Origin of the sequence: Lentzea sp. NPDC102401, assembly GCF_044765805.1 — a bacterium.
GTDB lineage: Bacteria > Actinomycetota > Actinomycetes > Mycobacteriales > Pseudonocardiaceae > Lentzea > Lentzea sokolovensis.
In genome coordinates, this window is record NZ_JBIWKS010000014.1 from 1 (window position 1) to 57120 (window position 57120).

Consider the following 57120-nt stretch of genomic DNA (forward strand, 5'->3'; position numbering starts at 1 on the left):
AAACTCTCCAATAAGGATTGTGTTTGATCGCTCCAGACGGAATATGTCTGGCATCAATCTAGTCTTGCCTCAAAGGAACTACCTCGACGAGGAGGCAATTCATATATTACTGGCTGTGTTTCGGCACGCTGTTGAGTTCTCAAAGAACACGCGCTCACCGGATCCTCACTCCGTTTCCGGAGTTTCTCTCTCGGGGCTGTGTTTGAAGCTTATTTGGTGTTGCTTCCCGGTGTCAAATCGGCCTCTCGGAGGCTCTTTGTCTTCCGGTTTTTTGGCCAGGCCCGTTCCGGTCTGTATTTCCCGGCCCGGCTCGCTCTGACATGGAGAACATTACACGGGCCTGTTTCGATCTCCAAATCGGGGGGTCCTGGTGACCGCGAAACGTGCGATCACCAGGACAAATGCGTTCGTCAGGGCGCGGAGACCCCGACATCGGCCTTCGTCAGCGGCTTCCGCACCGCCGACGAGTTGTACTCATCCGCCCCGACATCAGGCTTGCCCACGCGTGGCTGCGGGTCGAAGTCACGCGTGACATAGGAGTAGGTGCCCGCGGACGAGTCGATCGCCGGGCTTCCGGACGCGAGACGCAGGAGACCGTTCGCGTCACGCACCAGCTTCGGGTCGACGGTGCGGTAGCCGCTCGGCATGCCGGCGGTGCCGCCCCACACGATGTTGCCCTCGTACTTGACGGTCGAGCCGGACATCATGTCGACCAGCTTCGAGGACGAACCCTGAATGACGTTGTTCGCGAGCACGCAGTCCTTGGGCGCATAAGTGCCCGTGTCGCTGTCGACCACGGCTCCCGTGCCGATCAGGGTGTTGAACGCGACCGTCACGCGGTCAGGGCGGTCGTGCGACGTGGAGGTCGGGCCGCTGTCCGTCTCCGAGCCCTTCCCGAACACGATCGCCCGGTCACCGGTGTTCTGCACGTAGTTGTTGAACACCTTGTGGTCGTTCCCGTGGAACCGGATGCCACTGCCGAACAGCACGTTGCCCTCGACTGTCGTGCGGTTGCCGTGGCGCAGGACGATGTAGCCCTTGCTGTCGCGGATCGTGTTGAAGCGGACCGTGTTGTCCGAGGACTTCACGGAGATGGCCTCAGGGTCGCCGTTCGCCTTCTCGAACAGGTTGTGCTCGATGACCGCGTACGCCGACTTCGACTGCTTGTGGCTGTAGCCGAGCCGGATCGACTCTCCGCCGTTCGAGCCGGTGAAGCTGTGGTTGTAGAAGTAGTTGTGGTGCACCCAGGTGCGCTTGGCGATCTCGCTGCCCGGACCGGTGATCTGCAGGTACACGCCCTCGTTGCTGCGGTTCGAGAACGTGTTGTGGTCGACCTGGACGTCGTCGGCGCTCACGGTGAGCGAGGCGCCGTCCTTGTTCCCGTTGTACGTGTTGCGGGTGATGCGCGTGGCCTGCGCTTCCGCGGGGATCGAGAGCGTGCTGGTTCCGTCGAAGACGAAGCCCTCGATCGTCACGTCTCGAACGGCTCCGAGTTCGAAGCCGCCACGGGTGAACACCGTGCCGCCGACGGTCTGCGCGGCGACGGTGATGCCCGATTTGGTGATCTTGATGGGCTGCTCGGCGGTGTGCAGGCCCTGGGCCAGCACGATGCGCTGACCGGCTCGCGCGGTGTCGAGGGCGGCCTGCAGGGAGGACACGCTCGAGACGCTGACGACAGCCGCGTGGGCCGGCACCGGGACGAAGGACGACAGCAGGGCGGCCGCGCCGAGTGCGGCCAGTGATCGGATCATTCGCCAACTCCATTGGAGGCAAGTTGGCGGCGGTAGAGCGAAATCTACCGCAAGATTCCGGCAGGTGGGGCAGTTCGATACAAACCAAGGGCCGTATCGAGGGACGGCACGCGTTCCAGTTGTCCGACCTCTGACACGGGGAACCACTGTGCGAGGTCGGTCGAGCCGCCCACTTCATTGCGCAGCTCGCCGCCCACGATCCGCACCTCGTACATGATGCGAAGGGCGTGGTAGTCGCGGTCCGGCTCCTCGCGGAGCTCGGAGTCGATGCCGAGCAGGCGGAGCACCTCGACGGTGTGGCCGGTCTCCTCCTCGAACTCCCGGACGACCCCGTCGTACGGGTGCTCGCCGTGGTCGATGCCGCCTCCGGGCAGGATCCAACGTTTGCCCTTTGGGCCAATCCAGCGCGCCAGCAGGATCTCGTCGTCGTCGTTGATGCAGACCCCGTACGCGGCCACGCGCTGCTTCTTCGCCCTCATGCGATCCAGCCTAACTGGCGATCACCCCCGAAAAGTGATATCACTTAGATACTACTTCGACAGGGGGTCCGAATGAGTGCGACGATCGATGCGACAGTGCACATGCCCGCACCTGCCGTCCGTGAGAAGCACGCGCGGGAGCTGTCGGGTCTGCCGATGTTCTTCGCAGGGTTGGCGGTGTTCGCGTTGGCCGTGTGGACGATCATCATGGGGATCGACTACGCCGTGACGACCGAAGAGGCGCCGGTGGGATGGATGATCGCCAGCGTTCTGCTGGTGCTGGCGGCGGCGCTGATCTGGAAGGGACTCTTCACCGTCGCGCCGGGTGAGGCGCGGGTGCTGCAGTTCCTCGGCCGTTACGTGGGCACGGTGCGCACGGACGGTCTGCGGTGGGCGAACCCGCTCACCACGCGGGAGAAGATCTCGACCCGGATCCGCAACCACGAGACCCAGACGCTGAAGGTCAACGACGCCGACGGCAACCCGATCGAGATCGCGGCCGTGGTCGTGTGGCAGGTCGAGGACACTGCGCGCGCACGGTTCGAGGTCGACGACTTCGTGCGGTTCGTCGGCATTCAGACCGAGACCGCCGTACGGCACATCGCGAACAGCTATCCGTACGACAACCACGAGGAGACCGGTCTGTCGTTGCGGGAGAACGCGGACGAGATCACCGAGACGCTCGCGATCGAGATCTCGGCACGCGTGCAGTCCGCCGGCGTGAAGGTGATCGAGTCACGACTCACGCACCTCGCGTACGCGCCGGAGATCGCGCACGCCATGTTGCAACGGCAGCAGGCGAGCGCGGTCGTCGCGGCACGGACCCGGATCGTCGAGGGCGCCGTCGGCATGGTCGAACTCGCGCTGGCCCGGCTCGCCGAGCACGACGTCGTGGAGCTCGACGAGGAACGCAAGGCGGCGATGGTGTCGAACCTGCTCGTCGTCCTGTGCGGTGACCGATCCACTCAGCCCGTGGTGAACGCGGGATCGCTCTACACCTGATGGCTGAGCGTAAAAGCGTTCTGCTCAGGCTGGACCCGGCGGTGCACGACGCGTTGAGCAGGTGGGCGAACGACGAGCTGCGCAGCACCAACGCGCAGATCGAGTTCTTGCTGCGACGTGCGCTGGCGGAGGCCGGCCGGTTGCCCGATGGGGCAAAGAAAATGCCACGTCGGGGCAGGCCACCGAAGAATCCTGAGCAGAACGCCGAGGACTGACCGGACGGGTCGTGCGTACGGTGGAAGTCGATGACAGATCTCCACACATCTGAAGCACGATCGCTTGCGTTGGCTCTGCAGGGGTTGTTGGAGGAGGCCAGGAAACTGGTCTCCGACGGCGCGGAGTCGACGCTGGTCCGGAAGGTCTCCGGGCACATGGGCATTCCGATGGCACAGGTTCCCACCGTGACGGCCAAGTTCATGGCCTGGGAGCACGTCAACGTCCACCACGGGATCGAGACGTACCTCGCCGAGCACTCCCCGGAGGCGGAGTGGTTCGGCATAGCGGGAAAGCGCGCGTTCCAGTACCTCGTGGACATGGTGAGCGGGGCGGTCCACGACGGCAGCTTCGGGCTCGGGCCCGTCGACTACGCGACGGTGGCCACCGGTCCCGACACCGCGGTCGAGGCGGTGCAGCTCGGACTGGTCCTCTCGCGGTCACCGGACGGCGAGCCGGTGGTCCTCGCCTTGCAGGGTCCGGGAGAGGACTGCGACTCCCTGTGTTCGTTGCAGGTGCTGGCAGGGTCGAGAGAGATCGCGACGGCCACGCGCGAGGCGGTCGAAGGGCAGATCGCGCGGCACAACCTGTTCCAGGGCAAGGTGATGGCGTTCGGGCTCAGCGAGCACAGGCGCAACCAGCTCCTCACCTTCCTACCGAGACCGTCGTTGCGCCCCGAGGACGTTGTTCTGCCCGAGGGTGTGCTGGACGTGATCGAACGCCACGTCGTGCGCACGGCCGAGCAAAGCGCACGGCTGACGGCACACGGACAACACCTGAAACGCGGACTGCTGCTCCACGGACCGCCCGGCACCGGCAAGACGCACACGATCCGGTACCTGATGGGACGGCTGGAGTCCTCGACGGTGATCGTGCTGAGCGGCGTCGCGATGCTGAAGCTCCTGAAGGTGGCGACGTCGATGGCGCGGAAGCTCGCGCCATCGGTGATCGTCGTCGAGGACGTGGACCTGATCGCCGAGGACCGGCGGCACACCGAGTCGGGCAGCCCGGCGTTGTTCGAGCTGCTGAACGAGATGGACGGCATCGGTTCCGAGGCGGATGTGACGTTCGTGCTCACCACCAACCGTGTCGACGTGCTGGAGCAGGCCCTCACCCGGCGGCCCGGCCGGATCGACCTCGCGACGCACGTGCCGTTGCCCGACGCGGACGCCCGCGAACGGCTGCTGCGGCTCTACGCCGCCGGCACCGATCTCGATCTTCCCGATGCGTCGGCGATCGTGGCAGCGAGTGAGGGCGTGACGGCGTCGTTCGTGAAGGAGCTCGTGCGGCGGGCGACGCTGCTCGCGTTGGACGAGCAACCGGGCGTCGGACGCGTGCGGCTCGACGAGGCCACGATCTCGGCCGCGCTGGCCGGGCTGATGGAAGAAAAACAGTCACTCACCCGCACTCTCCTGGGCGGCTGAACAGGCGTTTCACCAGCATGAAAACGCTGTCATCGAGTTCATCCGTTCGGGGGTGTTTCGACCGACTCCTCCACGCGATCGTGTGCGGCGGGCGCACCGGGGTACGTGGAGGAGTCTTGTCTTTGTTCTCCCGCAAGCGCGCTGGTCTCGGCGTGCTGGGCGTTGCTGTGGTGATCGCGTCGCTGACACCGGCGGGTGGTCTGGCGGCGGGTAAAGAGATCTATTTGGACAGTCGGGCGTCATCGGAGCGGCGGGTCGAGGACCTGCTGCGCAGAATGACGGTCGAGGAGAAGATCGGGCAGATGGCCCAGATCCGCGTCGGGAAGCTGCGCGGTGACTGCAACAACGTCAACGGGCCGTTGGTCGACTCCTGCCTGAAGGCGGTGCTCGCGGATGCGCACGTCGGCTCGATCCTGTCCGGCGGCGGTGACGCGCCGCTCGACAACACGCCCAGGGCGTGGGCCGAGATGAACAACGCGATCCAGCGCTATGCGTTGGAGAACAACAGGTTGAAGATCCCGATCATCTACGGCGCGGACGGCGTGCACGGGCACAACAACGTCATCTCCGCGACGATGTTCCCGCACCAGATCGGGCTCGGCGCGACGTGGGACCCCGGGCTGCAGGAGAAGATCGGCGTGTCGGCGTCGAAGGCGTTGCGCGCGACCGGTGTCTTCTGGAACTTCGCGCCGGTGTCGGACATCGCGCGGGACACGCGCTGGGGCCGTTTCTACGAGACCTACAGCGAGGACCCGTTCCTGGCCGGGCAGCTGGCGGCGGCGAACGTGCGCGGGCAGCAGTCCAAGGTGGACGACACCGCGCAGCTGACCGCGACGGCGAAGCACTTCGCCGGGTACTCGGCGCCGGCGAACGGGCACGACCGCGCGGCGGCGCAGATCCCGATCCGGCAGTTGCAGGACCTCGTGCTGCCGTCGTTCCAGGCGCAGTTCGACGCGGGCGTGAAGACCGTGATGATCAACTCCGGCTCGCTCAACGGTGTGCCGGTGCACGCGTCGAAGTACATGCTGCAGACCCAGCTGCGCGACAAGATGGGCTTCAAGGGCGTCGCGGTCTCGGACTGGCAGGACATGAAGTACCTGGTGGACCGGCACAAGGTCGCGCCCGACTACAAGACGGCGATCGCGATGAGCGTCAACGCCGGTGTGGACATGGCGATGGAACCGTCGAACGCGGCCGAGTTCACGTCGTTGCTGCTGGCGAACGTGCGCGACGGTTCCGTGTCGCGCGGGCGGATCGACCAGGCCGTGCGGCGGGTGCTGAAGCTCAAGTTCGACCTGGGGCTGTTCGAGAAGCCGTACGTGGACCCGGCGAAGGCCGACGGCAACGTGGTGAACGCGGATCGCTCGCTCGCCCGCCAGGCGGCCGCCGAGGGCACCGTGCTGCTGAAGAACGACGGCGTGCTGCCTCTTTCGGCGTCTGCCAAGAAGATCGTCGTGACCGGGGAGACCGCGGACGACGTGCGCCGTCAGCTCGGTGGCTGGACCGTCGAGTGGCAGGGCGTGCCGGACGACTCGCCGTTGCCGCCGACTGCCACCGTGCTGACCGGTGTGCGCGAGGCCGTTCCTGGTGCGTCCGTCGTGCACGCTCCGACTCAGGCAGCGGCGGTGGCCGAGGCGGACGGCGCGGACGCGGTCGTCGTCGTGCTGGGTGAGAAGCCCGGTGCGGAGGGTCCCGCCGACACGGAGAACCCGGTGCTGACGCCCGAGCAGCAGGCGTGGGTGGACGCGGTGCAGGCGACCGGCAAGCCGGTGGTCGTGGTGCTGCTGACCGCGCGTCCGCAGGTGCTCGGTGCGGCGGCGGACGCGAACGCGCTGGTCGCGGGCTGGTTGCCCGGTAGCGAGGGTGGCAGGGCGATCGCCGACGTGCTGTTCGGCGTGGTGAACCCGAGCGGCAAGCTGCCGGTGTCGTGGCCGAAGGCGCTGGGCGACCCGACGCTGACCTACGACCAGCTGCCCGGCGCGAACACCTCGGCGGGCGCGAAGTACGACCCGCTCTACGCGTTCGGGCACGGGCTGTCGTACACGTCGTTCACGACCTCGGGGACCTCGGTGTCCGTTGATCGTTCGAACGGGGTGGTGAAGTTCACTGTGGCGAACACCGGTGGGCGTGCGGGCACCGTCGTGGTGCCGGTCTACGTGCGGCAGCCGGCCTCCCCCGTGCTGACGCCGGACGCCCGGCTGGTGGGCTTCACGCGTGTGGAACTCGCTGCCGGCCAGTCGAAGCAGGTCGAGGTGTCGTTCAAGCTCTCGCAGCTGGCCCTGACCGTCGGCGACGTGGACGGTGACGGACGGCGTGAGGTCGCCCGCGGCGGCTACGAGGCCGTGGTGGGTGCCGAGAAGGCCACCTTCACGGTGCGCTGAGCTGGCCTGATATCCTTCGTCGTCGTGAACGCGCGGCTCTCCGCCGTGGAGGAGACCTGGCCCTTGTGGCCGGTGCCGACATAGCGCGTCACGAACTCCGGTTTCGACAAGAAGGGTGATGTCGCATGGCGAACATCAAGTCCCAGCTCAAGCGGATCAAGACCAACGAGAAGGCTCGCCTTCGCAACAAGTCGGTCAAGTCGTCCCTGAAGACGGCTGTCCGCAAGTTCCGCGAGGCTGCCGAGGCCGGTGACAAGGCGAAGGCCCTGGAGCTGCTGCAGGACGCGTCCCGCAAGCTCGACAAGGCCGCCAGCAAGGGCGTCATCCACGCCAACCAGGCCGCCAACAAGAAGTCGGCGATGGCACTGCGCGCGAACTCCCTCGAGGGCTGATCTCGCTCGTAGCTCGCATCGAGCTTCTGCAAAGGGCTCCACTTCCTCACGGAGGTGGAGCCCTTTCGCATGTGGCCTCGGGCACGGTAGGCGTAGCTCCATGGAATCGCTTCCGCGCATCGACTTCGTCGAGCTTCACGATCTCGACGGCACGCCGGCTGTGTTGCGCACGCTGCACACGGAGTCCATCACGACCATCTACCGGCTGACGGACGCCGCGCGCGAGTACGCACGGCCGTTGGCGCTGGCTCTGCGGTCGGGCGCGGATCATCGGATCGTCGACCTCTGCGCCGGTTCTGGTGGCCCGGTGCCGCTGATCCAGCGCCGGCTGCACGCTTCGGGTGTCCACACCCAAGTCACGCTGACGGACCTGGTGCCGAACGTGCCCGCTTTCGAACGCGTCGCCTCGGCGAACCGGCGGCGGCTGCCGGACCCGTGCTGCTCGGTGGACCACGTGCCGTCGCCGGTCGACGCCACGGACTGCCGGCTGGAAGGGACGCGGACGATCTACGGCGCCTTCCACCACTTCCCGCCCGCGCTGGCCACGCGCATGCTGCAGAACGCCGTCGACACCCGGCAGCCGATGGTCGTCGTGGACACCAAGCGGTCGTGGCTCTACGTGCTGGTCTTCCCGTTCTTCCTCACACTGGCCGTGCTGCTGGCAGCGCCGTTCCAGCGCAATCCCCTGCCGCGCTACGTGCTGCGGCTGGTGCTGACCTACGTCGTGCCGGTGCTGCCGTTCATGATGTTCTGGGACAGCGTCGTGTCGTTCCTGCGCATGTACGGGCGCGCGGAACTGCGGCGGATGGTCGACGGCCTGGACGGCACCGAGTCGTTCGTGTGGACGATCGGCGTCGAACCCGGCTTCACGGGAGCCCAGTACCTGATCGGGATCCCGCGCTCGCAGTGATCTCTCTTGGGATCAACGGCGGCTGTGCGCGGCCACGATCCGAAGCACGGCACGTTCCAGCGCGTAGTCGGCGTCGGCCGCCACGCCCTTCACGTCGGCGTTGAGCCCCGCGACCACCTGCATCGCGTCGGCAAGCCCCGCCTGGTCCCAGCCGCGCGACTGGGCCTGCGCCTTCTTGATCTTCCACGGCGGCATGCCGAGCGGACCGGCCAGGCTGAACGGGTCGGCGCGCCCCACGGCGGTCACCCGCGCGACCGTGCGCACCGCGTCCGCCAGCGCATCCGCGACCAGCACGTGCGGCACGCCGAGCTGCATGGCCCAGCGCAACGCCTCCATGGCGCCGGCCCGATCACCGACGACGGCCTTCTCCGCGACGGCGAACCCCGTCACCTCGGCCTTGCCCTGGTGGTAGCGGCGGATCTCCTCGACCGTCACCTTGCCGTCGGTGTCGGAGACGAGCTGCGACGAGGCCGCGGCGAGCTCGCGCAGGTTCGTGCCCACGGCGTCGATGAGCGTGGCGACGGCCTCCGGGTCGATCTTGCCGCCCGCCCGCCGCACCTCGTTGCGCACGAACGCCTCGCGCTCAGCGGACTTGGTGACCTTGGCGCACTCCGTGACCGCGGCACCGGCCTTCTTCAGCTGCCCGGGCAGGTCCTTGGCCGCCTTGCTGCGACCACCGCCCGTGTGCACGACGACGAGCGTGACCCCGTCCGCAGGCGCTTTGACGTAGGAGAGCACCGTGTCGGCGACCTCCTTGCTGATGTCCTGCCCGTTCTGCAGGACGATCACGCGACCCTCCGCGAACAGCGACGGGCTCACCAGTTCGGCCAGCTCCGGAGCCGTGAGATCAGTCACCTGGACGCGGGTCAGGTCGGCGGTCGAATCGACCTCGCGGGCAGCCTCGAGAGCCGCCCGAACAGCACGTTCGACCAGCAACTCCTCCTCGCCGATGACGAGGTGCAGTGACTCCGGTGCGCTCACGCTCCGCATCTTCCCACGTCCCGAATCGTGGACGTTGGTGGCTGACCACCGGACAGGTGCCGTACGTTGGTAGCCACAACTGAACACCGCTCATCCAGAGGGGCAGAGGGAACGGCCCGACGAAGCCCCGGCAACCGGCGTCACCGCTGTGCGCAGAACTGCGCGTAGAAGACGATCACGGTGCCAATTCCGACCCGTTCGATTTCGCGGGAAAGATGAGGAGATACCTCGCGATGACTGCTGTCTCTGTGCCTACGAGCACCAAGTTCGACCTCGGCCCCGCCCGCGCGCTGCTGTGCCGTGAGTGCGGAAACGAAACCCCTCTCGCTCCTGAGTACGCCTGTCTCGAGTGTTTCGGGCCGCTGGAAGTGGCCTACGACTTCGGGAAGATCCGGCGCGAGGACATCGAGGCCGGCCCCAGGTCGATCTGGCGCTACCGCGGCCTTCTCCCTGTTCCGTCCACTGTGGAACAGCACCCGAACACCGATCCCGGCGGTACCCGCCTGGTCGAGGCGCACAACCTCTCCAAGGCCCTGGGCGTCCGCAAGATCTGGGTGAAGGACGACACCGGCAACCCCACCCACTCCTTCAAGGACCGCGTCGTCGGCGTAGCGCTCGCCGCCGCCCGCGAACTCGGCTTCAAGGTGCTGGCCTGCCCGTCCACCGGCAACCTGGCGAACGCCGTCGCCGCGGCCGCCGCCCGCGCGGGCTGGAAGTCGGTCGTTCTCGTTCCCTCCAATCTCGAGCGCGCCAAGATCCTCATGAGCGCGGTCTACGACGGCGCCCTGATCGCCGTCGACGGCAACTACGACGACGTGAACCGCCTCGCCCAGGAACTCGCCGCGGAGAACGAGGACTGGGCGTTCGTGAACGTCAACGTCCGCCCGTACTACGCGGAGGGCTCGAAGACGCTCGGCTACGAGGTCGCCGAACAGCTCGGCTGGCGCCTGCCCGACCAGATCGTCGTGCCGATCGCGTCCGGCTCGCAGCTCACCAAGGTGGACAAGGCGTTCCGCGAACTCGGCCAGCTCGACCTGGTGGAAGCCACGCCGTACAAGGTGTTCGGCGCGCAGGCCACCGGCTGCTCCCCGATCTCGGCCGCCTTCAAGGCGGGCCACGACGTCATCCGCCCGGTCCGCCCGGACACGATCGCCCGCTCATTGGCGATCGGCGCCCCGGCCGACGGCCCGTACGTGCTCGACGCCGTGCGCCGCACCAACGGCGCCATCGACGACGTCACCGACGAAGAGGTCGTCGAGGGCATCAAGCTACTCGCCCGCACCGAGGGCATCTTCGCCGAGACCGCCGGCGGCGTGACCGTCGCGACGGCGAAGAAGCTGTTCGAGTCGGGCCAGCTCGACCCGGACGCCGAGACCGTGCTGCTGATCACCGGCGACGGCCTCAAGACCCTCGACGCGCTCGGCGACACGATCGGCCCGCGCGCGACGGTCCCGGCGTCCGCCGAAGCCGTCATCAAGGCACTGGGTTAATCACCTCCCTCCGGTTCGGGGGCGCGCCCGCGTCCCCGAACCGCGTTGTGCTCGATCATCGGCTCCGCGTTGCTTGCGATGAGGCGGTGCTCAGCGCTCGGCCACATCACTGAAATCGTTGGCTCACAAGGTGATCGCGTCCGTCCTGAGCCAGCCCGTGCGCGGGAAGCGCTGCAGGCCGTCCACGACGTGTGGTCCGACCGGTTCCACGTTCGCGCGCCATGCCACGATCCGTTGCGGCCACGGGGCTTCCGCCTTGAGCGCGTTGTAGTGGTAGTCGTGCCACACGTCCGGCGCGATCCGCAAGCCGTCGTCGAACACGTGCTCCGCGGCGAGGTCGTAGGCCTCCTCAGGGGTCGCGGCCTTCGTCGGCGGCAGCACGTGCGTGGTCGTCGCCCGGTACGTGATGGCGCGTGTGCCGTCTTCTAGCGTTTCGCAGATGTAGTAACCGAAATCGGGTTTGAGTTCGTCGTGCGGCCACGGCGTCGCCGAGTAGTTCGTCTGCCACAGCGCCCATGCGAGTCCTGGCGTGCCACCGGGAATCGGGTAGCGCGCGTTGAACAACCTGACCCAGACCATCTCTTCTCCTTCGTACGATTCGGTTTCCCGGCAACACAGCCAGGTCTCCGTCCTTGTCCGTGCGCAACACCAACGCACCTCCCGTCCGCAACACGTCGAGGACGTGCGGACTCGGGTGCCCGTACCTGTTGCCCGTGCCGACGCTCACCAGCGCCACGCGCGGCCGCACCGCTTTGAGGAACGCGGGCAGCGAGTACCGCGAACCGTGGTGCGGCACCTTGAGCACCTCGGCATTGAGGTCCCGCTCCCCCAGCAACGCCGCCTGGCCGGCCAGTTCGACGTCGCCGGTGAGCAACACCCGGCCTGCCCTCGTGTGCGCCTTGAGCACGAGCGAGTAGTCGTTCACCGTCGTGTTCTCGTCCTGGGCGACCGGCGGCCGCCTCGGTCCCAGCACCTCCAACTCCAGTCCTGGCAAGGTGAACCGCTCGCCCGCCTTCGGCTCGACCACTCGCACGTTCCGGGCGCGGGCTCGTTGGCTGACCTCCCTCCACGCCCACGCGGGCTCCTTGAGCGGCCCGACCGCGACAGCGCCCACCGCACGCCCGGTGAGCACGGCGTCGAGACCGCCGATGTGGTCCGCGTGCAGGTGCGTCAGCACCACAAGCGGAATCTTCTTGATTCCCAACGTCTTCAGGCACCGGTCCACCGCGCCGGGGTCGGGCCCGGTGTCGACGAGAACCGCCGTGTCCGCTGTGTCGGTGGCCAGGACCAGCGCATCGCCCTGGCCCACGTCGCAACTGACGACCTTCCACCCTTCAGGCGGCCAGACCGGCGCCACGACTCTCATCGGCACCAGCACCACGAACCCGCCGACGAGCACAGCGACGACCAACGTCCGCGTCTTCTTGAACCGCAGCAACAACACGACCGCGACGGTGACGGCGGTCAGCGCGATCGCCCCGGCCCAGCCGGCGGGCCAGCCGACCGCCGCACCGGGCACGGAGGCCGCCTGCCGGCCGACCTGGATCAGCCAGGTCACCGCGGGCCCGGCGACGTGGGTGATGACCTCGGCCGCCTGGGGCGAGAGCGGCGCGACGGCCGCCGCCAGCACACCCAGCACCGTCGCCGGCGCGACCACCGGCCCGGCGACCAGGTTGGCCACCACCGACACCAGGCTCACCTGCCCGGACAGCCCCGCCACCAGCGGAGCCGTGGCGAGACTCGCGGCCATCGGCACGACAATCGCCTCGGCCAGCCCGTTCGGCACGCCACGCCGTTTGAGCGCCCGCGCCCACCTCGGCGCGACGAGCACCAACGCCGCCGTCGCCACCACGGACAACGCGAACCCCGGATCACCACCCAGCGCCGGATCGTGCAGCACCAGGACGACCACCGCAGTCGCGAGGCTCGGCACCGCGGACCGTTGCCGGCCCAGCACCAGCCCCACCAACGCGACGGCACCCATGACCGCGGCCCTGAGGACGCTCGGCTCCGGCCCGGCCAGGATGACGAACCCGACCAGCGCCGCCAGAGCGGCCAAGGCCGCCGGACGCGGACCGAGCCGCCTCGTCAGGAGGTAGACCGCACCGCACACGATGGCGAGGTTCGCCCCGCTCACCGCGAGCAGGTGGGAGAGGCCCGCCGTGCGGAACTCCTCCACGATGCGCGGTGCCATTTGCTCGGTGTCGCCCACCACCAGCGCCGGCAGGAGACCGGCCTCCTCGTCGTCCAGCACCGTGCTGGCTTGCCGCAGGCCGTCACGGAGTTCGTCGGCCCAGGCCTGCCAGACCGGCGGCGGTTGCGGATCACCCGGAGGACCTCGTACCCGCAGCAGTGCCGACGTCAGGTCGCCGCCCCTGGGTGGGGCGAGCGCGCCTTTGACCGTGAGCTTCTGACCTGGCAACAGATTCCGCCACTTGTCCGCCGGGGCCAGCAGCACGAGCTGGGCACCGTTCGCGGTCGCTCTGATCACGACGTTCTCCACACCTGCCTGGGTTCCGCCGAAACCCGCGGCTCGGATTCCCTTCGGTCTGGTGGTGAGCTCGACGGTCAGGGTGGTGGTGCGGCCCTCGTCGGCGGCCAGGCGGAGCGGGTGGGACTCGGCTCGCAGGACGTGGCCCCCTACCCAGGCCGCCGCCAGCGGGCCGGAGATCAGGAGGGCTATCGCGCAGGTCCTGGTCCACCACGCTCTTCGCCAGGCGATCAGGCCTACGGCTCCTGCTGCCAGGCCGGTGATCGCCGCTGCCTGCCAGCTCACGAAGAGGCCGGAGACGGCGGTGGTCCAGACTGCGGCGGCCGCTGGGACCAGGCGGTAGTCGTGGGTTATCGGGTGTTTGCGGGACATCGGGGCCTCCCCTGGTCGGCGGGAGGTCTCGGGTCAGGGGTGGGGCTGCCCTGGCGGGGTTGGGGCAGCTTCGGAGGGCGCGGCCGTGAGTGGCGTGGGAGAACTTGCGGCTGGATCTGGGGGCGTCGGGCTGCGGGGTGGTGCCAGGCGGTGTCGATGCGGGCGTGGCGGGTGATGCGGACCGAGGGCATGGCTGACTCCGATCGGTGAGTTGGGGGCGAGGGTGACGTGCGGCCGCTGCTCAGGGATGAGTGCGAACCGGCGGCCGGTTCGGGTGGGGAATCACGGCTCGGCGAGCAGGCCCCGCTGGGTTTCGTTGGGATTGCGGCAGGTTCCGGGATCGCAGCACGGGTGCGGCGAGGAAGAGGGCTGCGGTTGGAGCGAAGGCGGATCGGACGACAGGGCACGGGGAAGCGACTGACTCCGTTCTGCCGACGGCAAGTTCAGGGTTGGACCGTTGCCGCGCACAGGCGGCAAGGACGCCGGTGGGCAACCGAAGGGCTTGGGGAATGGAGCGGATGGCGCCGGGCGTGCGGGTGGGGGTGGCGGGAAGGCTGCGGCCGGCAAGTGGCGGAGGGCTGCGGTTGACGTGAAAGCACATCGGACGGCAAGGCACGGGGAAGCGACTGACTCCGTTGTGCCAGCAGCAGATTCAGGGGTGGACCGTTGCCGCGCACAAGCGGCAAGGACGTTGGCGGGGAACCGCCGCGCTTGGGAGCGGAGCGGGTGGCGCTGGGCGCGGTGGGGCGGGTGGGGGTGGCGGGAAGGCTTCGGTCAGCAGGTGGCGGAGGGCTGTCCTCAGCGGGCGGGATCGGCGGTGGAGTGGGGTTGGGGAGCGGTGGACCGGGAAGGCGATGACCAGCCGGCGGACCGGGTGGTAGTGGTCGGCCGGGAGGAGTGGCGGACCCGTCAGGTGGCGGTACTGGGCCCTGGCGCGGTGATAGAGGGCCAGGGCTTTGGTGGCGAGGCTCATGTGTGGACCAGCTCGGCCAGCCTGGCCAGCTTCGAATCGCCGATGCCCTCTACGTCGCGAAGCTGGTCGACCGAGGCGAAGGGGCCTTTGCGGGTGCGGTGGTCGACGATGCGCTGAGCCGTCACCGGGCCCACACCGGGGAGGGCGTCCAGTTCGGTCGTCGTGGCGGAGTTCAGGTTCAGCTTCGGCTGGGACGCACCGGCCTGGGCCGCGCCGCCTTGAGGTGGGGGCGGGATGCCCACCGCTATCTGCTCGCCGTCGGTGAGTTTGCGGGCCAGGTTCAGGTTGTGGAGGTCGGTGCCCGGTTTCATGCCTCCTGCCAGGCGGATGGCGTCGGCCACCCGTGCGCCTGACGGTGCGGTGATCAGGCCTGGCGTGGCCACCTCGCCGATCACGTTCACGACCAGTTCGGGGGCCGGGGCCGAGGTGCTCACCAGTGCCAGGTCCGGGGCGGGTTCGGCGGCGGGACTCCGCCACCAGCTGCCCAGACCTATCACCGCGCACGCCACGGCCACGCCCAAGGCCAGCAGGCCTCGGCGTGGGAGGCGCGGTAGGGAGAAGCGGCGGCGAGGCGGGCCGTGTTCGTCCGAGTCCTCTGATCGTGCGTAGACCAGGGTCGGGTCGGCTCTCACCTTGTCGGCCAGGGCGGCCAGGCGTTCGGTCGGGAGGGTGTCCTGGTGGGAGCGGGGGAACATGCGAGCGACGTTACGGAGCGGGGTGGGCGGGGAGGTCGGGTTGGCTCCGGGGCTGTGGATTACTCGCGGGTTGTGGACAGGTCGCGATCACTCGGGCCGTGAGGACGGGGAATTGTCGGGGGTCTGTGGGAGACTGTCCGGTCCTCCCGGCAGCACCACGACTCCCAGCACGCCTGGGCCCGTGTGCGCGCCGATCACCGCGCCCACCTCCGAGATCACGCATCCCGTCGAGCCGGGCAGCCGTTCGTCCAGGCGGGTCGCCAGTTCCGCGGCGCGTTCGGGAGCGGCCAGGTGGTGCACGGCGAGTCCGACCGGACCGTCGCCCGCCGCTGCCGCCGCCAGATCGACCAGACGACCCACGGCACGGCTGATCGTGCGCACCTTCTCCAGCGGCACGATCCGGCCGTCGTCCATGTGCAGCAACGGTTTCACCGCCAGCGCGGTCCCCACCAGCGCCGCCGCCGTGCCGATCCGGCCGCCTCGGCGCAGGTGCTCCAGCGTCTCGAGGCAGAAGAACATCCGCGTCTGGGACGCGGCAGAGGAAGCGGCGTCCTCCACCTCGGCGTGCGAACCTCCAGCCGCCACGGCAGCGCACGCGCGCAAGACCGAGAACCCGAGTCCCATGCCTGTCGACCGCGAGTCGACGACGCGGATCTGCGAGGGGCCGACCTCCTCGGCCGCCAGCCGTGCGGCCTCCCACGTCCCGGACAGTTCACGAGAGAGATGTACGGACACGACCGCATCGGAGGACGACAACGCCTCGCGGTAGACGGCGGCCATTTCGCCAGGCGTGGGACGGGACGTGGTCACCCGGCGGTGCTCGGCGAGGGCGGCGGCCAGTTCGAAGGGACCGAAGTCGACGCCGTCGAGGCGTCCGGCACCGTCCACCGCCACGTGCAAAGGCACGACAGTGATCGCATGGCGCTTCGCGAACCCCTCAGGCAGGTATGCCGTCGAGTCGGTGACGATGGAGATGCGCACGAGCGACGAGCCTACGGGGCTCACTCCTCCGAGGGACCCAACGCCACGGACGAGATGGTGTCCAAGGAAGAGATCAACTCCGCCATCGCCCTGCCCACCAGCTCGTGTCCCTCCCAGCCCCAGTGCATCCCGTCCGGATTTCCGGCACCGGACCGCACGTGCTCCCCGATCACGGCGGGCAGGTTCAGCAACGGCACTTCCGCGTCTGCGGCCCACCCGCGCACAGCCGCAACCGCAGCCGCGTGCCCCTGATGCGCGTACGCGTACGTAGCCGCGCGGTGCACCGACGGCACGATCCCGACCGCCGGCATCGTGTACTGAAGATTGCGAACCGACTGGTGCATGTCCCGCAGATAGCGCGCCGTCAGCGCAGGGGGCAACGACGCGCGCGTATAAGGCGCCAACCGCGGCTGCACGGCCTGATAGCCCGAACGCACCCAACGGCGCAGCCAGTCCGGCCGCACATAACGCAGCCCCTCGCGCAGGTACGTCGGCAACGGCGAGGGCAGCGTGTCCATGCTGCCCACCGCGAACACCAGCACGTCCGTGCGAGGCAGCAACGACCAGATCCGCGGGTCCCCGGTCAACGCCCACCAGGCGTCCCGCGCCGTCCACCCGAACCCGGCCGCGAGCTCCGCCGATCCACCCAGCGCCTCGGCACAGACGTTGTGCCACAGGCGTGGATGATCAGCGGGCAGCGGCCCGGAAGGCCCGAAGAACGACAGCGAGTCCCCGAGGACGAGCAGTCTCAACGCGTGGTGCCCGCGTTGTACGACGACAGCCGCCACCGGTCGTTGCGACGGGTGAACACGGTCCAGTGGCAGTTCGAGATGCCGCCGAGCTGCGACCAGTTCTCCACCGGCAGTTCCAGCAGCCGCCCGGTCAACGCGCTGATCAGGCCACCGTGCGCGCACAGCAGGACGGTGCCGGAGAACTCCGCGTCCACCTCGTTGACCACCTGGATGGCCCGCTCGGCCACCTCGACGCGCGACTCGCCCTCCGGCGGCGCGAAGGTCGGATCGGTGCGCCACACCGTGACCGCGCCCGGCCACTCCTGCTCCACCTCGGTCACGTTCAGGCCCTGCCACTTGCCGAGGTGGGTCTCGCGCAGCCGTTCGTCGATCCGCAGCGGAACGTCCGTCGACGAGGTGAAGACGCCGGCGGTGTTGCGCGCGCGTTGCAGGTCGGAGGCCACGACGATCTCAGGTTCGAACCCGGCGAGCACCGGCACGGCGAACCTGGCCTGGTTCAAGCCGGTCTCGGTGAGCGCCGAGTCCAGATGACCCTGCAGACGACCTGTCGCGTTGTAGTCGGTCTCACCGTGCCGCCACAGCACGAGCCGGCTCAGGGCCATCAGCTACCTCATTCAGCCGTGGAATCGGCGGGGACGTCCGCTTCGAACTCGATGCGCGGGCAGTCCTTCCACAGCCGCTCCAGGCCGTAGAAGCTGCGCTCCTCCGTGTGCTGGACGTGCACCACGACGTCCACGAAGTCCAGCAGCACCCACCGGCCCTCGCGGGCCCCTTCGCGGCGCACCGGCTTCGTGCCGGCCTCCCGCAGCTTCTCCTCGATGTTGTCGACGATCGCACCGACCTGCCGCTCGTTGTGAGCGGACGCGATCACGAACACATCGGTGATCACGAGCTGGTCGGAGACGTCGAGCACCATCACGTCGTGCGCCTTCTTGTCGGCCGCTGCGTTCGCCGCGACCAGCGCCAGCCGTCGTGCCTCGTCGGTGGCTGCCACGTCACTCCTCTGACTTCCGGCGAGCGTCGATACGCCCACACGAGTTACTGAGGGTACCGGCGCGCGCCAACGTGTACTTCACACCCACGCATGACGAAGGCCACCTCAGCGCCCTGAGGTGGCCTTCACCGGTGCCGAAGCCTTAGAGCGGGCGGACCTGCTGGGCCTGCGGCCCCTTCTGGCCCTGTCCGACCTCGAACTCGACCTTCTGGTTCTCTTCGAGCGAACGGAAACCCTTGGACTGGATCTCCGAGTAGTGCACGAAGACGTCAGCCGAGCCGTCGTCGGGCGCGATGAAGCCGAAGCCCTTTTCGGCGTTGAACCACTTCACGGTGCCTGTAGCCAAAGTCTTGCCTTCCACGAACCAGCAACAACCCGCTGATTGTTGCTCCCCGAGCGCTCGGATGCACGCAAAATCCACTCGAACGTGGTTACGACTCGGAGTACAGACCTGTTTTTGCGATGTATTGGACGACACCGTCGGGGACCAGGTACCAAACGGGCTGACCGGATGCAGTACGCGCGCGGCATCCGGTCGACGAGATGGCCATGGCCGGGACCTCGACGAGCGACACGGACCCCGGCGGCAGGTGCCGGTCGTTCAACGTGTAGCCCGGACGGGTGACACCTATGAAGTGGGCCAGTTCGAACGCGTCCGCCGCGCGCTTCCACGACAGGATCTGCTCCAGCGCGTCCGCGCCCGTGATGAAGAACAGGTCGGCGTCCGGGTACTGCTTCTTGAGGTCTGAGAGCGTGTCCACGGTGTACGTGGGGCCCTCGCGGTCGATGTCGACCCTGCTGACCGAGAACCGGGGGTTGGAGGCCGTGGCGATGACCGTCATCAGGTAGCGGTCCTCGGCGGCGGAGACCTCCCGCGACGACTTCTGCCAGGGCTGTCCGGTCGGCACGAAGATCACGCGGTCCAGGTCGAACCTGGCCTGCACTTCGCTGGCGGCCACGAGGTGGCCGTGGTGGACGGGGTCGAACGTGCCGCCCATGACGCCGATGCGCATCGAAACAGCGTAGACCGGCGTCGGGCCGCTCCCATGGCCTGACGCCGGTCGTGCTGATCACACCGCACGGCCCAGGGGGAGGACGGGCCGTTCGGGTCGCGGCTTACCCCGAAGCAAAGCCGCGCGCATTGGAGGAACGCGCGGGCCGGTCCCCCATTACGCGAGTTGGTCCAAGATTTTTCTCACCAGGCCACGACAAGCCTCAGCGGGCCCCTGACCAGCGATCCCTTGCGGAACTCGACGGGCTCCGCGAGCCGCAGACCGGGCATCCGGCGTAGCAGCGTGCCGAGTGCCACCCGCAGTTCCATCCTGGCGAGCTGCGAGCCGAGGCAGAAGTGGATGCCGTGGCCGAACTGCAGGTGCTGGCCGACTTCGCGTTCCAGGTCCAGCTCGGCGCTGTTGGCGTACATCGCCTCGTCGTGGTTCGCCGACGACAGGACCACCAGCACGGCATCGCCCTCCTTCACCAGCGCGTTTCCGACCTGGACGTCCTCGGTCGCGATGCGGGGGAAGCCGGCGCCGCTGCCCAGCGGGATGAACCGCAGCAGTTCCTCGATCGCGTTCGGCAGCGTCTCGGGGTGGTCTTGGAGGCGCTTCATGGCGTCCGGGTGGTCGAACAGCGTCACGACGCTGTTCGCGAGCATGTTCGCCGTCGTCTCGTGCCCCGCGACCAGCAACGTGATGCCGAACCGGACGAGTTCGTCCTCGCTCAGCCTGTCGTCGTTGTCACGGGCGGCGACGAGCGCGCTCATCAAGTCGTCCGTGGGGTGCGCACGGCGTTTCGCGACGAGGTCGGTGAAGTAGGCGTACAGCTTCATCACGCCGTCCATCGCCTCTTCAGGCGTGTAACCGCCGACCGTGGACAGCGCCTGGTTCGACCACTTGCGGAAGTCCTCGCGGTCTTCGAACGGCACCCCGAGCAGTTCGCAGATGACCGTGATCGGGAACGGCATGGTAAAGCCCTCGACCAGGTCACCAGGGTTGTCCAGGCGTTCGAGCAGCTCGTCGGTGATCTGCTGGGCGCGCGGCCGCAGTTCCTCGATCCGGCGCACCGTGAACGCCTTGGACACCAACCGCCGCATGCGCGCGTGGTCCGCGCCGTCGTGCGTGAGGATCGACCCGCCCGGTGCGAAAAGGGGCTGCATCCGCGGCACGTCCTGGTCGACCGTGCGCGCACGGCTGAACCGCGGGTCGCCCAGGACGAACTTCGTCTCTTCGTAGGACGTGACGAGCCAACCCTCGCCGCCGTACGGGTACGTCACGCGCGTGACGGGCTCATCACGCCGTAGACGTTCATAGGTCGGATCGAGGGTCAGGCCGTCAGTTTCGGAGAACGGGTAGGTGGGAGCCATGTCTCCGAACGTAGAGCTACGCCTTCGGGCGTGTGTGTCCTTCGCCCCACACGACCCATTTAGAGGACGTCAGCTCGGTCAGGCCCATCGGGCCGCGAGCGTGCAGCTTCTGCGTGGAGATGCCGATCTCCGCGCCCATGCCGAACTCCGCGCCGTCCGTGAAGGCCGTGGAGGCGTTGACGAACACCGCCGCCGCGTCCACACGGGCCGTGAACCTGCGTGCGGCCGCCACGTCGTTCGTGACGATGGCCTCGCTGTGGCCGGAACCGTACGTCGCGATGTGCTTCACCGCCTCGTCCAGCGAGTCGACGACCTTCGCCGCGATGTCGAGGCTCAGGTACTCGGTGCCCCAGTCGGCGTCGTTGGCCTCGACGACATCGGGCAGCTGCGCGAACTGCTCGTCGCCGTGGATCGTCACGCTCTCCTGCTGCAGCGCCTTGGTGATACGCGGAACGAACTCGTGCGCGACGTCCTTGTGCACCAGCAGGGACTCCGCCGCGTTGCACACGCTCGTGCGCCGCGTCTTGGCGTTGAGAACGATCGCCTCGGCCATGTCGAGGTCGGCGTTCGCGTCCACGTAGACGTGGCAGTTGCCGACGCCGGTCTCGATCGTGGGAACCGTCGCCTGTTCGACCACGGCGTTGATCAGACCTGAGCCACCGCGCGGAATCACCAGGTCCACCAGGCCGCGGGCGGTGATGAGGTGCGTGACGGACGCGCGGTCGTGGCACGGCAGGAGCTGCACGCAGTCGGCCGGCAGATTCACGCTTTCGAGTGCGTCGCGCAGGACGGCGACGAGCGTGGTGTTGGAGTTCTCGGCGGTCGAGGAACCCCGCAGCAGCGCGGCGTTGCCCGACTTCAGGGCGAGACCGGCGGCGTCGACCGTGACGTTCGGGCGGCCCTCGTAGACCATGCCGACGACGCCCATCGGGACGCGGACCTGCTTGAGCTCCAGGCCGTTCGGGAGGATGCCGCCGGTGATCACCTGGCCGACCGGATCCGGAAGTCCCGCAACGGTTTCGAGGCCTGCGGCGACGCTGTCGACACGAGCTTCGGTGAGCGTGAGGCGGTCCAGGATGTTCTCCGGAAGGCCTGCCGCCCTGCCTGCTTCGAGGTCCTTCTGGTTGGCCTCGATGATCTCTGGCGCGCGCTTGCGGAGCGCGGCGGCCATCCCGAGCAGCGCGGTGTCCTTGCGCTCACGGGTGGCGAGGACTAGTTCGTCGGCGGCGACACGGGCGCGGCGAGCTGCCGCGTGCACCTGATCGCGCAGGTCATCAGTCACGCCACACAGCTTACGACCTGCGACAATCACAATTGTCAGAGTGGCCTGGCAAGCTTGCGCCTCATGGACGACATCGCGTTGCGAGAACTGGCGGAGGAACGGCTCCGGGCACTGGCGGGCCCGGAGGCGGTGCTGCGCGAGGACCAGTGGACCGCGATCCACACCCTGGTGGCACAGCGCCGCCGGGCTCTCGTCGTCCAGCGCACGGGCTGGGGCAAGTCGGCCGTGTACTTCATCGCGACGGCATTGCTGCGTCAGCTCGGTGAGGGGCCCACGATCATCGTGTCGCCGTTGCTCGCGTTGATGCGCAACCAGATCGACGCGGCGGCACGGGCCGGTGTGCACGCGGTGACGATCAACTCCGCGAATCCCGGCGAGTGGGACGCGGTGCAGGAGCAGGTCGCGGCCGGCGAGGTCGACGTGCTCCTGGTGAGTCCGGAACGGCTGAACAACCCTGACTTCCGCGATGCGGTGCTGCCGTCGCTGACGGCGTCGGCGGGTTTGCTCGTGGTCGACGAGGCGCACTGCATCTCGGACTGGGGCCACGACTTCCGGCCGGACTACCGCAGGCTGCGGACGTTGCTGACGGAGCTGCCCTCGGGCGTGCCGGTGCTGGCGACGACGGCGACGGCCAACGACAGGGTGGTCCACGACGTCACCGAGCAGCTGGGGCTCGGCGCCGACGAGGGCACGCTGGTGCTGCGGGGGCCGCTGGACCGCGACAGCCTGCGTCTGTCGGTCGCACTGCTGCCCACCGCGGAGTCGCGCCTCGCGTGGCTGGCAGAACAGCTCGACCGCATGCCCGGTTCCGGGATCATCTACACGCTCACGGTCGCGGCGGCGGACGACATCGCGGCGTTCCTCGCCTCACGGGGCTTCGCGGTGGCCTCGTACTCGGGCAAGACCGAGCCCGCCGAACGGGAACGCGCCGAGGAGGACCTGCTCGGCAACAAGGTCAAGGCGCTCGTCGCCACCTCCGCCCTCGGCATGGGTTTCGACAAGCCGGACCTGGGGTTCGTCGTGCACGTCGGCGCCCCCTCCTCCCCGATCGCGTACTACCAGCAGATCGGCCGTGCGGGCCGTGGCGTCGAACGGGCCGAGGTGGTGCTGCTGCCGGGCCACGAGGACCGCGACATCTGGGCCTACTTCACGTCACTGGCGTTCCCGCCGGAGGTGGTGGTGCGGCAGGTGCTGTCCGCTCTCGACGGCGCGAGCAAACCGCTCTCGACCGCGGCGCTCGAACCGATGGTCGAGCTGTCGCGCGGCAGGCTCGAGGTGGTGCTGAAGGTGCTGGACGTCGACGGCGCGGTCCGGCGGGTGCGCGGCGGCTGGGAGTCGACGGGCCGGCCGTGGGAGTACGACGGTGAGCGGTACGCGCGCATCGCGGAGGCCCGCAAGGCCGAGCAGCAGGTGATGATCGAGTACCAGCGCACCGGTTCGTGCCGGATGAAGTTCCTGCAGGACCAGCTCGACGACCCGACCTCGCACGACTGCGGGCGTTGCGACAACTGCACCGGCGAGCGGTTGTCGGTCGAGGTCTCCGAGGTGGCGGCGGAGGCCGCTCGCGAACGGCTGCTGCGCCCCGGTCTGGACGTGGCGCCGCGCAAGATGTGGCCGACGGGCATGGGCGCGATCGGCGTCCCGCTGTCCGGCAAGATCCCGGCGGGCGAGGTGGCGGCCACGGGCAGGGCGCTCGGCCGCCTCACCGACATCGGCTGGGGCAACCGGCTGCGCGACCTGCTCGCGGACGGCGCCGACCGCGAGATCCCGGACGACGTGTTCGCGGCCTGCGTGAAGGTGCTGACGGCGTGGGGCTGGGACGAACGGCCGGTCGGCGTGGTGACGGTCGGCTCGCGCCGGCGCCCTGAGCTGGTCGGCAGCTTCGGTCAGAAGATCGCGTCGATCGGGCGGCTGCCGTTCCTGGGCACCGTGTGGCTCGGTGAGTCGACGCACCGGGCCAACAGCGCGCAGCGGCTGGCCGGGCTGGTGCGGGCGGGCGAAGTACCGGACCTGTCCGGTGTGGACGGTCCGGTTCTGCTGGTGGACGACCACATCGACACCGGGTGGACGATGACGGTGGCGGCTCGGATGCTCAGGAAGGAGGGGGTGTCCGCGGTACTGCCGTTCGCGCTGGCGGTGACGAACTGACCCCCCTCCCGTGAGTGGTGTCGCCCGGAACGTTGCCGGGCGAGGTCGTGGTCAGACGGGTGCATCGTGTCGCCCTGCCGAGCGTGAACACGCCCGTCAACGGGGCGTCGCACACCCAAAACGGGACAACGTCCCTGGACATCACCACTAGCAGTGATGGATGGCCGAGGTCGCGGACGACACCACCAGGTCCACGCCGGGCAGGGTGATGTGGGCGCCGTTGACCTTGAGGCCGCCGGGTACCGGGACCTGTTCGTTGATCACGATCTTGCCGCCGGGCAACGAGATCGTGGTGTTGGGTGCCGTTGCCACGGTGACGGGGAGGCCGGCGACCGTCAGCGCGCCGATGGTGACGGTGCCGGTGGTGGTGCCGCAGGTGCTGCGGGAGGTTGCCACCACGTCTCGCAGGGCCACCAGGCCCACACCCAGTTCCGCGACGGACGTGCGGGTGGTCGAGGTGCCGGGGGCCAGGGTCGTGGTCACCGACGTGCACAGCGCCCAGGCTCCTACCGGGGCTGAGATCGTTGCGGCGCAGGGTGGCGCGGTGGTGGTGGCTTGGGCCGTGCGGACTTCGCCGGTGTCCGGGGTCGGCGCGACGGTGAGGCCCGCCGCCTTGCCGGAGAGGCCGAAGCCTCGGCCTGTCATGTGTCGCAGGGCGAGCGTGGCGGAGGTGGTGCTCGGTTCGTAGAACTGGTCGCCGGGGAACGTTGCTGTTACGGGCACGGTCGCGGCTGCGTTGAGCGGTTGGTTCGGGGAGGCGACCGTGCACTCCGCCAGGCCGGTGGCGTCGGTGGTGTCCACACAGGACTGGGTGCCGCCCAGGGTGAGCTGGATGCTGCGTCCGGCGACCGGGGTGGTGTCGTCTTCGGTCAGTGTGGCTGACAGGCGGGCTGGTTCTGCGTTGGCCACCTTGGTGTCGCCGAGGTAGGTCAGGGTGGTTTCTTCTTTGGTCACCGCGAAATCCGTGGTGGCGTTGGACGGGAGGAGGGCTTTGCTGCCGGTGAAGGTCGCGGTCAGCTGGTAGGTGCCCGCCGGTTCGCCGGGCGTCAGGGAGCAGGAGGCCGCGCCGTCGGCGTTCGTGGTGCCTGTGCAGGTTTCGGCGTTGTTCAGCTTGAACACGACGGGCTGGGACGCGATCGGGGTGCCGGAGCCGGTCAGGGTGAGGCGGGCGGACACCGTCGCGGGGTCGTGGAAGTCTCCGGTCAGGGCGCCGGTGTAGGTGAGCGTGGTCGGTTTGCGGATGACGGCGAACTGGACCTCGGTGCTCGACGGCTGGTGGGTCACGTCGCCGCCGTAGCCGATCGCCAGCGGGTAGTTGCCCGCGGATTCGGCCGGGGTGATCGAGCAGGTCGCGACGCCGTCGGTGTTGGTGGTGCCGACGCAGGTTTCGCTGGCGTTGAGGCGGAACACCAACTGGGCTCCTGCCACCGGGCCGGTCGCGGTGGTGAGGCGGGCGGAGAGGGTCACCGGGTCGCCGGTGAAGCCGGACGTGGGGCCGGTGTAGGTGATCGTGGTGGATTCGACCAGGTAGCTGATGGTCACGGATGGCTCGTCGGCGGTTTCGGCCGTGGAGAAGTTCGAGACGCCGGTGCCTGCCCGTGCGGAGCCGTGGCCGCCGTCGCCGCCGTCCACGGCGACGGCCAGCGGGGTCGGCGCCTGGGAGCCGGACGCGCCGCCTCCGCCGCCGTACCAGCCACCGCCGCCTCCTCCACCGCCGCCACCGCCCGCGGTCGCGGGATTGCCCGGCGCGCCTACGCCGGCGAGGCCGAAGATGCCCGGGAAGCCGGGAAATCCGCCTGGGCCGGGGATGCCGGGTGTGCCGCCGTTGTTGTCTCCGCCGTTGCCTCCGTCGTTGCCGGAGAGGCAGCCGATCGCGAAGCAGCGTCCGCCGCCGCCTCCGCCTCCTGGGGCCACGATCACCTTGTCGCACGACTGTCCTGAGCAGATCCGCACGTCACTCGCGCCACCGCCTGCCCCGCCCGCGAACGGGGTGCCGAAACCGCCGGACGCGCCGCCGCCGTAGCCAGGATCGCCGCCGGTCGCGCCGTTGCCGTCGCCGCCGTTCTGGCCCACGCCGACCACCAGTTGTGTGACGCCCGCGGGGACGGCCAGGTCCGCCTCGGCCCGGTGGCCAGGTCTGCCGCTCGGGCCCGAGTCGTCGCCGCCGTCCGCACCCTGGCCGCCGCGTCCGCCGATGGCGACGACGTGGAGCTTCTTGACGCCTGCGGGGATCACGTAGGTCTGTTCGCCGCCGGTGGGGTTGAAAGTCTTCGAAACGAAGTGGTCGGCGAACGCCGATGGCGCTAACACGACGCTCGCGCCTACAAGGCCGATGGTGAGTGCCATCGCGAGCCTGGCTCGGGACATCAAGGATGCCTTCCGTGCAGAGAGTCCCCCGACCCGGCGAAAGGATCTCGCAAAGTAGTTCGGGATGGCACGACCTTCACCCGAAAGCGAATCGATGTGAGCCGTTTGGCCGTCAGGGCAGGAAACGCGGCACGGCGTCGCAAAACTCCTCGGGCCGCTTGCTGTGGATCCGGTGGCCCGCGTCGATCGTGGTCAGTTCGGCGTGCGAGCTCTCGGCGGTCACCTCGACCAGCCTCTCCCCCGGGATCGTGCTGCGCGGACCGCCGCCGATCACCAGGGCCGGAGCAGGCCTTGCAACGGCGAGGACCTGCCGGCCAGGGCGTGCAGCAGCACGACGGCAGGGCCGGTTCCCTCGCGGCGGCAGGCGATGCGCACGCCACCGACGTCCACGGTGGGCAGTGAAACCGTGCGGCCGTTGCGAACCGGCCCCCGGTGCGGTGTGGCACTGTCAGCGCCATGATTCCGGACGTCGTGCGGTACCGGCAGGCCGACCTCCTCTCCGGTCTGCACCGGCGGTTCGGACCGGTCGTGCGGGTGGGGCCGTACACCTACCTGCTCGGGCCGGAGGCGAACCAGTTCGTGTTCGGCAACTCCGAGCTGTTCGAGGTGGAACAGGCGTTCCAGTCGCTGGTGCCGGTGGACGGGCCCACGTCGTTGATCGTGAGCGACGGCGAGGACCACAAGCGGCGGCGCAGGTTCGTGCAGCCCGCGTTGGCGCATCGGCAGATCGCGAGCTACGTGCCGGTCATGCGGGCCAACGCCGAGGCGACGATCGACGCGTGGCGGCCGGGCGAGACCGTCGACGCCTACCAGGAGTTCCGCAGGGCGATTCGGCGCAGCACGATCCACGCGCTGTTCGGCGAGGAACTGGCGCAGGATTCGGACTTCTTCGGCGCGCACCTGCAGGTGCTGATCAACCTGATCGACCGCAACCCGGCGGTCGTCAAGGTGCTCAGAACGATGAAGGCTCCGGCGTGGCGCAACGCGATGAGAGCGCGCCGAGCCGTCGACGCGCGGGTGTACAAGGCGATCGAGGAGACGCGTCAGGGCAAAACGGCCGGTGACGTGCTCACCTCTCTCGTGCAGGGTGACGGACTGAGCGACCTGGAGGTGCGCGACCAGATCGTCACGCTGATCGCGGCCGGGTACGAGACGACCAGCGGCGCGATGGCGTGGGCGGTGTTCAACCTGTTGCGGCACAACGGGGTCTGGGAGCGAGCGCGGCAGGACGACGACTACCTGGCCAACGTCGTCAACGAGACGCTCAGGCTGTACCCGCCGGCGGTCGTCTCGGCACGGGTCGCCGCGCAGTCGTTCGAGTTCGCCGGGAAGAAGATCAAGCAAGGCACGTTCCTGCTGTACAGCCCGTACGTCACGCACCGGCTGGCCGAGGTGTTCCCGAACCCGCTGAAGTTCGATCCGGACCGCTGGGAGACCAAGCCGGCGCCGCACGAGTTCCTGCCGTTCGGCGGAGGCCCGCACCGTTGCGTCGGCGCCGGGCTCGCCACGACCGAGCTGACCGTGATGCTGAAAGCGTTGCTGCAACGGCCGAAACCCGAACTGCTCCCCCAGCGCCTCACGCCGACCGGTCTCGCCGCGATGCGCCCCAAGAACGGCCTCAGAATCCGAGTAGCAGGGTGACCATCGACGCGAGGCAGGCCAACGCGCGCACGTGGTTCCAGATCGTCCAAGTGCGCAGGTACTCGGGCCAGTAGGCGTCGTCGGTCCGCTCAAGACGGTTGTTCATCGGCACGTTGACAATCATCGTGAGCAGGAACGACCCGACGATGTAGGCCAGGCCGCCGACGATCCGCCCCTGGAAGACCTCGATGCCGCACAGGACGGCGGTGCCGAGGAACACCAGCAGGAACACCGGGTTCTGGATGCGTGCGTTGATCCGGCGCATGGCCTCGCGGGCCTGCTCGGCGGGCAGGTCGGCGAGACCGGGCATGACGGCGACGGAGAAGGCGAAGAACAGACCGGCCATCAGACCGGTGGCAGCGGCTGCGATCAGCGTGATTGTCCCCATGGCGCTCACTCTGACCTGCGAGCGCCGGACTCTCAATGACAATTCATCGCGCGAGCTTGCTCGTTCGTCCAGAATCAACACCATGACGGACGCGTTGGGCGAGGCACTGCACCTGTTGAGGATGTCCGGCACCTTCTACTGCCGCACCGAGCTCACCGAACCGTGGGGCCTGACGATGCCCGACATGGCGGACTGCCTGTGGTTCCACGTCCTGACCAGCGGCCGGTGCGATGTCGAGGTCGACGGCCAGGTCACCTCGCTCGAACCCGGCGACGTGCTGCTCGTCCCCGGTGGGCAGGGCCACCGGCTCTTCCACGGCGACGCGGAGTCGCCGATCGTCACGACGTTGCCGCACGAGTTCGAGACCGACAACTACGCGATCCTGCGGCACGGTGGCGATGGCGCCACAACGCACCTAGTGTGCGGTGCGGTCCGCTTCGACCATCCGGCCGCGAAGCACCTCATCACCGTGTTGCCGAACGTGCTGTACGTGCGACGTGCCGACGACATGCGCGCCACGATCGACCTCATGGCCGCCGAGGCTCAAGCCGTGCGGCCCGGCGGCGAAGCGGTCATCACCAGGCTCGCGGACGTGCTGGTCATCCAGACGATCCGCTCGTGGCTCGCCAACGACCCGGCCGCGCGCACCGGCTGGCTCGGCGCGTTGCAGGACCAGCAGATCGGGCAGGCGCTCGCGCTGATCCACCGCGATCCCGCCCAGCCGTGGACCGTCGAGCGGCTCGCACACCAGACCGCGATGTCCCGGTCGGCGTTCGCGGCGCGGTTCACCGAACTCGTCGGCGAACCAGCCATGCGCTACGTCACGCGGTGGCGCATGCACGTGGCGATGAACAAGCTGAAGGACCGCGACAGCACGGTCAGCGAGATCGCCCGCGGCCTCGGGTACGAATCGGAGGCCGCGTTCAGCCGGGCGTTCAAACGGATCGTCGGGGTGTCGCCCGGTCAGGCGCGGGCGGGCTGAAGCAGGTCCCAGCGGTTGCCGTAGAGGTCCTCGAACACGGCCACGCGACCGTAGACCTCGTCACGCGGCTCCTCGCGGAAGTGCACGCCGAAAGCGACCATGCGGGCGTGGTCGCGGTCGAAGTCGTCGGTGTTCAGGAAGAACCCGACGCGGCCGCCGGTCTGGTCGCCCACCCGTGCCTGCTGCAGACCTGTGTCAGCCTGTGCCAGCAGCAGCGACGTTCCCTGCCCCGCCGACACCACGACCCAGCGCTTGTCGCCCTGCGGAAGGTCCTCGACCAGCGTGAACCCGAGTCCCTCCACGTAGAAGCGGATCGCCTCGTCGTAGTCGCGGACCACCAACGTCACCAAACCAATAGATCGCACAGCGATGAGTATCGACGACGAGAGAGGTCCACCGCACATGGCTGACTCACTCGTACTTCTGCACCCCGGCGGCGCGGACCCCTCGGCGTTCGGGCCGCAGTTCGACGCTCTCGCCGACTTCGCCCTGCACGCACCCCATCGCGTCGATCAGGCCACTCAGGACCACACCGAAATGGCCCAGGAAACCATCAAGTTCCTGGAGCGCACCGGACCCGCTCACCTGCTCGGCTGCAGCGACGGCGCCACGGTTGCTCTCCTCACGGCCGTGCTCAGACCTGATCTCGTGCAACGGCTTGTGGTCGTGTGCGGCGTCTACCACCACGACGGCTGGGACCCGGCCACGGAACTCACGCCGATGCACCGCCGCTCGCCCGCGCTGACCGGAACAGATCTCGGGAAGCTTCCGAACCGGGCGCTGATCATGATCGGCGACGACGACGAGGTGACGCTGGAGCACGCCACGGCCATGTACCGGGCACTGCCGAATGCCGAGCTAGCGGTCGTTCCCGGCACGTCACACGGGCTTCTGCACGAGAAACCCGCCTTGTGCAACGCGATGATCGTTGACTTCCTGACCAATGAACCCGTTGAGACGTACGCCCCAATTCGTCGCCTTGTGTGATTGGGTGCGTCTATGGCGGTTACTTCGGAGACGCATCGACTGCCCGTACGCACGCTTGTCGCGTCCAGCGCCGGCAACGCGGTCGAGTGGTACGACTGGGGCATCTACACGGCCTTCAGCATCTACTTCGCCACGCAGATCTTCCCTTCCGGCAACGAGGCCGCCGCGCTGCTGAGCACGTTCGCGACGTTCGCGCTCGCCTTCTTCTTCCGCCCGCTCGGCGGCTATCTGCTCGGCCGGTTCGCGGACGTCAAAGGACGCCGCACCGCGATGCTGTTCACGATCGTCCTGATGTCCGGCGGCTCGGTCGCGATCGGACTGCTGCCGACGTTCGAGCAGGTCGGCTGGCTCTCCCCGGCTCTGCTGGTGCTCGCGCGCATCGCACAGGGCATGGCGCTGGGCGGCGAGGTGTCGAACGCGTCGGCGTACCTGGCGGAGATCGCGCCCGCTACCCACCGCGGCCGCTACTCGTCGTTCTTCTACATCTCGACGGGCGCGGCGGTGCTGATCGCGTCGCTGCTCGGGTTCTTCCTGTCGCGCAACCTCGACAAGGCCGCGATGGCCTCCTACGGCTGGCGCGTGCCGTTCCTGATCGGCGGCGTGCTGGGCCTGATCGGACTGTGGCTGCGACGAGAACTCAAGGAGACCGACCAGTTCGAGGAGAACAAGGCCAAGGCCGAGAGCCTGCGCAACCCGTTGATGATGACCCTCAAGGAGCATCCCAAGGCTGTTGGGCAGCTCATCGGCATCACGTTGCTCTCGACGCTGAGCTTCTACACGTTCTTCAGCGCGTTGACGCCGTTCGCGGTGAAGTCCAAGGGCGCGAACGACATCGACGTGTTCCTGGCGCTGTCGATCGGCACGGTCGTGTTCATCGCGCTGCAGTACCCGATGGGGTGGATGGCGGACCGCTACGGCCGCAAACCGCAGATGCTCGTGTGGTCGGCGGCGATGGCGTTGCTGGTGGTGCCGCTGTCGAGCCTGGTCAAACCCGGCCTGACGAACCTCGTGATCGTGTTCGCCGTGGGGCTCGGGCTCTACACGGCGATCACGTCGATCGCGCCCGCGATCATGAGCGAGCTGTTCCCGACCGAACTGCGCGGGCTCGGCATCGGCGCTTGGTACAACCTGACCGTCGCCGTGTTCGGCGGCACCGCCCCGCTGGTCATCCAGGCCGTGGGCGGCACCGTGTTCTTCTGGTACGTCGCGGTCAGCGCGGTGATCACGTTCCTCGTCGTGCTCACCCTTCCGGAGACAAAGGGTGTTCGGTTGAGCTGAGGCAGAACTCGTTGCCTTCGGGGTCGGTCAGCACGAACCAGACGCCGTCGCGGCTCACCACCGAGGCACCGAGATCGACGAGCCGCGCCACCTCGGCCTCGACGTCGTCGCACCACAGGTCGACGTGCACCCGGTTCTTCACCGTCTTCGGCTCCGGCACGCGGTTGAAGAAGAACCGCGGTGACCCGTCGAGCAGCACCGACGGGTCGTCCTCGGGGTCGTCGATCCCCATGGCGCTCAGCCGCGCCAGCTCGGCCTCGTCGTACGGGGCGAACTCGTGGTCGTCGAGCACCTGCGCCCAGAACCGGGCGAGCGACGCGGGATGAGCGCAGTCGATGACGACATCGTGCATCCGTGCCATGCACCGACACTAGCGATGCAGTGGCACCAAGTCGTCCGCGTGCACGACCTCGCGGCGCTGTTCCTCCGGCAGGTCGTGGGTCTTGCGGCCGATCAACGACGGCAGCTCCGCCGCGTCGTAGGCCGCCACGCCGCGGGCCACGACCTCGCCGGCCAGGCTGACCAGTTCCACGACGTCGCCTGCCTCGAAGTCGCCGTCCACACCGGTGATTCCGGCCGCCAGCAGCGAACGGCGCCTGCCCACGACCGCGGCGACCGCGCCGTCGTCGAGGTGCAGGCGGCCGTTGGCGTCGGTGGCGTAGCCGAGCCAGAAACGGCGTGCGGTGAGGCGCGAACCCGTGGCGGCGAACGCGGTGCCGACGTCGGCGGTGGTCAGCGCACGACCGGCCTCGGCGGAACCGGTCAGCAGCACCGGGATGCCCGCCGACGAGGCGAGGCGAGCCGCGGCGAGCTTGGAGGCCATGCCGCCGGTGCCGAGGCCGGACGCGCCAACCGTTCCGGCCTGCACACCGTCCACATCGGACGCTGACGCGACCTCGGAGATGCGGACGGCTCCCGGCTTGCGCGGGTCGCCCGAGTAGAGAGCGTCCACGTCCGACAGCAGGAACAACGCGTCGGCGCCGACGAGGTGAGCGACCAGAGCCGCGAGACGGTCGTTGTCGCCGAAGCGGATCTCTTCGGTGGCAACGGTGTCGTTCTCGTTCACGACCGGGACCGCCCCGAGAGCCAGCAGACGCGAGAACGTGCGCTGGGCGTTGCGGTAGTGGGCGCGGCGCACCACGTCGTCAGCGGTCAGCAGAACCTGGCCGACGGTCAACGAGTAGCGGCCGAACGAGTTCGCGTAGGCGTGCGCGAGAGTCAGCTGCCCCACGCTCGCGGCGGCCTGCTGGGTGGCGAGGTCGCGCGGGCGGCGGGACAGCTTCAACGGCGCCAGGCCCGCGGCGATCGCGCCCGAGGACACGAGCACGACCTGGCTACCTGAGGCGGCACGGGCGGCGAGGGCGTCGACCAGCGCGTCGAGACGCGCCGGATCGAGGCCACCTTCCGCTGTGGTCAAAGAAGAAGAGCCGACCTTGACCACGATGCGGTTCGCCGAAGCGACCGCGGTTCGAGCTTGTGAGACCGCGGGGGCCGTCACGGGTTTACTCCTCGCTGACATCACCGTAGTCACCGGGCGCGCGGCGGGCCTTCTTCAGGGCCTTGCGCTCGTGCGCGCCGATGCGGTCGTTGTTCTCGAGACGGATGTCCGTGCCACGTCCGGTCATCGTCATCGCGATGCCGGCCGGGGTGGTCGGTTCCCAGTCGAAGATCAGGTCGCCGATGGTGACCTGACAACCGGGAACAGCACCCATCTTCACGAGCTTTTCCTCGACACCCAGCCTGTTGAGGCGGTCCGCGAGGTAACCGACGGCTTCGTCGTTGGAGAAGTCGGTCTGGCGGATCCAGCGCTCGGGGCGTTCGCCCTTGACGATGAAGCCACCCTCGACCGAGGGGTCCTCGATCACGGTGAAGCCCTGGTCGTCGACGGCGGTCGGCCGCAGGACGATTCGGGTCGATTCCTTCTTCGGCTGGGCGGCGCGGTACTCGCGTACGACCTCGGCCAGCTTGAACGTCAGCTCGCGCAGGCCCTGGCGGGTCACCGCCGACACCTCGAAGACCGGCAGGCCACGGGCCTCGATCTCGGGACGGACGATGTCGGCGAGGTCCTGGGCGTCCGGGATGTCGACCTTGTTGAGGATGACCACGCGCGGACGGTCCTCGAAGTTGCCGCCGAGCGACGGGGTGTACTCCGCGAGTTCCTTCTCGAGCGCGTCGATGTCCGCGATGGGGTCGCGGCCCGGCTCGTACGTCGCGCAGTCGACGACGTGCGCGAGAACGGCGGTGCGCTCGATGTGGCGCAGGAAATCGAGGCCGAGGCCCTTGCCCTGCGACGCACCGGGGATCAGGCCGGGGACGTCCGCCATCGTGAAGATGGTCTCGCCCGCGGTGATCACGCCGAGGTTCGGGACCAGCGTCGTGAACGGGTAGTCGGCGATCTTCGGCTTGGCCGCGGACAGCACCGAGATCAGCGACGACTTGCCGGCCGACGGGAAGCCGAGCAGGCCGACGTCCGCGACGGACTTGAGCTCCAGCACCAGGTCGCGCGTCTCGCCCGGCTCACCGAGCAGCGCGAAACCGGGGGCCTTGCGGGCCCTGGACGCGAGCGAGGCGTTGCCGAGGCCACCACGGCCACCACTGGCGGCGATGAGCTGGGTGCCCTCGCCCACGAGGTCCGCGACGACCTCGCCGGACTCGGTCAGCACGACGGTGCCGTCCGGGACGCGCAGGACCAGGTCCTCACCGTTCGCACCGTCGCGGTTCGCGCCGGCGCCGGACTTGCCGCTCGTGGCGGAGGCGTGCGGGTGGAAGTGGAAGTCCAGCAGGGTGTGCACCTGCGAGTCGACGACGAGGATGACGTCGCCGCCACGGCCCCCGTTGCCGCCGTCCGGGCCGCCGAGGGGCTTGAACTTCTCGCGGTGCACTGAAGCACACCCGTTGCCCCCGTTGCCGGCGGCAGCGTGGATCACCACCCGGTCTACGAAGCGGGCCACGGAAATACTTCCTCTCAAAAGACTTTGGACAAACAACGAGGGGCGGGAGCCGGTTGACCGGTCCCGCCCCTCGCAGAGGTATGACTACGTTGCGGAAACGGTCCTCAGACCGCGACCGGAACGATGTTGACGGTCTTGCGACCGCGCTTCGAACCGAACTCCACCGCACCGGGCAGCAGGGCGAACAACGTGTCGTCCTTGCCGATGCCGACGCCGACGCCGGGGTGGAACTTGGTGCCGCGCTGGCGGATCAGGATCTCGCCGGCCTTGACGACCTGACCGCCGAACCGCTTCACACCCAGGTACTGGGCGTTGGAGTCACGGCCGTTGCGGGAACTGGACGCACCCTTTTTGTGTGCCATGAGAAGTCAGGTCCTCACTTACCGGTGATGCCGGTGACCTCGACGCGGGTCAGCTTCTGCCTGTGACCCTGTCGCTTGTGGTAACCGGTCTTGTTCTTGAACTTGTGGATGCGAATCTTCGGGCCCTTGGTGTGCTCGACCAGCTTGCCGGTCACCGAGAACTTCTCCAGGGACGCCGCGTCTGCGGTGACGTCGGTGCCGTCGACCACGAGCAGCGCCTGGAGGGAGATTTCGGTGCCCGGCTCGCCCTCGAGCTTCTCGACCTCGACGATGTCGCCGACAGCGACCTTGTACTGCTTGCCGCCGGTCTTGACGATCGCGTACATCAGGACGGAAGTCTCCTGCTACTCGATGGTGACGGGCCATGCGCCAACCCGTCTGCGAAGGAAAACAGCAGAGGGGGCACACGACAGGACCCGTCGGATGGCGGGCCGTCCACAAGGTTACGGGAGTGGGTACTGCCGGAGCAAACTGGGGTGCCCTGATCGCGTTCCCGCAGGCTGTGCGGTCCCTCACAAGCGAAAACCGGGGCCGCCCGCAGGCGACCCCGGTTCTCACTTCATTCGCGTCAGTCCTCCTGGACCGGCGGTCCCGCGGGCCGCGACACGGCGCGGCGCCTGCGGGTGGTGGTGACCACCGGTGCGGGCATCTGGACCTCGGGCTGCTTGGGCACCTCGACGACGATCGGTGCGGGCGCCTCCGCGGCGGGGGCACCGGCGGCGCGCTTGGCCGCACGACGCCGCGGACGTGCCGCGGGGGGCTCCACAGCGGCCACCGGGGCCGCGGCGACGGGCTCGGGCGCGGAGACCGGCTCCGAGGCCTCCACGAGCTCCTGCTCGGGCTCGAACACCGGCAACGGCCGCTGCGACCCGATGCGTCCCGTCACGAGCGGCCTCGCGACCTCGACCGGCGCCTCTTCGGCGACCGGTTCGACGAGCTCGTCGGCCGTCTCCTCGATCACCTCGGGCTCGGCGTCGGTGACGACGGGCTCGAGTTCGACGGGCGCCGGGTCCTCCGCGACCTCGTGCGGCACGTGACCGTTGAGCGCCTGCTCCTCGACCACGACCGCGTCGACCACGGCCTGCGGCTCCTTGTCGCGGCCACGGCGACGACGGCGACGACGGCCGTGGGCCTCGTGCTCCTGGTCGGCCGCGACCACGTCCTCGGAGGTGTCCTCGGGCTCGCCGGGCTCGACGATCTCGGGCTCGACCGGGGCCTCCGGCGCCTCGACGGACGCCTCGACGACCTCGGTGGTCTCGGCCGCCTGCTCGCCGCCACCCTTGTTGCGGCGCGACTTGCGGCCACCGCTCTGCTGCTGCGGCTGCTGCTGTTGCTGGCCGCCACCGTTGCCACCACCGTGCGAGTGCACGGGCTCGGTGGACACGACGACGCCACGGCCGCGGCAGTGCTCACAGGTCTGGCTGAACGCCTCGAGCAGGCCGGTGCCGACCCGCTTGCGCGTCATCTGCACGAGACCCAGCGAGGTGACCTCGGCGACCTGGTGACGCGTGCGGTCGCGGCCGAGGCACTCGGTCAGGCGGCGCAGCACCAGGTCGCGGTTCGACTCCAGGACCATGTCGATGAAGTCGATGACGATGATGCCGCCGATGTCGCGCAGCCGGAGCTGGCGGACGATCTCCTCCGCCGACTCCAGGTTGTTGCGCGTGACGGTCTCTTCGAGATTGCCGCCGGAACCGGTGAACTTGCCGGTGTTGACGTCGATGACCGTCATCGCCTCGGTGCGGTCGATGATCAGGTAGCCACCCGAGGGCAGCCAGACCTTGCGGTCGAGCGCCTTCATCAGCTGCTCGTCGATGCGGTACTCGACGAACGCGTCGTTGTTGCCGACGTGCTTCTTCAGGCGGTCCTGCAGGTCCGGCGCCACGTGGCGGACGTACGAGTCGATGACCTCCCACGCCTCGTCGCCCTGGACGACGAGCTGGGCGAAGTCCTCGGTGAACAGGTCGCGGACGACCTTCACCAGCAGGTCCGGCTCTTCGTACAGAAGCGTCGGCGCCTTGGTGGAGGTGCTGGCGGACTTCTCCTTGATGACCTTCCACTGAGCCTGCAGACGGGTGACGTCGCGGCCCAGCTCCTCCTCGGCGATGCCTTCGGAGGCGGTGCGGATGATCACACCGGCGTCTTCGGGGACGACGCGCTTGAGGATGTCCTTGAGGCGCTTGCGCTCGTTGTCCGGCAGCTTGCGGCTGATGCCCGTGGCACCGCCGCCGGGCACGTAGACGAGGAAGCGGCCGGGAAGGCTGATCTGCGTGGTGAGGCGGGCGCCCTTGTGGCCGACCGGGTCCTTGGTGACCTGGACGAGCACGCTGTCGCCGCTGGACAGGGCCTGTTCGATCTTGCGGGACTTGCCCTCGAGACCGGCGGCGTCCCAGTCGACCTCACCGGCGTAGAGCACGGCGTTGCGGCCGCGGCCGATGTCGATGAACGCGGCTTCCATGCTCGGCAGCACGTTCTGCACGCGGCCGAGGTAGACGTTGCCCACGATCGAGCCGGAGCCCGACGACGTGACGAAGTGCTCGACCAGCACGCCGTCTTCCAGCACGCCGATCTGGGTGCGGTCGCCGCGCTCGCGGACGACCATCGTGCGGGCCACGGCCTCGCGCCGGGCCAGGAACTCGGCCTCGGTCAGCACCGGAGCGCGGCGGCGGCCGGCCTCGCGACCGTCACGACGGCGCTGGCGCTTGGCCTCCAGGCGCGTCGAGCCGCGGATGCTGCGCACCTCGCTCTGCGCGGCCTCGGAGTCGGCCTTGTCGTCGCGCGCGTCCCGCGTCTCGCGGACGTGCACGACCGTGTTCGGCGGGTCGTCCTCGGACGTGACCTCGTCCTCCGCGCCGGTCTTGCGGCGACGGCGGCGACGGCGGCGACGGGTCGAGCTCTCGTCACCCTCGTCCTCGGCCTCGGCGGCGTCATCGCTCTCGGCGGGCTCGGAGGCGTCCTCGGCCGAAGCCTCGTCGGTCTCCTCGCCGCCCTCGGCGTCCGTGCCCTTGCCGCGGCCCCGGCCACGACGGCCACGGCGGCGCCGGCGACGGCTGTCCGCCTCGTCGTCACCGTCCACCTCGGCGTCGGCCTCGGCGGCTTCGGCTGCCTCGAGCTCGTCCGCGGCGATCTCGCCGACGGACTTCTCCTCGGCGACCGGCTCCTCCTCGACGACGAACGGCGAGGGCGGGGCCTTCGGCCGTTCGATCGGCTGGGGCGGCAGGAACACCGCGCTCGGCGCGGCGAAGATCGGCGCGAGCGCCGGTGCCTCGAACGCCGGGATCGCGGGCGCCTCGTAGTCCTCGGTGACCTCACCGGTGACCACGTCGTCCCAGTCGACGAGCGTTTCGGCGACCTTCAGCGCGACGTCGCGGCTGACGCTCGACTGCGCGCTTTTGGGGACCTCACCGAGGTCGGCCAGCGCCGTCATCACGTCCTTGCTGCTGACGTCCAGCAGTTTGGCCAGTGCGTGGACCCGCAACTTGTCCGGCAGGTCCGCCAGTTCAGGGCGTGCGGCAACCACGCCCTGCCCGCCGGTGACACCGGCAGGCTTGTCCTTGTTCGACATGCAGCTCCTCCACCCCCGGGCGCGTCCCGTGAGGACGCGGCCGCGCAGGGGCCTCTCTTGGTCTCTCTCCGCCGCTGCTCGCGGCGGGAATCCTTGCCTCGCGCGCAGCGGCGTGGCGCCTCACTGGGCGCACGCTTGCGCAGGTCCCACGACGACGCCGCTGTCAGCGCCGCTCCTCCTGTATGCGCATCACAAGGTTGGTCCGAACCGAACTGACACCGTCAGCGCTCGTCAGGACTCTCTGTCCTGCTGGAGCGGGTCCACCAGCCTGCCCTCGCCGTCGAGCCTTCCCTGGGCCATCCGGGTTGCTCTCGCAGGTACCGGCGGCACGAGATCGGCCACGACGCGAAGCGCATTCAGCACGTCGTCGGGTCGCACGGTAGGCGTTACCTGCCGTACAACCGTCATGAGTATCCCACACGGTCGTGACAAAGCGGTGTCATCGTGTCCGGCGTCGCTCGAACGTGGTTCGACCAGCGCTGACACGACGGCGGGCCGCACGTCGAGCATCTTCGTGCCGTTCTTGGTGAGCCGCTCGACCTCGACGGACTCCTCCGCGAGGAAGACGCTCACCGCCTTCGCGAGCTCATCGGGCTCGACACCGTCGAGCTCGATCCGCCATTCGCTCGCGTCGATGCGCTCGGTGAGGTTGCCACCGCGCGCCTGGACGATGTCGACGACGTCGATGCCGGGTGGCAACGCCTCGTCGAGCGCGATCCTGAGCGCCTCCGGGTCGAGTTCCTCGACCACCGACACCTCGACGTACTCGGCCTCGCTGGCGACACCGGTCGGCGCGGCGCCGACCCACGACACCTTCGGGTGAGGGCTGAACCCCTGCGAGTACGCCATGGGTACGCCTGCCCTGCGCAGCGCACGTTCGAACGTGCGAGCGATGTCGCGGTGCGAAGTGAAACGCAGCCTCCCCCGCTTGGTGTAGCGAAGGCGCAGTTTCTGCACGGCGACGGCCGACGGGTTGTTGGGCAGGTTGCGGCTCAGCGGTGCTCCCCTTGGTGTTCCGACGGGTGAGCGGTCCCATCGGCGCAGGCTGTTCGTCCAGTAGGACGGTACCGTGAACCTGATTCAGAACGTTCAGCTTGTCTAGATCGTTGCGCGTGGCTACGGTCCGGCTGACTGGACGCCCTGCCGACTGGAGGTCCCTGGTGCCTCTGCCCCACCGCGCTCGAGCGGCGGCAATGACCGCACTGCTCGTCGCCGGGTGTCTGGCGGCGTCCCTGCCCGCCGGCGCGGAACCGGACCCCGCACCCGAGGCCCCGTCCTGCATCCAGCCCGGTCCGCTGCTGCGCTACCTGGTGGTGTTTCCGCAGTCCACGCCCGCTGAGGCGGCGAACGCGGAGATCACCGAGGCGTGCGGCCTGACCACCGTCTACTACCCGCAGATCTCGGTCGCGGTGGCCACTTCGCCCGACCCGGGTTTCCTCAGGCTGATCGGCCCGGAGCGCGCGTACAGCGCCCAGGGCGAGAGCATCGCCAAGCGGTCGGTGAAGCGGAAGAAGGACGACACGGAGCTGTTCCGGCCCTCTGGCGTGCGCTCGGCCGAACAATGGGACATGGATCTCATCAAGGCGCCGGCCGCGCACGAGATCACGACGGGTTCCAAGTCCGTCGTCGTGGGCGTCCTGGACTCCGGCGTCGACGCCCGCCACCCCGATCTGGTGGACGCGCTGGCCCCCGAGCTGTCCGCGGGATGCCTGACCGGCAAGCCCGACACGTCACCGTCCGCCTGGATCCCGACGACCTCCGCCCACGGCACGCACGTCGCCGGCACCATCGCCGCGGCGGACGACGGCCGCGGCACCACGGGCGTCGCACCGGGCGTGCGCATCGCGTCCGTGAAGGTCGTGGACGACGACGGGTTCATCTACCCCGAGTACGCGGTGTGCGGCTTCATGTGGGCCGCCTCACAGAACATGACGATCACCAACAACAGCTACTTCATCGACCCGTACCTGTTCACCTGCCAGAGCGAGCCCGGTCAGCGCGTCATCTACGAGGCCGTGCGACGTGCCGTGGACTACGCGACCTCGCGCAACGTGCTGACGGTCGCCGCCGCTGGAAACGCCGGCGCGGACCTGTCCCGGCCGGGCCGCGACTCGATGTCGCCGACGAACGGCGAGGCGCAGACGCGGCCGGTGGACTCGACGTGCGTGGTGCTTCCGGCGCAGCTCAAGAACGTGGTGGGCGTGTCGGCGGTCGAGTCGACCAAGACCAAGGCCGGGTACAGCTCGTACGGGCTGGGCGCGATCGACGTGACGGCGCCGGGTGGCGATCCGCGCACCCCGACGGGCTGCGTGCTGTCGACCGTGCCGTCCGGCTACGACTACTCGTGCGGCACCTCGATGGCGACTCCGCACGCGACGGGGGTGGCGGCGCTGATCGCGTCGACGCATCCGGAGACCGACGCGGTGTCGCTGGGACGCATGCTGAACGCGCAGGCGGAGACGCTGGCCTGTCCCGGCGACTACGACCTGAACGGGACGGGTGTGCAGGACGCGTTCTGCACCGGGTACTCGGAGTACAACTCGTTCTACGGCCACGGACTCGTGGACGCGCTGGCCGCAGTCACGAAGTAGCCACCCGCTACAACGAACGCACGCGGGGACCTTTCGTTCGCTTGTACCGAACGAAAGGTCCCCGCGTGCGGTTGAGCTACGGCGTGAGCGACGGGTTCTTCACCGGCGAGCCGACGCCGACCGGGGAGATCGGCAGCAGCTTGCGGCCCGTCGGGCCGACCTCGATGTCCGTGCCCATCGCCGGGCAGACACCGCAGTCGAAGCACGGGGTCCAGCGGCAGTCGTCCTGCTCGCGCTCGTCGAGCGCGTCCTGCCAGTCGGCCCAGAGCCATTCCTTGTCGAGGCCCGAGTCGAGGTGGTCCCAGGGCAGGACCTCCAGTTCCTCGCGCTCGCGGGTGGTGAACCAGGCGAGGTCGACGCCGAGCGGCTCCAGCTGTTCCGACGCCTTCGCGGTCCAGCGGTCGTAGGAGAAGTGCTCGCTCCAGCCGTCGAACCGGCCACCGTCGCGCCACACGGCCTCGATGACCTTGCCGATGCGGCGGTCACCGCGGCTGAGCAGGCCTTCGATGAGGCTCGGCTTGCCGTCGTGGTAGCGCATGCCGATGTTGCGGCCGAGGCTGCGGTCGGAGTTGACGGCCTCGCGGAGCTTGCGGAGACGGTCGTCGACCACGTCCGGGTCGCACTGCGGGGCCCACTGGAACGGCGTGTGCGGCTTGGGCACGAACCCGCCGATCGAGATGGTGCAGCGGACGTCGTTGCGGCCGCTGGCCTGCCGGCCCGCGCGGATGACGTTCTTCGCCATCTCCGCGATCTGCAGGACGTCCTCGTCCTCCTCGGTCGGGAGGCCGCACATGAAGTAGAGCTTCACCTGCCGCCAGCCGTTGGAGAACGCGGCCGACACCGTCCGGATGAGGTCCTCTTCGGACACCATCTTGTTGATGACGCGCCGCATCCGCTCGCTGCCGCCCTCGGGCGCGAAGGTCAGGCCCGAGCGCCTTCCGTTGCGGGACAACTCGTTCGCGAGATCGATGTTGAACGCGTCGACGCGGGTGCTCGGCAGGCTCAGGCCCGTGTTCGTGCCCTCGTAGCGGTCCGCGAGGCCCTTGGTGATCTCGGCGATCTCGCTGTGGTCGGCACTGGACAGGGACAGCAGCCCGACCTCTTCGAAGCCGGTCGCCGCCAGTCCCTTCTGGACCATGGCGCCGATGCCCTCGATGGACCGCTCGCGCACCGGACGGGTGATCATGCCGGCCTGGCAGAAGCGGCAGCCGCGGGTGCAGCCGCGGAAGATCTCGACGCTCATCCGCTCGTGGACGCTCTCGGCGAGCGGCACCAGCGGCTGCTTCGGGTACGGCCACGCGTCGAGGTCCATCGTGGTGCGCTTGAAGACGCGGAACGGGACCCGGTCGCGGTTCGGCACGACGCGCTGGATGCGGCCGTCCGGCAGGTACTCCACGTCGTAGAACCGCGGGATGTACACGCCGCCGGTCTCGGCGAGCCTGGTCAGCACCTCGTCACGGCCGCCGGGGCTGCCCTCGGCCTTCCACGCCCTGACGATCTCGGTGATCTCCAGGACGGCCTCTTCGCCGTCGCCCAGCACCGCCGCGTCCACGAACTCGGAGATCGGTTCGGGGTTGAACGCCGCGTGCCCGCCGGCGACCACGATCGGGTCGTCCTCGGTGCGGTCCTTCGCGTGCAGCGGGATGCCGGCGAGGTCCAGCGCCGTCAGCATGTTCGTGTAGCCCAGCTCCGTCGCGAAGCTGATGCCCATCAGGTCGAACGCCTTCACCGGGCGGTGGCCGTCCACCGTGAACTGCGGGACGTCGTGCTCACGCATGAGCTTCTCGAGGTCCGGCCACACGGCGTACGTGCGCTCGGCGAGCACGTCCGGCAGTTCGTTGAGGATCTCGTAAAGGATCATGACGCCCTGGTTGGGCAGCCCGACCTCGTACGCGTCGGGGTACATCAAAGCCCAGCGCACGGACGCCGCGTCCCAGTCCTTGACGGTCGCGTTGAGCTCCCCGCCGACGTACTGCACCGGCTTCGAGATCCGCGGCAGCAGTGGCTCCAACCTGGGGAAAACCGACTCGACACTCACACGACCAGAGTAACGGCCCTCACGTGGCTGGCCGAATCGCGCCTCAGTCCAGCAACAACTTGCCCAATCGGCGCGCCGCCACCACCGTTCCGGCGGCCGCCAGCACCGCGAAGTACGCGACGTGGCCGAGCATGCCCCAGCCGACAACGCCCAGCGTGAGGCCCCGCATCAGCTCGATCGCGTGGTAGAGCGGCGTCCACGTCACCACGGTCTGCAGCCAGCCCGGGTAGACCGACAGCGGGTAGAACGTCGTCGAGAACAGGAACAGCGGCAGCACCGCGAGTTGCACGAGATCGAAGTCCTGCCACGACCGCATGAACGTCGTCGCCGCCATGCCCACCGCGGCGAACGCGAACGCCACCAGCAGCGCCGCCGGCAACGCCAGCAGCGCCCAGGGCGAGAAGATCAGCCCCATCCCGAGCATGACGACCAGGAACCCGGCCGAGTACAGCCCGCCCCTGATCAGCGCCCAGGCGATCTCGCCGATCGCGATGTCCATCGGCCCCATCGGCGTCGTGAGCATCGCGTCGTAGAGCTTCACGTACTTGAACTTGAAGAACACGTTGAACGTCGCGTCGTACACGGCCCCGTTCATCGCGCTCGCCGCCAGCAGCGCGGGCGCCACGAACGCCGCGTAGCTGATCGGCCGCCCGTCCGGCCCGGCCACCGCCGTCACCATCTGCCCGAACCCGAGCCCCAGCGACCACAGGAACAACACGGGTTCGAACGCCCCGCCGACCAGCACGAACCAAGCACGCCGGTTCACGAGCGCGGCCCGTTCGACGAGCATGCTCGCCTTGCCGCCGTAGAGCCCCGGCGGAATCACGCGCCACAACAGCCCCACGCTGGCGGGCACGGCCTTCTCGCGATCGAGGGTCTGCGTCATACCGCCAGCCTCCGGTGGAAGAACTTCACGCCGAGCGCGATGCCCGCGGCCGTCAGCGCCGTCAGGTACGCGAGGTGCCCCAACCCCGGTAAGAGGTCCATCGTGCCGAACGTCGTGCCTCTGGCGAGCTCGATGCCGTGCCACGCGGGCGTCAGCCACACCAGCGGCAACAACCAGTCCGGCAGCTGGCTGACCGGGAAGAACGCCCCGGTGAACAACGTCATCGGCATCATCACGAACCGGAAGATGGTGGTGAAGCCGTCCGGCTTGTCCAACGTCGCGCTGTAGGCGACCAACGGCGCGCTGAACGCCAGCGCCGCCAGCGTCGCGACCAGGATCGACACGAGGATCCCAGGCCCGGCCGCCGCGCCGAGAACCACCGCGATCCCCACGAACACCGCGGACCGCACGAACATCTGCGAGCCGATCCACAACATCTGCCCGTAGAGCACCTGCGCGGGCGTGATCGGCGTGGCCACCATTCCGACGTACGACTTCTGCCACAGGAACGCCGACATGATCGCGTACGTCGACTCGAACGTGGCCCCTTGCAACGCCGTGACGACGACCAGCGCGGGCGCGAGGTACTCCAGATACGGCACCCCGCCGATCAACGCCGTCGACTGCACCTGCGACCCGAACCCGAGCCCGAGCGCGAGCAGGAACAACACGGGCGTCAGGAAGCTCGACACGACCGTGGCCCGCCAGTTGCGCCGGTACCACGTCCAGTGCTTCTCGAAGCCGAACCAGGAGGCCCTGAGCGTCTGCATCAGTCCACCAGCGTCCGGCCGGTGAGCCGCAGGAACACGTCCTCCAGCGAACTGCGCCGCACGAGACTCTGCACTGGCGCGACCCCGTGCTCGTGGACTCTTTGGAGGGTCGCCTCCCCGTCCTGCGTGTAGAGCAGCAACCGATCCGGCAGCACCTCGACCCGTTCCGCGAACCGTTCGAGATCCGGCTTCTCCGCACCGGGCTGGAACCGCAGCTCCAGCACCTCCCTAGTGGAGTACCTGGTGATCAGCTCGCTGGGCGACCCCTCCGCCGCGATCCGCCCGCCGTCCATCACCACGAGCCGGTCGCACAGCTGCTCGGCCTCGTCCATGTAATGGGTGGTGACGATGAGCGTGACACCGTCCTGCTTCAGCCGGAACAGCCTGTCCCACAACAGATGCCGCGCCTGCGGGTCCAACCCGGTGGTCGGCTCGTCGAGCAGCAGCAACTCCGGATCGTTGACCAGCGACCGCGCGATCGTGAGCCTTCTCTTCATCCCGCCGCTGAGCGGCTCGACCTCGTGATCGGCCCGGTCGGCGAGCTGCGCGAACTCCAGCAACTCCTCGGCCTTCTCCCGGCACTTCTGCCGCGACATCCCGAAGTACCGCCCGTAGGTCTGCAGGTTCTGCCGAACCGTCAGCTCGGTATCGAGGTTGTCGAGCTGCGGCACCACCCCGAGCCGAGCCCGAATCCGCGGCCCCTGGGTGGCCGGATCCATGCCCAGCACCTCGAGCTCGCCCCCGGTCCGCCCGGAGACGCACGAGATCATCCGCATGGTCGACGACTTCCCCGCCCCGTTGGGCCCGAGAAACCCGAACGCCTCACCTCTGCGCACCTCGACGTCGATGCCGCGCACGGCCTCGAACGACCCGAAGTGCTTGGTCAGAGCCTTGGCCTCAACGAGGTTGTCCACCCGCCCGACGTTAACGAACAGGTCTGACAATTCTCGACGCAATTACGATCGCCCCATGCCCACGACGAACCTGCAGTGGCTCTCGGAAGCCGACGACACCCTCCGCACCGAGATCCACGCAGTCGTGCACGACGTAGTAGCGGCAGGCGGGGCGGTCGGCTACCACGAGCCCCCGACCCGCGAACGCATCTCGACCTGGCTGGACACCGTCCTGAAGCAGGTCCGCGACAACAACGCCGCCTTCGCGACAGCGACAGTGGACGGCGTAGTACGAGCCGTGGGCCTGTGGCGCCGAGGCACCACCGCCGTCTTCCAGCACCGCGCAGAAATCCAGCAGATCATGGCCCACCCCTCAGCCCGTGGTCTGGGCCTCGGCAAGCTGGTGGTGGAGGGCCTGATCGCACACGCCCGCGCCCAGGGCATCGAGATCGTCATGCTCGGCGTGCGAGGCAACAACCACGGCGCCATCGAACTCTACGAAGCCTTGGGCTTCAAGGAATGCGGCCGCATGCCGAACGCGATCGCCGTGGGGACCGAGCGCTGGGACGACGTGTGGATGTACCTGCCGCTCGGCTACCCGGAGGGCACCACCCTGAACGGCGCGGCGGCGGGTGGCCTGGGCGCCAGCCCACGACGAGGGGCCTGAGCCCGGTCCACTCGCGGAGCCGAAGGCGAGCAGTCCTCACCGTGCGGTCTTGGGTGGGGTGGTTTCGTCACGAGTCGTGCCACCAACGCGTTCCCGCCCAACGCAAGAGGGGGACGCCCGCGCAAACGCAGGCGTCCCCCCAACGGCCAGAACCCTCAGAGGTTCGGGAACCAGATCTTGATCTCGCGCTCGGCGGACTCGGCCGAGTCCGACCCGTGCACCAGGTTGTACTGGACCTCGGTCCCGAAGTCGCCACGAATCGTGCCGGGCGTGGCCTTCTCGACGGGGTCGGTCCCACCGGCGAGCTGACGGAAGGCCGGGATGGCCCGGACACCCTCCACCACGATGGCGACCAACGGCCCACCGGTGATGAAGTCGACGAGGTCGCCGTAGAACGACTTGCCGTCGTGCTCCGCGTAGTGCTGCTCAGCGGTGGCGCGGTCGGCGGTGCGCAGCTCCAGGGCGGCGAGCTTCAGCCCCTTGCGCTCGATGCGGGCGATCACCTCGCCAACGAGACCACGGGCAACGCCATCGGGCTTAACGAGAACCAGGGTGCGCTCGGACACGACGGTGTGACTCCTTGAAGAACAGGTACGGGATGTGGGCACAGGTTGACGTGCTTCACGCCGTGAACGGCGAGGATTCTCGTCCGTGCCGCTCACACGACACCCCGATGGCTTCCTGCTTCATCGACCTGTGCCCGACTGCTCGGTCTTACCTGGTCTCCACAGGCGTTTTGTGTCTCCGCCCGCCCGGCGGCGACTGTCACGCTGTGTCGGTCGCGACATTTCGAGGCTTCCGGTATTAGCCCTTCGCCCCGCACACCAGCCACTATAGGGCACGCTCGGCCGCGACCGGCCTCCCGCACAGGCCTCCACAACCGGGCTGAAGCTGATGATCGTCACGCCGGCGACGTTCTTCTTCTACCTCCGCACGCGCAAGGACCCCGAGCGTGCGAACACGACGGCGCTTCTCACGCTGATCGTGCTCATCGCGCTGATGGTGTCCCACACGCTCACGTACCACCGTTGGTGGCTTGCGCTCGGGGCCGTGGTGATCGGCGCGGCCATGGTGCTGGCCATTCGCAACGCGCGGTGGCTGCTCAAGTGGTTCGCCTGGCTGCTGGCCGGGTCGGCGCTCGCGGTCGCCGCCATCGTCAGCACGCCGTGGGTGCCCCAGGAGCGGATCAACGACGCCGAGGAGGTCTACGTGTTCGAGACGAGCCCCGGCTTCCTGAAGGTCCTCGGCGCCCACGACCGCAAGTTCAAGATCCTGCGCACGGAAGACGTCCGGAAGCGCGAAGAACTTGCCGAGCACTGACAATTTCCATAGACGTAAAATAAATGCATCAGCGACATTGCCACACGATCTGGAATGCTTCACTCGATCGTGTGATTTCGGGCGTGCCCGTACGACTCCTGCGGGTAAGAAGTAACAGCGGCGGTCGCTCTTCAGATGAGCATAGGTGCCCATTTGGGTGATGAGTAGGCCAGGATTCCGCCGAGTAATCTCGAATTAACCCGGAGTGACTTCTGAAACGCGACTACCGAGCCGCATTCGACGTCCTCGCGCACACCCTGGCGCAATGCCACATTGATCGGCTCACCGGGGCATTGCGCGTCATGGGCAACGCGGGCGGAGTGTTCCACCTGCGTGACGGCGCGGTGGTCGCGGTGGACAGCGCGGGCTCACCCGGAGTGGAGGTGCTGCTGCTGAGCTCGGGCAGGGTCAGCGTGGAGGACTGGAACGCGGCGCTGGTGGAGAGCGTCGAGGCGGGGTCGCTTCAAGCGGCGCTCGTCGCTCGCGGGCACCTCGGGCCCGACGAGATCCAGGCCGTCGCGATGACCGCCATTCAGGACGGCGCGTTCGCCGTCGCCGCCGGTGACGTCGAACGATGCGTCGTCGAGGACAACGCCGACGAACCCCTGCTGCCCTCGGCCGACGGTGTCGCGCCGGAGGTGTTGCTGTCGGACACGGCCGGGCGACTGGACGTGGTCGCCTCGCTGCCGGTCCCGTTGTCGCCCTACCTGGACCGCGTGGTGGCCGCTCCTGGAGCCGAGCCGTCCACCGCGGAACGACGGGAGATCATCGCGCTCGCCACCGGCAGACGCAGTGCGCGGGACATGGCGTTCGCGACCGGACGGAGCCTGCACTCGGTCACCGTCGAGATCTCCCGAATGCTCGGTGAAGAACTGCTGGAAATCGCCCCGCCGGCGACCGCTTTCAGTTTTTCACACTGGGGCCTGCCCTCGTTGCGCCCCCGCACAGAAACAGGGCAGACCAGCGGAAAGGAACTGCATTGGACTACGACGCCCTGGCCGCCGAACTGCGGAAGCTTCGAGAAAACGTCGCCGGAGTGACCGACACGGTGCTGGCCGCGTCCGACGGAATTCCCATTCTCACCGACGTGGCGAAGAACGTCGAGCCCGCACACATCTCCGCACTCGCCGCCGCCGACCTCGGCATCGCACGCCAGGCGGCGGAGGTGATCGGCCTGGGCAAGCTCAACCAGACCGTGGTGTTCGGCAGCAGCGGCTACATGGCCGTCTACGCCGTGAGCAGGACGGCGCTGATGGTCGTGCTCGGGGACAAGGGACTCAACCTCGGGCGTCTTCTCCACGAGTCCCGTCCCGTGATCGAGCGGATCGGCTCGATCATGGCACCCAACGCACCGTCCACCGAATAAAAATGGTCGCAGCACATGTCCGAATTGGGTTCATTGCTCTCGGCAATGTGGAGACGTGTCCGCATGCGATCGAGGAGCGAGAAACCGGTCACGTCGCCTCGATCACCAGTTGACACAGAAAAGTGGAGTCTGATGAACATCGATATCGCAATGAAAGAGGCCATGTCCATCTCCGGCGCCGTCGGCGTCGCGCTGGTCGACTATGACAGCGGGATGTCGCTCGGCACCAGCGGCGGAGGTGACTGGCTGAACCTGGAGGTCGCGGCGGCCGGGAACACCGAGGTCGTCCGGTCGAAGCTCCGAGTGATGCAGACCCTCGGCCTGAGCGACACCATCGAGGACATCCTGATCACGCTGCACCGCCAGTACCACCTGATCCGGCTGATGAGCGGCATGAAATCCAGAGGCTCGCTCTTCCTGTACCTCGTGCTGGAAAGGGATTCTTCGAACCTCGCGCTGGCACGCCACCACCTCAAGCGCATCGAGTCCGAGCTGCAGATCTAGTCCGCGGCAAGAAGAAAGGGTGTCGGGGCTGACCTCGACACCCTTTTCTCCGCATTTCCGTCAGTGCACCAGAACGGGTCCGGCGTCCCGCGACACGGTGACCTGCCGCAGCACGAACACCGCCAGTCCCAAAGCCACCGCCACGAGCACGGCCGAGATCCAGAACGCCAGGTGGAAGCCCGAGGTCAGCGCTTCCAGCCGCCCGACGCCCGAGGCCAGCAGCGACGACGTGTAGGTGGTCGAGGTCGTGGCCAGCACCGCGAGGCCCAGGGCACCGCCCACCTGCGCGGTCGTGTTCACGAGACCGGACGCGAGGCCCGCCTCGTCGTGGGAGGCACCGGACATCGCCAGCGTCATCAGCGCCGGGAACGACAGGCCCAGGCCGATGCCCAGCGGCGCGACGGCGGGCAGGATGTGCGCGAGGTACGAGCCGTCGACCGGCACCTGCGTGAACACGACCATGCCGACCAGCATGAACAGCAGCCCCACGATCAGCATGTTGCGCTCGCCGAACCGGGTGTTCAGGCGTGCCGACAGCGACACCGAGAACACCGCGATCGCGGCGGCGACGGGCATGAACGCCAGGCCGATCTGCAACGGCGTGTACTGCAGCACGAGCTGCATGTAGAGCGTGCCGAGGAAGAACAGCCCGAACATGCCGGCGACCATCGAGATCTGCACGAGGTTCGCGCCGGTCACGTTGCGGGACTTGAACACCCGCAACGGCAGCAACGGCTTCGCGGCGGTCCGCTGGCGCAGCACGAATCCCGCCAGCAACGCCACCGCGACGGCGCCCAGGCCCAGCGTGTGGGCGGAGCCGAAGCCGTAGTGCTCCGCCTTGACGATCGTGTAGACGCCGAGCATCACCGCGGCGACGATCAGCAGCGCACCAAGGACATCCGCGCCTTCACGCAGGCCGAGGCCGACGGAGTCCGGCACCAGGCGCACGGCGGCGACGGCGGCCACGATGCCGATCGGGATGTTCACGAAGAAGATCCAGTGCCACGACATGGCGTCGGTCAGCACACCGCCGAGCAACAGGCCGAGGGACGCGCCCGCCGCCGCGACGAAGCTGAACACGCCGATGGCGCGCCTCTGCTCGTCAGGCTCGGGGAACATCGTCACGACCATGCCCAGCGTCACGGACGTGGCCAGCGCACCGCCCGCACCCTGCACAAAGCGAGACACGATCAGCATCTCGGCGCTGAGGGACAAGCCGCACAGCAGCGACGCGACCGTGAAGACGCCGAGGCCGATCAGGAACACCTTCTTGTGCCCGATCAGGTCGCCCAGACGCCCCGCGAGCAGCAGCAGACCGCCGTAGGCGATCAGGTACGCGTTCACCACCCAGGCCAGACCGGCCTGGCCGAACTTGAGGTCTTCTTCGATCGCGGGCAGCGCGACGTTCACGATCGTCTGGTCCAGCACGATCATCAACATCCCTGCGCACAGCACGATCAGCGCGAGCCAGCGCGAATCCGTCTTCGGTCCCCCTGAAGTCATAAGAGGAACCGTAGCAGATGGTTTTGTACGGGACTATCTTCTACCCAACGGCATGACGCAGAGCACGCTTGCGCGGCGGCTTCGCACACGGCACGACAGTACCCAGACGACCTTCCACCAGCCTCGTCAGGCCGTTGACCAGGCCCGCACGCTCGTCGTCCGGCAACGAACCGAGGACACTGCCCACGACTTCCGCGTACACGTCGTCGGCCTTCGCCACGATCTCGCGCCCCGAGTCGGTCACGACCACAACGCGCGCACGACGGTCCGTCGGCGACGGCCTGCGCTCGGCGTACCCGGCGGATTCGAGGGCGTCCATCGTCACGACCATGGTCGTCTTGTCGATGTCGACCACGTCGGCGATCTCCGTCTGCGTGCGTTCCGCGTCCAGCGCGACAGACAACACGCAGCGGGCTCGCGGAGTCAGTCCGATCTCCGCGAGCCTCGCCGTCAGCTCTGTCTCCAGCGCGTGCGACGTCCGATGCAGAAGCATCATCAGGTCAGTACACCCCGTCGTGCCCATGAGCACTACGGTACCAAACTAATCCAGAACGAAACTATTTCTCAGCGGGACTATCGCTCCAGCACGACCACCGAACGCGCGGCACCGACCTTCTTCTCGCTGGTCACGGGCTTCCAGTCACCTGGGGGCAGCGTCACGGCCTGGTCCGTCGGGTACGGGTTGATCACCACGACCAGCCCGCGACGAGCCGGGTCGACATCGGGCCCGGCCGTGTCGTCGACGTGCATGACGATCACGCCGGACGCGGCCGCGGGGAACGACACCTTCTGCTGCACCAGATCCGCCGACCCCAGGGAGAACAGGGGCGACGACTGTCGGATCCGCAGCAGTTCCAGGGTCGCGTCCAGCGAGGCCTTCATGTCCGCGGAGGACGGCTTCGGCCCGGCCAGCAGCGGCTTCGCGTACGGCCACTTCGACTCGTTGTCGGCCTTCGGCGGCAGCCCGCGGCCGAAACCGTTGTCACGCAACGACGGGTCGTAGGCGTTGAACCAGTCCCCCGAGTCGTAGCTGTTGCGGTCCAACGACTTCGAGCGCAGGAACTCGGTACCCGCGTGCACGAACGGCCGCCCCTGCCCGAGCAACGCCGGTGCCAGCGCCACCGTCTGCATCTTCACGCGGTCGGCGGCGGACGTCTCGGGCTTGAGCTTGTAGGTCAACGCGTCGAACAACGTCTCGTTGTCGTGCGCGTCGACGTACGTGATCGCCTCCAGCGGCTGTCCGGTGTACCCGGCGGCCGTGCCGTTGTAGTTCACGTCCCGGCCGGTGACGACAGGCCCGGCCGTCGACTGGAAGCGGTACGAGGCCATGTTGCCCGCCATGCCCAGCTTCACCAGGTCGCTGTAGTTCTCCAGCCGCGCGGCCACGTCGCCGTTGGCGGGCGAGGAGTTCACGTCGCCGGCCAGACCGGAGCCAAGACCCTGCACGCGCGGGTCGTCGTCGAACGGACCGCCGCCGCGCACGGCATCGCGCAGCCGGTCGCTGAACGTGCCGACGCCCGTGCCGGCCATGTTCGCCTGCGTGGCCTGCTCGAACCGGGCGTTGCCGGCGACCTCGCCGAAGTCCCAGCCCTCGCCGTAGACGCCGATCTTGCGCCCGTCCACGCCGTCACGTTCGACGGTCAGCGCGTCCAGAGCCGCGCGCACCGCGAGGATGTTCGCCTTGGGGTGGTGGCCCATCAGGTCGAACCGGAAGCCGTCGATCTTGTAGTTGCGCGCCCAGCGCACCACCGAGTCCACGACGAGCTTGCCCATCATGGCGTTCTCGGTCGCGGTGTTCGCGCAGCACGTGGAGTTCGCGACCGAGCCGTCGAGGTTGAGCCGCTGGTAGTAGCCGGGCACGACCTTGTCGAGCACGGACGTCGGTGCGTCGCCGAACGCCGCCGTGTGGTTGTAGACGACGTCCACCACCACGCGGTTGCCGTTGTCGTGCAACGACTTCACCATCTCACGGTACTGCTTCGAACGCGCCGAGCCGTTCTGCGCGTCCGCCGTGGCGTACGAGCCTTCGGGCACGTCGTAGTGGAACGGGTCGTAGCCCCAGTTGAAGCCGTCCTTCGCCGCGACCGCGCCGACGCAGGCCTGCTGCTGGTCGGAGTCCGCCGGCAGCGAGGGCAGGTCGCAGGCCGGAGTGGCCTGGTCGGAGCGCTTCTCGGGGATCGTCGCGATGTCGAACGTCGGCAGCAGGTGCACGGTGTCCATGCCCGCCGCGGCCAGCGTCCTGAGGTGCTTCATGCCCGTCGAGTCGCGGTGCGTGAACGCCTTGTAGGTGCCGCGATCCGCTGCCGGGACGGACTGGTCGTTGATCGAGAAGTCGCGCACGTGCAGTTCGGTGATCGCGCCGCCCATGCCCTTCGCGACATCCTTCGACCACCCGGCAGGCATGGACTTGCTGTCCTTGAGATCGGCGAAGTGCGAGTGCGTCGAGTTCACCGACAACGCCACGGAGTACGGGTCGGTGACCACGACCGTGCGCTGCCAGTTGGCGACCTCGAACTGGTAGTACTTGTTCTTCCAGTCACCCGTGCCGGTCCACGAACCCGAAGCGTCGTCGCGCTTGAGCTGCACGACCTTCTTCGGTTCCCCGGACGGCTGGTCGAACAGGCGCAGCTTGACGTTGGAGGCGGTCGGCGCCCACAACCTCACCGACGCGCAGTCGTGGTCGAACGTCGGCCCGAACGTCAGTTTCGTTGCGGCAGCAGCGAACCGGTCATCGAGCACGCCCGCGATCTGCACGCTCGTGCGGTGCCGGATCGCGCCACCCGCGTCGACGTGCACGGCGGAGAGCCTGTCCCGCAACGCCTCGTCCACGAACCCGCGCACGGCGAACACCGGCTTGCCCTTGAGGTGCGGGAACTGCGCCGGAACCTCTTCAGTCGTCGGGGACAGTCGCAACACCCGCGAGCCGTACTCCAGGCGGTAACCGTCGGACTGCACGGACGGCACGTCCCAGACGACCTTGTCCTTGGAGATCCAGATCGCCTTGGCCTTGGTCAGGTCGTCATCGGCGGCCGGGCCGACACTGGACGGCAGCAGGTACGTCTCGTTGCCCTGCAACTGCCACACCTCGTTCCCCTTCTGCCCCAGGTCGAGGAACTGGTCGGGACCCGGATCCTTGGCGTCGCCGCGGTGAACGATGTAGCTCAGCCCCGCCGCGCCGACCGCGAGCGGCACCGACCAGTAGACGCCGAACTGGTCACGCCCGTCCGGCACGCGCGACTGGTTCCAGCCCGGCGACGGCTCCGCGGAACCCGTCCAGTGGTACATCGTCCAGTCGGTGTAGTCGCCGTCCGCGCGGTTGTAGTGGATCACCGCCCGGTTCTCGGCGGCGGCCTTCGTAGCGTGCACCTTCCCGCCCGCGACCCACGAGTGGCCACTCGTGAACTTGCCGGAAGCCTCCACGGTCGTGCCGCGCACGACGGAGAAGTCGGTGGTCGGCGGAAGTTCCGCGATGCCGTTGGTGAACGGCACGTCAGCCCGTCCGGCAACGCGCACCACCGCACCGGACGCGTCGCCGACGTAATGCACGACCGCCTTGCCCGTCGCCGCCTGCTCGGACGGGTGCACGGCCGGATCGCCCTGCTTCAGCCAGATCTCGGGCGTCACGCTCGGGTCGACGAACCGGTCGACGGACGTGTCCTTCTCGTCGCCCTTGTGCGCGATGAGTCCGACCGACCTGGCGCCCGGCTTCAGCTTGATCCACGCGAAGCGCCCGTAGGCGTCCTCCCCCGCGAACGGCAGCGGGGCGTTCCACTCGGTCGGCGTCTCGACGTCGCCCCAGGCGTGCAGGCCCCAGCCGTCGTAGTTGTCGCGCGCGTAGTGCACGACCAGCCAGTCCGGGTTCTTCGTGCCGGGATCGGGGATCGGCGGCGCGGCCACGAGCGACACGAACGCGCCGTCCGCGCCGATCTCACCGGACTTCGCCACCACGCGCAGTTCGACGCGCTTGCCGACGGCCGCGCCCGGAAGTGCCGACAGGTCAGCGAAAACGCGGTAGGGAGCGGCGTCGTCGGTGCCGAGCACCGTCCAGTCGCGGGTGCCCTCGACGCGGGCGGCGAAGGTGGCGGCCGCGTTGGGCGCGCTGATGCCGTCCGCCCGGAGTTCGACGCGCTTGTCCAGCACCGTTCCGGCGGCCGGGGCGACCAGGACGGGCGCGGGCTTCGACTTCGCGACGTCGCTGGTTCCCTTGAGCACCACAGAGGACAGCGCGGGCACGGTCACCGTGACGCGGCCGTTCTGGACCTGCGCGTTCTCGAAGGCCGAGGACGACACGGGCACGGCGACGGTCGCGGGCGAGGTGCCGGCGTTCGCGACGACGAGGTGTTCGCGGCCGAGGATGCGGCTGAACGCGAAGACGTCACCGTCGGCGTACCGGAGCACCTGGTTGCCGTCACGCCACACGGGATCGCGGTCGACCTGCGCGGCCAGGGCCTTGAGCTGCTGGTACAGCGGGTGGGTCGTGCTGAAGTTGTCCTGGGCGCCGGTGCGGTCGCTGCCGACGAGCTTCTCCGCCATGTACTCCGGCGTCCTGGACGCGAACATGTCCTGACGCGCCAGCTTGTCGCCGCCCGTGCCCGCGAAGCCCTGCTCGTCGCCGTAGTAGACGACCGGGTTGCCGCGCCACAGGTACATCAGCGTGTTGCCGAGTTTGAGGCGCTCCAGCAGTTCCGCGTCCGAGATGCCCGGCTTGTCGTTGCGGATCATCCACGCGACGCGGCCCATGTCGTGGTTGCCGAGGAACGTGGGCAGCGAGGAGGCGTTGGAGTCGGCGTCGGTGTAGCGGTCGTCGTCCAGCAGCACCTCACCGAGGCGCTGGGAACCCTTGCCGGACAGGAAGCTCAGCGCGCTGCTCTGGAACGGGAAGTCCAGCGTGGCCTGCATCTTGCCGGTGGTCGTGTACTTCGAGGTGTTCTCGGGAGAGGAGTCGAAGACCTCGCCGAAGACGAAGAAGTCCTTCTTGCCCTTGCGGTTCGCGTACTGCTTCACGTGCGGCGCGAGAGCCTGCCAGAACTCCAGGTTGACGTGCTTGACCGTGTCGACGCGGTAGCCGTCGATGTCGAGCGTGTCGATCCAGCTGGTGAAGATGTCCTTCATGCCGTTGACCACGCGCGGGTGCTCGGTCATCAAGTCGTCGAGGCCGGAGAAGTCGCCCTGCTCGCTCGACTCGCCCGAGAACGTCGAGTCGCCGCGGTTGTGGTAGAGCGTTGAGTCGTTGAGCCACAACGGGTACTTCGTCTGGCCGTCCTTGACCGGGGTGTACGGGAAGGACTTCTTCGCGTCGAGCTTCGGGAACGTGGATTTGCCCGCGTAGTCCGCGATGTCGAACGGCTTGCCGTCCGCGTCCAGGTACGGCTGCGCGCCCGTGCTGACGTATTGGGTCTTGTTCTCGGCATACTTGATCACGTCGGCGGTGTGGTTCGCGACGATGTCGAAGAAGACCTTGATGCCACGCCGGTGCGCGTCCTTGATCAGGTCGCGCATCTCCTGCGTGGTGCCGAAGTGCGGGTCGAGTTTGGTGAAGTCGAGCGTCCAGTAGCCGTGGTAGCCGGCGCTGTCGCCCTGCACCCAGCGGTTGAGGAACATCGGCGTCATCCAGATCGCCGTGATGCCCATCCCGTCGAGGTAGTCGAGCTTCCCGCGCAGGCCCTTGAGGTCTCCGCCGTGGTAGAAGCCCTTGTCAGCGGGGTCGAAGCCGTTCTCGGCGGCGTTCGAGCGGCCGCGGTCGTTGCCCGGGTCGCCGTTCGCGAACCGGTCGGGCATCACGAAGTAGAAGCGCTCGCCCCGCAGGTCGTCCCGCTTGGGAGGCAACGCGAGTCTCGCGTCCCCGTCGCGCACACCGGGCGCTATGTCCACCACCTCCCCCACGGCCAGACGTTGCGGTGGTGCGGCAACGGCCCGAACGGGTGTGAAGGGCAGCAGAACCAGTGCAGCGAGCGCGGCGACGACCCGACGCATCGCGACCTCCTT

General features: G+C 68.5%; 50 protein-coding genes and 1 riboswitch. Of the genes, 18 read left to right on the forward strand and 32 right to left on the reverse strand.

What is annotated here, in order from left to right; all coding sequences use genetic code 11:
• Window positions 1-410 precede the first annotated feature (410 nt).
• Both ACIRG5_RS37540 and ACIRG5_RS37545 read right to left on the reverse strand, forming a co-directional pair.
• Window positions 411-1751 (reverse strand): polysaccharide lyase 6 family protein, encoded by a 1341-nt coding sequence (locus ACIRG5_RS37540; protein WP_402913994.1) that lies wholly within the window; start codon window positions 1749-1751, stop codon window positions 411-413.
• A gap of 44 nt (window positions 1752-1795) precedes the next feature.
• Complete coding sequence (locus tag ACIRG5_RS37545; RefSeq protein WP_402913996.1) at window positions 1796-2230, reverse strand: NUDIX hydrolase; 435 nt, start codon at window positions 2228-2230, stop codon at window positions 1796-1798.
• 72 nt (window positions 2231-2302) lie between these two features.
• On the opposite strand from ACIRG5_RS37545, the gene ACIRG5_RS37550 reads away from it, so the two are divergent.
• The 6 genes from ACIRG5_RS37550 to ACIRG5_RS37575 all read left to right on the forward strand — a co-directional run bounded on the left by ACIRG5_RS37550 (window position 2303) and on the right by ACIRG5_RS37575 (window position 8552).
• Window positions 2303-3232 (forward strand): SPFH domain-containing protein, encoded by a 930-nt coding sequence (locus tag ACIRG5_RS37550; RefSeq protein ID WP_402913998.1) that lies wholly within the window; start codon window positions 2303-2305, stop codon window positions 3230-3232.
• Entirely contained in the window at window positions 3232-3447 is a 216-nt protein-coding gene (locus tag ACIRG5_RS37555; protein ID WP_319981647.1) for a hypothetical protein, read from the forward strand. Before ACIRG5_RS37550 ends, ACIRG5_RS37555 begins: the two co-directional genes overlap by 1 nt.
• A gap of 69 nt (window positions 3448-3516) precedes the next feature.
• The gene (locus ACIRG5_RS37560) at window positions 3517-4869 is read left to right on the forward strand and encodes an AAA family ATPase (RefSeq protein ID WP_402914000.1); all 1353 of its coding nucleotides are present in this window, start codon (window positions 3517-3519) and stop codon (window positions 4867-4869) included.
• Window positions 4870-4985: 116 nt separating this feature from the next.
• The gene (locus ACIRG5_RS37565; RefSeq protein ID WP_402914002.1) at window positions 4986-7250 is read left to right on the forward strand and encodes a glycoside hydrolase family 3 N-terminal domain-containing protein; all 2265 of its coding nucleotides are present in this window, start codon (window positions 4986-4988) and stop codon (window positions 7248-7250) included.
• 125 nt (window positions 7251-7375) lie between these two features.
• Window positions 7376-7642: a 30S ribosomal protein S20 gene (rpsT, locus tag ACIRG5_RS37570; RefSeq protein WP_093605645.1), complete on the forward strand. Its 267-nt coding sequence runs from the start codon at window positions 7376-7378 to the stop codon at window positions 7640-7642.
• Window positions 7643-7742: 100 nt separating this feature from the next.
• Entirely contained in the window at window positions 7743-8552 is an 810-nt protein-coding gene (locus ACIRG5_RS37575; protein WP_402914004.1) for a hypothetical protein, read from the forward strand.
• A 12-nt stretch (window positions 8553-8564) separates the two neighbouring features.
• Here ACIRG5_RS37575 and holA read toward each other — a convergent pair whose 3' ends face one another.
• Complete coding sequence (gene holA, locus ACIRG5_RS37580) at window positions 8565-9542, reverse strand: DNA polymerase III subunit delta (protein WP_402914007.1); 978 nt, start codon at window positions 9540-9542, stop codon at window positions 8565-8567.
• Between the two features lie 78 nt (window positions 9543-9620).
• Window positions 9621-9755, forward strand: a riboswitch (SAM riboswitch).
• Window positions 9756-9766: 11 nt separating this feature from the next.
• Here holA and thrC point away from each other — a divergent pair.
• Window positions 9767-11023 carry a threonine synthase gene (gene thrC / locus ACIRG5_RS37585; protein ID WP_402914009.1) on the forward strand — a complete coding sequence of 419 codons (1257 nt, stop codon included), beginning with the start codon at window positions 9767-9769 and terminating at the stop codon, window positions 11021-11023.
• A gap of 123 nt (window positions 11024-11146) precedes the next feature.
• Here thrC and ACIRG5_RS37590 read toward each other — a convergent pair whose 3' ends face one another.
• From ACIRG5_RS37590 to ACIRG5_RS37640, 11 genes are all read right to left on the reverse strand, one after another.
• Complete coding sequence (locus ACIRG5_RS37590) at window positions 11147-11404, reverse strand: hypothetical protein (RefSeq protein WP_402914011.1); 258 nt, start codon at window positions 11402-11404, stop codon at window positions 11147-11149.
• Window positions 11373-13886 (reverse strand): DNA internalization-related competence protein ComEC/Rec2, encoded by a 2514-nt coding sequence (locus ACIRG5_RS37595; RefSeq protein ID WP_402914013.1) that lies wholly within the window; start codon window positions 13884-13886, stop codon window positions 11373-11375. The genes ACIRG5_RS37590 and ACIRG5_RS37595 overlap by 32 nt, the downstream gene beginning before the upstream one ends.
• A 969-nt stretch (window positions 13887-14855) precedes the next feature.
• Window positions 14856-15554, reverse strand: a complete 699-nt coding sequence (locus ACIRG5_RS37600) for a helix-hairpin-helix domain-containing protein (RefSeq protein WP_402914015.1) — start codon at window positions 15552-15554, stop codon at window positions 14856-14858.
• Between the two features lie 87 nt (window positions 15555-15641).
• The gene (locus ACIRG5_RS37605; protein ID WP_330270295.1) at window positions 15642-16535 is read right to left on the reverse strand and encodes a DegV family protein; all 894 of its coding nucleotides are present in this window, start codon (window positions 16533-16535) and stop codon (window positions 15642-15644) included.
• A gap of 20 nt (window positions 16536-16555) precedes the next feature.
• Window positions 16556-17287 (reverse strand): diglucosylglycerate octanoyltransferase, encoded by a 732-nt coding sequence (octT, locus tag ACIRG5_RS37610; RefSeq protein WP_402914019.1) that lies wholly within the window; start codon window positions 17285-17287, stop codon window positions 16556-16558.
• Window positions 17284-17889 (reverse strand): histidine phosphatase family protein, encoded by a 606-nt coding sequence (locus tag ACIRG5_RS37615; RefSeq protein WP_402914021.1) that lies wholly within the window; start codon window positions 17887-17889, stop codon window positions 17284-17286. Before ACIRG5_RS37615 ends, octT begins: the two co-directional genes overlap by 4 nt.
• A gap of 8 nt (window positions 17890-17897) precedes the next feature.
• Window positions 17898-18281, reverse strand: a complete 384-nt coding sequence (gene rsfS, locus ACIRG5_RS37620; protein ID WP_402914024.1) for a ribosome silencing factor — start codon at window positions 18279-18281, stop codon at window positions 17898-17900.
• Window positions 18282-18423: 142 nt separating this feature from the next.
• A complete protein-coding gene (locus ACIRG5_RS37625) occupies window positions 18424-18627 on the reverse strand; it encodes a cold-shock protein (protein ID WP_030468099.1) in 204 nt (67 codons plus the stop codon).
• A gap of 85 nt (window positions 18628-18712) precedes the next feature.
• Entirely contained in the window at window positions 18713-19294 is a 582-nt protein-coding gene (gene nadD, locus ACIRG5_RS37630; RefSeq protein ID WP_319981660.1) for a nicotinate-nucleotide adenylyltransferase, read from the reverse strand.
• A 182-nt stretch (window positions 19295-19476) separates the two neighbouring features.
• On the reverse strand, window positions 19477-20646 hold the full coding sequence (locus tag ACIRG5_RS37635) for a cytochrome P450 (RefSeq protein WP_402914027.1): 1170 nt from the start codon (window positions 20644-20646) through the stop codon (window positions 19477-19479).
• Window positions 20647-20662: 16 nt separating this feature from the next.
• Window positions 20663-21961, reverse strand: a complete 1299-nt coding sequence (locus ACIRG5_RS37640) for a glutamate-5-semialdehyde dehydrogenase (RefSeq protein ID WP_402914570.1) — start codon at window positions 21959-21961, stop codon at window positions 20663-20665.
• Between the two features lie 30 nt (window positions 21962-21991).
• Between ACIRG5_RS37640 and ACIRG5_RS37645 the strand changes: the two genes are divergently transcribed.
• Window positions 21992-24076 (forward strand): RecQ family ATP-dependent DNA helicase, encoded by a 2085-nt coding sequence (locus ACIRG5_RS37645; RefSeq protein WP_402914030.1) that lies wholly within the window; start codon window positions 21992-21994, stop codon window positions 24074-24076.
• A gap of 147 nt (window positions 24077-24223) precedes the next feature.
• On the opposite strand, the gene ACIRG5_RS37650 is transcribed toward ACIRG5_RS37645, so the two are convergent.
• Window positions 24224-26443, reverse strand: coding sequence for a choice-of-anchor P family protein (locus tag ACIRG5_RS37650; protein WP_402914032.1), 2220 nt, complete (start codon window positions 26441-26443; stop codon window positions 24224-24226).
• A 456-nt stretch (window positions 26444-26899) separates the two neighbouring features.
• On the opposite strand from ACIRG5_RS37650, the gene ACIRG5_RS37655 reads away from it, so the two are divergent.
• Window positions 26900-28084: a cytochrome P450 gene (locus ACIRG5_RS37655; protein WP_402914035.1), complete on the forward strand. Its 1185-nt coding sequence runs from the start codon at window positions 26900-26902 to the stop codon at window positions 28082-28084.
• On the opposite strand, the gene ACIRG5_RS37660 is transcribed toward ACIRG5_RS37655, so the two are convergent.
• The gene (locus ACIRG5_RS37660) at window positions 28062-28472 is read right to left on the reverse strand and encodes a DUF1772 domain-containing protein (RefSeq protein WP_402914038.1); all 411 of its coding nucleotides are present in this window, start codon (window positions 28470-28472) and stop codon (window positions 28062-28064) included. The genes ACIRG5_RS37655 and ACIRG5_RS37660 overlap by 23 nt on opposite strands.
• A gap of 82 nt (window positions 28473-28554) precedes the next feature.
• Here ACIRG5_RS37660 and ACIRG5_RS37665 point away from each other — a divergent pair, with 82 nt between their 5' ends.
• Window positions 28555-29454, forward strand: a complete 900-nt coding sequence (locus tag ACIRG5_RS37665) for an AraC family transcriptional regulator (RefSeq protein ID WP_402914041.1) — start codon at window positions 28555-28557, stop codon at window positions 29452-29454.
• Here ACIRG5_RS37665 and ACIRG5_RS37670 read toward each other — a convergent pair.
• The gene (locus tag ACIRG5_RS37670) at window positions 29436-29858 is read right to left on the reverse strand and encodes a VOC family protein (RefSeq protein ID WP_402914044.1); all 423 of its coding nucleotides are present in this window, start codon (window positions 29856-29858) and stop codon (window positions 29436-29438) included. The two genes, ACIRG5_RS37665 and ACIRG5_RS37670, sit on opposite strands and share 19 nt — an antisense overlap.
• On the opposite strand from ACIRG5_RS37670, the gene ACIRG5_RS37675 reads away from it, so the two are divergent.
• Together ACIRG5_RS37675 and ACIRG5_RS37680 are read left to right on the forward strand one after the other, a co-directional pair.
• Complete coding sequence (locus tag ACIRG5_RS37675) at window positions 29857-30441, forward strand: alpha/beta fold hydrolase (RefSeq protein ID WP_402914047.1); 585 nt, start codon at window positions 29857-29859, stop codon at window positions 30439-30441. The genes ACIRG5_RS37670 and ACIRG5_RS37675 overlap by 2 nt on opposite strands.
• Window positions 30442-30453: 12 nt before the next feature.
• Entirely contained in the window at window positions 30454-31719 is a 1266-nt protein-coding gene (locus ACIRG5_RS37680) for an MFS transporter (RefSeq protein ID WP_402914050.1), read from the forward strand.
• Here the strand turns inward: ACIRG5_RS37680 and ACIRG5_RS37685 are convergent.
• From ACIRG5_RS37685 to ACIRG5_RS37715, 7 genes are all read right to left on the reverse strand, one after another.
• Window positions 31682-32080 carry a VOC family protein gene (locus ACIRG5_RS37685; RefSeq protein WP_402914052.1) on the reverse strand — a complete coding sequence of 133 codons (399 nt, stop codon included), beginning with the start codon at window positions 32078-32080 and terminating at the stop codon, window positions 31682-31684. The two genes, ACIRG5_RS37680 and ACIRG5_RS37685, sit on opposite strands and share 38 nt — an antisense overlap.
• Before the next feature lie 9 nt (window positions 32081-32089).
• Window positions 32090-33217 carry a glutamate 5-kinase gene (gene proB / locus ACIRG5_RS37690; protein ID WP_402914055.1) on the reverse strand — a complete coding sequence of 376 codons (1128 nt, stop codon included), beginning with the start codon at window positions 33215-33217 and terminating at the stop codon, window positions 32090-32092.
• 4 nt (window positions 33218-33221) lie between these two features.
• Window positions 33222-34670, reverse strand: coding sequence for a GTPase ObgE (obgE, locus tag ACIRG5_RS37695; RefSeq protein ID WP_319981674.1), 1449 nt, complete (start codon window positions 34668-34670; stop codon window positions 33222-33224).
• Between the two features lie 104 nt (window positions 34671-34774).
• On the reverse strand, window positions 34775-35032 hold the full coding sequence (gene rpmA / locus ACIRG5_RS37700; protein WP_319981675.1) for a 50S ribosomal protein L27: 258 nt from the start codon (window positions 35030-35032) through the stop codon (window positions 34775-34777).
• Window positions 35033-35046: 14 nt separating this feature from the next.
• Window positions 35047-35358: a 50S ribosomal protein L21 gene (rplU, locus tag ACIRG5_RS37705; protein ID WP_319981676.1), complete on the reverse strand. Its 312-nt coding sequence runs from the start codon at window positions 35356-35358 to the stop codon at window positions 35047-35049.
• Between the two features lie 242 nt (window positions 35359-35600).
• On the reverse strand, window positions 35601-38597 hold the full coding sequence (locus ACIRG5_RS37710) for a translation initiation factor IF-2 N-terminal domain-containing protein (protein ID WP_402914060.1): 2997 nt from the start codon (window positions 38595-38597) through the stop codon (window positions 35601-35603).
• Window positions 38598-38828: 231 nt separating this feature from the next.
• The gene (locus ACIRG5_RS37715; protein WP_319981678.1) at window positions 38829-39554 is read right to left on the reverse strand and encodes a TIGR03936 family radical SAM-associated protein; all 726 of its coding nucleotides are present in this window, start codon (window positions 39552-39554) and stop codon (window positions 38829-38831) included.
• Window positions 39555-39790: 236 nt separating this feature from the next.
• Here ACIRG5_RS37715 and ACIRG5_RS37720 point away from each other — a divergent pair, with 236 nt between their 5' ends.
• On the forward strand, window positions 39791-41188 hold the full coding sequence (locus ACIRG5_RS37720) for a S8 family peptidase (protein WP_402914062.1): 1398 nt from the start codon (window positions 39791-39793) through the stop codon (window positions 41186-41188).
• A gap of 76 nt (window positions 41189-41264) precedes the next feature.
• Here the strand turns inward: ACIRG5_RS37720 and ACIRG5_RS37725 are convergent, their stop codons facing one another.
• From ACIRG5_RS37725 to ACIRG5_RS37740, 4 genes are read right to left on the reverse strand one after another with little or no spacing between them, the layout of a single operon-like run.
• Window positions 41265-43226 carry a TIGR03960 family B12-binding radical SAM protein gene (locus tag ACIRG5_RS37725; protein ID WP_402914064.1) on the reverse strand — a complete coding sequence of 654 codons (1962 nt, stop codon included), beginning with the start codon at window positions 43224-43226 and terminating at the stop codon, window positions 41265-41267.
• Window positions 43227-43269: 43 nt separating this feature from the next.
• On the reverse strand, window positions 43270-44112 hold the full coding sequence (locus tag ACIRG5_RS37730; protein WP_402914067.1) for an ABC transporter permease: 843 nt from the start codon (window positions 44110-44112) through the stop codon (window positions 43270-43272).
• On the reverse strand, window positions 44109-44882 hold the full coding sequence (locus ACIRG5_RS37735; protein ID WP_402914070.1) for an ABC transporter permease: 774 nt from the start codon (window positions 44880-44882) through the stop codon (window positions 44109-44111). Before ACIRG5_RS37735 ends, ACIRG5_RS37730 begins: the two co-directional genes overlap by 4 nt.
• Window positions 44882-45796, reverse strand: coding sequence for an ABC transporter ATP-binding protein (locus tag ACIRG5_RS37740; protein WP_402914073.1), 915 nt, complete (start codon window positions 45794-45796; stop codon window positions 44882-44884). Before ACIRG5_RS37740 ends, ACIRG5_RS37735 begins: the two co-directional genes overlap by 1 nt.
• 55 nt (window positions 45797-45851) lie before the next feature.
• On the opposite strand from ACIRG5_RS37740, the gene ACIRG5_RS37745 reads away from it, so the two are divergent.
• Entirely contained in the window at window positions 45852-46442 is a 591-nt protein-coding gene (locus ACIRG5_RS37745) for a GNAT family N-acetyltransferase (protein WP_402914076.1), read from the forward strand.
• A gap of 155 nt (window positions 46443-46597) precedes the next feature.
• Here ACIRG5_RS37745 and ndk read toward each other — a convergent pair whose 3' ends face one another.
• On the reverse strand, window positions 46598-47008 hold the full coding sequence (gene ndk / locus ACIRG5_RS37750) for a nucleoside-diphosphate kinase (protein WP_330270318.1): 411 nt from the start codon (window positions 47006-47008) through the stop codon (window positions 46598-46600).
• Between the two features lie 328 nt (window positions 47009-47336).
• On the opposite strand from ndk, the gene ACIRG5_RS37755 reads away from it, so the two are divergent.
• From ACIRG5_RS37755 to ACIRG5_RS37770, 4 genes are all read left to right on the forward strand, one after another.
• Window positions 47337-47762, forward strand: a complete 426-nt coding sequence (locus tag ACIRG5_RS37755; RefSeq protein WP_402914079.1) for a hypothetical protein — start codon at window positions 47337-47339, stop codon at window positions 47760-47762.
• A 302-nt stretch (window positions 47763-48064) separates the two neighbouring features.
• The gene (locus tag ACIRG5_RS37760; RefSeq protein WP_402914081.1) at window positions 48065-48802 is read left to right on the forward strand and encodes a hypothetical protein; all 738 of its coding nucleotides are present in this window, start codon (window positions 48065-48067) and stop codon (window positions 48800-48802) included.
• Window positions 48799-49128, forward strand: a complete 330-nt coding sequence (locus ACIRG5_RS37765; protein ID WP_319981688.1) for a roadblock/LC7 domain-containing protein — start codon at window positions 48799-48801, stop codon at window positions 49126-49128. The genes ACIRG5_RS37760 and ACIRG5_RS37765 overlap by 4 nt, the downstream gene beginning before the upstream one ends.
• A 132-nt stretch (window positions 49129-49260) precedes the next feature.
• On the forward strand, window positions 49261-49632 hold the full coding sequence (locus ACIRG5_RS37770) for a hypothetical protein (protein ID WP_319981689.1): 372 nt from the start codon (window positions 49261-49263) through the stop codon (window positions 49630-49632).
• A gap of 60 nt (window positions 49633-49692) precedes the next feature.
• On the opposite strand, the gene ACIRG5_RS37775 is transcribed toward ACIRG5_RS37770, so the two are convergent.
• The 3 genes from ACIRG5_RS37775 to pulA all read right to left on the reverse strand — a co-directional run bounded on the left by ACIRG5_RS37775 (window position 49693) and on the right by pulA (window position 57108).
• A complete protein-coding gene (locus ACIRG5_RS37775) occupies window positions 49693-51135 on the reverse strand; it encodes a DHA2 family efflux MFS transporter permease subunit (protein WP_402914085.1) in 1443 nt (480 codons plus the stop codon).
• A 40-nt stretch (window positions 51136-51175) separates the two neighbouring features.
• Window positions 51176-51631 (reverse strand): MarR family winged helix-turn-helix transcriptional regulator, encoded by a 456-nt coding sequence (locus ACIRG5_RS37780; RefSeq protein WP_402914088.1) that lies wholly within the window; start codon window positions 51629-51631, stop codon window positions 51176-51178.
• A gap of 77 nt (window positions 51632-51708) precedes the next feature.
• Complete coding sequence (pulA, locus tag ACIRG5_RS37785) at window positions 51709-57108, reverse strand: pullulanase-type alpha-1,6-glucosidase (RefSeq protein ID WP_402914091.1); 5400 nt, start codon at window positions 57106-57108, stop codon at window positions 51709-51711.
• Window positions 57109-57120 lie beyond the last annotated feature (12 nt).

Excerpts from the sequence above, each read along its gene's own strand:
- ACIRG5_RS37540 (WP_402913994.1), bottom strand. The coding sequence starts at position 1,751 with ATGATCCGATCACTGGCCGCACTCGGCGCGGCCGCCCTGCTGTCGTCC.
- ACIRG5_RS37545 (WP_402913996.1), bottom strand. The coding sequence starts at position 2,230 with ATGAGGGCGAAGAAGCAGCGCGTGGCCGCGTACGGGGTCTGCATCAAC.
- ACIRG5_RS37550 (WP_402913998.1), top strand. The coding sequence starts at position 2,303 with ATGAGTGCGACGATCGATGCGACAGTGCACATGCCCGCACCTGCCGTC.
- ACIRG5_RS37555 (WP_319981647.1), top strand. The coding sequence starts at position 3,232 with ATGGCTGAGCGTAAAAGCGTTCTGCTCAGGCTGGACCCGGCGGTGCAC.
- rpsT (WP_093605645.1), top strand. The coding sequence starts at position 7,376 with ATGGCGAACATCAAGTCCCAGCTCAAGCGGATCAAGACCAACGAGAAG.
- ACIRG5_RS37575 (WP_402914004.1), top strand. The coding sequence starts at position 7,743 with ATGGAATCGCTTCCGCGCATCGACTTCGTCGAGCTTCACGATCTCGAC.
- holA (WP_402914007.1), bottom strand. The coding sequence starts at position 9,542 with ATGCGGAGCGTGAGCGCACCGGAGTCACTGCACCTCGTCATCGGCGAG.
- thrC (WP_402914009.1), top strand. The coding sequence starts at position 9,767 with ATGACTGCTGTCTCTGTGCCTACGAGCACCAAGTTCGACCTCGGCCCC.
- ACIRG5_RS37595 (WP_402914013.1), bottom strand. The coding sequence starts at position 13,886 with ATGTCCCGCAAACACCCGATAACCCACGACTACCGCCTGGTCCCAGCG.
- ACIRG5_RS37600 (WP_402914015.1), bottom strand. The coding sequence starts at position 15,554 with ATGTTCCCCCGCTCCCACCAGGACACCCTCCCGACCGAACGCCTGGCC.
- ACIRG5_RS37615 (WP_402914021.1), bottom strand. The coding sequence starts at position 17,889 with ATGGCCCTGAGCCGGCTCGTGCTGTGGCGGCACGGTGAGACCGACTAC.
- nadD (WP_319981660.1), bottom strand. The coding sequence starts at position 19,294 with ATGCGCATCGGCGTCATGGGCGGCACGTTCGACCCCGTCCACCACGGC.
- ACIRG5_RS37635 (WP_402914027.1), bottom strand. The coding sequence starts at position 20,646 with ATGGCTCCCACCTACCCGTTCTCCGAAACTGACGGCCTGACCCTCGAT.
- ACIRG5_RS37645 (WP_402914030.1), top strand. The coding sequence starts at position 21,992 with ATGGACGACATCGCGTTGCGAGAACTGGCGGAGGAACGGCTCCGGGCA.
- ACIRG5_RS37650 (WP_402914032.1), bottom strand. The coding sequence starts at position 26,443 with ATGTCCCGAGCCAGGCTCGCGATGGCACTCACCATCGGCCTTGTAGGC.
- ACIRG5_RS37655 (WP_402914035.1), top strand. The coding sequence starts at position 26,900 with ATGATTCCGGACGTCGTGCGGTACCGGCAGGCCGACCTCCTCTCCGGT.
- ACIRG5_RS37660 (WP_402914038.1), bottom strand. The coding sequence starts at position 28,472 with ATGGGGACAATCACGCTGATCGCAGCCGCTGCCACCGGTCTGATGGCC.
- ACIRG5_RS37665 (WP_402914041.1), top strand. The coding sequence starts at position 28,555 with ATGACGGACGCGTTGGGCGAGGCACTGCACCTGTTGAGGATGTCCGGC.
- ACIRG5_RS37675 (WP_402914047.1), top strand. The coding sequence starts at position 29,857 with ATGGCTGACTCACTCGTACTTCTGCACCCCGGCGGCGCGGACCCCTCG.
- ACIRG5_RS37670 (WP_402914044.1), bottom strand. The coding sequence starts at position 29,858 with ATGTGCGGTGGACCTCTCTCGTCGTCGATACTCATCGCTGTGCGATCT.
- ACIRG5_RS37680 (WP_402914050.1), top strand. The coding sequence starts at position 30,454 with ATGGCGGTTACTTCGGAGACGCATCGACTGCCCGTACGCACGCTTGTC.
- ACIRG5_RS37685 (WP_402914052.1), bottom strand. The coding sequence starts at position 32,080 with ATGGCACGGATGCACGATGTCGTCATCGACTGCGCTCATCCCGCGTCG.
- rpmA (WP_319981675.1), bottom strand. The coding sequence starts at position 35,032 with ATGGCACACAAAAAGGGTGCGTCCAGTTCCCGCAACGGCCGTGACTCC.
- rplU (WP_319981676.1), bottom strand. The coding sequence starts at position 35,358 with ATGTACGCGATCGTCAAGACCGGCGGCAAGCAGTACAAGGTCGCTGTC.
- ACIRG5_RS37710 (WP_402914060.1), bottom strand. The coding sequence starts at position 38,597 with ATGTCGAACAAGGACAAGCCTGCCGGTGTCACCGGCGGGCAGGGCGTG.
- ACIRG5_RS37720 (WP_402914062.1), top strand. The coding sequence starts at position 39,791 with ATGACCGCACTGCTCGTCGCCGGGTGTCTGGCGGCGTCCCTGCCCGCC.
- ACIRG5_RS37730 (WP_402914067.1), bottom strand. The coding sequence starts at position 44,112 with ATGACGCAGACCCTCGATCGCGAGAAGGCCGTGCCCGCCAGCGTGGGG.
- ACIRG5_RS37735 (WP_402914070.1), bottom strand. The coding sequence starts at position 44,882 with ATGCAGACGCTCAGGGCCTCCTGGTTCGGCTTCGAGAAGCACTGGACG.
- ACIRG5_RS37745 (WP_402914076.1), top strand. The coding sequence starts at position 45,852 with ATGCCCACGACGAACCTGCAGTGGCTCTCGGAAGCCGACGACACCCTC.
- ACIRG5_RS37755 (WP_402914079.1), top strand. The coding sequence starts at position 47,337 with ATGATCGTCACGCCGGCGACGTTCTTCTTCTACCTCCGCACGCGCAAG.
- ACIRG5_RS37760 (WP_402914081.1), top strand. The coding sequence starts at position 48,065 with ATGGGCAACGCGGGCGGAGTGTTCCACCTGCGTGACGGCGCGGTGGTC.
- ACIRG5_RS37770 (WP_319981689.1), top strand. The coding sequence starts at position 49,261 with ATGAACATCGATATCGCAATGAAAGAGGCCATGTCCATCTCCGGCGCC.
- ACIRG5_RS37775 (WP_402914085.1), bottom strand. The coding sequence starts at position 51,135 with ATGACTTCAGGGGGACCGAAGACGGATTCGCGCTGGCTCGCGCTGATC.
- ACIRG5_RS37780 (WP_402914088.1), bottom strand. The coding sequence starts at position 51,631 with ATGATGCTTCTGCATCGGACGTCGCACGCGCTGGAGACAGAGCTGACG.
- pulA (WP_402914091.1), bottom strand. The coding sequence starts at position 57,108 with ATGCGTCGGGTCGTCGCCGCGCTCGCTGCACTGGTTCTGCTGCCCTTC.